This is a genomic window from Zoogloea sp. JDB1 (assembly GCF_056724025.1).
The window spans coordinates 1,125,897-1,183,443 of record NZ_CM161496.1; the positions used below are offsets into that span (position 1 = coordinate 1,125,897).

The 57,547-nt window shown below is 63.5% G+C and carries 45 protein-coding genes, 1 tRNA gene, 1 other RNA gene and 1 pseudogene (2 of these 48 only partly in view); 26 read left to right on the forward strand and 22 right to left on the reverse strand.

The features are described from left to right. The 6 genes from AC1PPK_RS04995 to AC1PPK_RS05020 form a co-directional block, all read left to right on the forward strand. On the forward strand, positions 1 to 181 hold the 3' end of the coding sequence (locus AC1PPK_RS04995) for an acetylornithine deacetylase (protein WP_481116739.1). Its footprint begins 1,145 nt before the window's first position; the window shows 181 of its 1,326 coding nt (coding positions 1,146–1,326); its start codon lies off the left edge, out of view; the stop codon is at positions 179 to 181. A gap of 75 nt (positions 182 to 256) precedes the next feature. Continuing rightward, complete coding sequence (locus AC1PPK_RS05000) at positions 257 to 1,138, forward strand: alpha/beta fold hydrolase (protein ID WP_481116740.1); 882 nt, start codon at positions 257 to 259, stop codon at positions 1,136 to 1,138. Continuing rightward, the gene (locus tag AC1PPK_RS05005) at positions 1,138 to 2,526 is read left to right on the forward strand and encodes an amidase (RefSeq protein WP_481116741.1); all 1,389 of its coding nucleotides are present in this window, start codon (positions 1,138 to 1,140) and stop codon (positions 2,524 to 2,526) included. The genes AC1PPK_RS05000 and AC1PPK_RS05005 overlap by 1 nt, the downstream gene beginning before the upstream one ends. Before the next feature lie 41 nt (positions 2,527 to 2,567). Next, complete coding sequence (gene iaaH / locus AC1PPK_RS05010) at positions 2,568 to 4,022, forward strand: indoleacetamide hydrolase (protein WP_481116742.1); 1,455 nt, start codon at positions 2,568 to 2,570, stop codon at positions 4,020 to 4,022. Between the two features lie 27 nt (positions 4,023 to 4,049). Then, positions 4,050 to 4,808: an SDR family NAD(P)-dependent oxidoreductase gene (locus AC1PPK_RS05015; protein WP_481116743.1), complete on the forward strand. Its 759-nt coding sequence runs from the start codon at positions 4,050 to 4,052 to the stop codon at positions 4,806 to 4,808. Between the two features lie 41 nt (positions 4,809 to 4,849). Further along, complete coding sequence (locus AC1PPK_RS05020) at positions 4,850 to 5,587, forward strand: aspartate/glutamate racemase family protein (protein WP_481116744.1); 738 nt, start codon at positions 4,850 to 4,852, stop codon at positions 5,585 to 5,587. Between the two features lie 55 nt (positions 5,588 to 5,642). Here AC1PPK_RS05020 and AC1PPK_RS05025 read toward each other — a convergent pair whose 3' ends face one another. From AC1PPK_RS05025 to AC1PPK_RS05060, 8 genes are all read right to left on the reverse strand, one after another. Beyond that, entirely contained in the window at positions 5,643 to 6,110 is a 468-nt protein-coding gene (locus AC1PPK_RS05025; RefSeq protein ID WP_481116745.1) for a GlcG/HbpS family heme-binding protein, read from the reverse strand. A 101-nt stretch (positions 6,111 to 6,211) separates the two neighbouring features. Then, on the reverse strand, positions 6,212 to 7,477 hold the full coding sequence (locus AC1PPK_RS05030) for a DUF1329 domain-containing protein (protein WP_481116746.1): 1,266 nt from the start codon (positions 7,475 to 7,477) through the stop codon (positions 6,212 to 6,214). A gap of 20 nt (positions 7,478 to 7,497) precedes the next feature. Beyond that, positions 7,498 to 9,123: a DUF1302 family protein gene (locus AC1PPK_RS05035; RefSeq protein WP_481116747.1), complete on the reverse strand. Its 1,626-nt coding sequence runs from the start codon at positions 9,121 to 9,123 to the stop codon at positions 7,498 to 7,500. A 99-nt stretch (positions 9,124 to 9,222) separates the two neighbouring features. Then, a complete protein-coding gene (locus AC1PPK_RS05040; RefSeq protein ID WP_481116748.1) occupies positions 9,223 to 11,589 on the reverse strand; it encodes an efflux RND transporter permease subunit in 2,367 nt (788 codons plus the stop codon). Between the two features lie 66 nt (positions 11,590 to 11,655). Further along, the gene (locus AC1PPK_RS05045; protein WP_481116749.1) at positions 11,656 to 12,633 is read right to left on the reverse strand and encodes a WD40/YVTN/BNR-like repeat-containing protein; all 978 of its coding nucleotides are present in this window, start codon (positions 12,631 to 12,633) and stop codon (positions 11,656 to 11,658) included. Between the two features lie 389 nt (positions 12,634 to 13,022). Further along, positions 13,023 to 13,976 carry a 3-carboxyethylcatechol 2,3-dioxygenase gene (locus tag AC1PPK_RS05050; protein WP_481116750.1) on the reverse strand — a complete coding sequence of 318 codons (954 nt, stop codon included), beginning with the start codon at positions 13,974 to 13,976 and terminating at the stop codon, positions 13,023 to 13,025. After that, the gene (locus AC1PPK_RS05055) at positions 13,973 to 14,527 is read right to left on the reverse strand and encodes a cupin domain-containing protein (RefSeq protein WP_481116751.1); all 555 of its coding nucleotides are present in this window, start codon (positions 14,525 to 14,527) and stop codon (positions 13,973 to 13,975) included. Before AC1PPK_RS05055 ends, AC1PPK_RS05050 begins: the two co-directional genes overlap by 4 nt. A 9-nt stretch (positions 14,528 to 14,536) precedes the next feature. Next, the gene (locus tag AC1PPK_RS05060; RefSeq protein WP_481116752.1) at positions 14,537 to 15,634 is read right to left on the reverse strand and encodes an alcohol dehydrogenase catalytic domain-containing protein; all 1,098 of its coding nucleotides are present in this window, start codon (positions 15,632 to 15,634) and stop codon (positions 14,537 to 14,539) included. Positions 15,635 to 15,957: 323 nt separating this feature from the next. On the opposite strand from AC1PPK_RS05060, the gene AC1PPK_RS05065 reads away from it, so the two are divergent. Next, positions 15,958 to 16,830 (forward strand): alpha/beta fold hydrolase, encoded by an 873-nt coding sequence (locus AC1PPK_RS05065; protein ID WP_481116753.1) that lies wholly within the window; start codon positions 15,958 to 15,960, stop codon positions 16,828 to 16,830. Positions 16,831 to 17,482: 652 nt separating this feature from the next. On the opposite strand, the pseudogene AC1PPK_RS05070 reads toward AC1PPK_RS05065, so the two are convergent. Further along, positions 17,483 to 17,626 (reverse strand): annotated as a pseudogene (locus AC1PPK_RS05070) (IS5/IS1182 family transposase); the annotation flags it as partial. A 116-nt stretch (positions 17,627 to 17,742) separates the two neighbouring features. After that, complete coding sequence (locus AC1PPK_RS05075; protein ID WP_481116754.1) at positions 17,743 to 18,078, reverse strand: DUF1840 domain-containing protein; 336 nt, start codon at positions 18,076 to 18,078, stop codon at positions 17,743 to 17,745. Between the two features lie 235 nt (positions 18,079 to 18,313). Between AC1PPK_RS05075 and AC1PPK_RS05080 the strand changes: the two genes are divergently transcribed. The 3 genes from AC1PPK_RS05080 to AC1PPK_RS05090 are packed head-to-tail and all read left to right on the forward strand — an operon-like array spanning position 18,314 to position 20,953. Then, complete coding sequence (locus tag AC1PPK_RS05080; protein ID WP_481116755.1) at positions 18,314 to 18,538, forward strand: ElaB/YgaM/YqjD family protein; 225 nt, start codon at positions 18,314 to 18,316, stop codon at positions 18,536 to 18,538. 56 nt (positions 18,539 to 18,594) lie between these two features. Then, a complete protein-coding gene (locus AC1PPK_RS05085) occupies positions 18,595 to 18,819 on the forward strand; it encodes a CsbD family protein (RefSeq protein ID WP_481116756.1) in 225 nt (74 codons plus the stop codon). A 19-nt stretch (positions 18,820 to 18,838) separates the two neighbouring features. After that, positions 18,839 to 20,953 carry a putative bifunctional diguanylate cyclase/phosphodiesterase gene (locus AC1PPK_RS05090; protein ID WP_481116757.1) on the forward strand — a complete coding sequence of 705 codons (2,115 nt, stop codon included), beginning with the start codon at positions 18,839 to 18,841 and terminating at the stop codon, positions 20,951 to 20,953. A 54-nt stretch (positions 20,954 to 21,007) separates the two neighbouring features. Here AC1PPK_RS05090 and AC1PPK_RS05095 read toward each other — a convergent pair whose 3' ends face one another. Beyond that, positions 21,008 to 21,856, reverse strand: a complete 849-nt coding sequence (locus AC1PPK_RS05095) for an OmpA family protein (protein WP_481116758.1) — start codon at positions 21,854 to 21,856, stop codon at positions 21,008 to 21,010. A 23-nt stretch (positions 21,857 to 21,879) separates the two neighbouring features. Then, positions 21,880 to 22,281 (reverse strand): DUF4398 domain-containing protein, encoded by a 402-nt coding sequence (locus tag AC1PPK_RS05100; protein ID WP_481116759.1) that lies wholly within the window; start codon positions 22,279 to 22,281, stop codon positions 21,880 to 21,882. Positions 22,282 to 22,540: 259 nt separating this feature from the next. Here AC1PPK_RS05100 and AC1PPK_RS05105 point away from each other — a divergent pair, with 259 nt between their 5' ends. Then, positions 22,541 to 23,029 carry a hypothetical protein gene (locus tag AC1PPK_RS05105; protein ID WP_481116760.1) on the forward strand — a complete coding sequence of 163 codons (489 nt, stop codon included), beginning with the start codon at positions 22,541 to 22,543 and terminating at the stop codon, positions 23,027 to 23,029. 9 nt (positions 23,030 to 23,038) lie between these two features. Then, positions 23,039 to 24,793, forward strand: a complete 1,755-nt coding sequence (locus AC1PPK_RS05110; protein ID WP_481116761.1) for an ABC transporter ATP-binding protein/permease — start codon at positions 23,039 to 23,041, stop codon at positions 24,791 to 24,793. A 28-nt stretch (positions 24,794 to 24,821) separates the two neighbouring features. Here AC1PPK_RS05110 and AC1PPK_RS05115 read toward each other — a convergent pair whose 3' ends face one another. After that, on the reverse strand, positions 24,822 to 24,971 hold the full coding sequence (locus tag AC1PPK_RS05115; RefSeq protein WP_481116762.1) for a lmo0937 family membrane protein: 150 nt from the start codon (positions 24,969 to 24,971) through the stop codon (positions 24,822 to 24,824). Between the two features lie 140 nt (positions 24,972 to 25,111). Then, positions 25,112 to 25,819 (reverse strand): hypothetical protein, encoded by a 708-nt coding sequence (locus tag AC1PPK_RS05120; RefSeq protein WP_481116763.1) that lies wholly within the window; start codon positions 25,817 to 25,819, stop codon positions 25,112 to 25,114. 366 nt (positions 25,820 to 26,185) lie between these two features. Between AC1PPK_RS05120 and AC1PPK_RS05125 the strand changes: the two genes are divergently transcribed. From AC1PPK_RS05125 to AC1PPK_RS05150, 6 genes are all read left to right on the forward strand, one after another. Next, positions 26,186 to 34,999: a glycoside hydrolase family 94 protein gene (locus AC1PPK_RS05125; protein WP_481116764.1), complete on the forward strand. Its 8,814-nt coding sequence runs from the start codon at positions 26,186 to 26,188 to the stop codon at positions 34,997 to 34,999. Positions 35,000 to 35,166: 167 nt separating this feature from the next. Beyond that, a complete protein-coding gene (locus AC1PPK_RS05130) occupies positions 35,167 to 36,237 on the forward strand; it encodes a flavodoxin family protein (protein WP_481116765.1) in 1,071 nt (356 codons plus the stop codon). A 2-nt stretch (positions 36,238 to 36,239) separates the two neighbouring features. After that, positions 36,240 to 37,187, forward strand: a complete 948-nt coding sequence (locus tag AC1PPK_RS05135) for a DnaJ C-terminal domain-containing protein (RefSeq protein ID WP_481118184.1) — start codon at positions 36,240 to 36,242, stop codon at positions 37,185 to 37,187. A gap of 2 nt (positions 37,188 to 37,189) precedes the next feature. Continuing rightward, entirely contained in the window at positions 37,190 to 37,510 is a 321-nt protein-coding gene (locus AC1PPK_RS05140; protein ID WP_481116766.1) for a chaperone modulator CbpM, read from the forward strand. Positions 37,511 to 37,684: 174 nt separating this feature from the next. Further along, entirely contained in the window at positions 37,685 to 38,248 is a 564-nt protein-coding gene (locus AC1PPK_RS05145; protein ID WP_481116767.1) for a lipid-binding SYLF domain-containing protein, read from the forward strand. A 93-nt stretch (positions 38,249 to 38,341) separates the two neighbouring features. Next, positions 38,342 to 39,754, forward strand: a complete 1,413-nt coding sequence (locus AC1PPK_RS05150; RefSeq protein WP_481116768.1) for a dihydrolipoyl dehydrogenase — start codon at positions 38,342 to 38,344, stop codon at positions 39,752 to 39,754. Between the two features lie 5 nt (positions 39,755 to 39,759). Here the strand turns inward: AC1PPK_RS05150 and AC1PPK_RS05155 are convergent, their stop codons facing one another. Then, the gene (locus tag AC1PPK_RS05155; protein WP_481116769.1) at positions 39,760 to 39,918 is read right to left on the reverse strand and encodes a DUF3309 family protein; all 159 of its coding nucleotides are present in this window, start codon (positions 39,916 to 39,918) and stop codon (positions 39,760 to 39,762) included. 254 nt (positions 39,919 to 40,172) lie between these two features. On the opposite strand from AC1PPK_RS05155, the gene AC1PPK_RS05160 reads away from it, so the two are divergent. The 4 genes from AC1PPK_RS05160 (at position 40,173) to AC1PPK_RS05175 (ending at position 45,490) form a co-directional block, all read left to right on the forward strand. Next, positions 40,173 to 40,388, forward strand: coding sequence for a glycine zipper 2TM domain-containing protein (locus AC1PPK_RS05160; protein WP_481116770.1), 216 nt, complete (start codon positions 40,173 to 40,175; stop codon positions 40,386 to 40,388). A gap of 20 nt (positions 40,389 to 40,408) precedes the next feature. Further along, positions 40,409 to 41,140, forward strand: a complete 732-nt coding sequence (locus tag AC1PPK_RS05165) for a trypsin-like peptidase domain-containing protein (RefSeq protein ID WP_481116771.1) — start codon at positions 40,409 to 40,411, stop codon at positions 41,138 to 41,140. A 148-nt stretch (positions 41,141 to 41,288) separates the two neighbouring features. Beyond that, positions 41,289 to 43,991: an aconitate hydratase AcnA gene (gene acnA / locus AC1PPK_RS05170; RefSeq protein WP_481116772.1), complete on the forward strand. Its 2,703-nt coding sequence runs from the start codon at positions 41,289 to 41,291 to the stop codon at positions 43,989 to 43,991. Positions 43,992 to 44,167: 176 nt separating this feature from the next. Beyond that, entirely contained in the window at positions 44,168 to 45,490 is a 1,323-nt protein-coding gene (locus AC1PPK_RS05175; protein WP_481116773.1) for a helix-turn-helix domain-containing protein, read from the forward strand. 53 nt (positions 45,491 to 45,543) lie between these two features. On the opposite strand, the gene AC1PPK_RS05180 is transcribed toward AC1PPK_RS05175, so the two are convergent. Further along, a complete protein-coding gene (locus tag AC1PPK_RS05180) occupies positions 45,544 to 48,117 on the reverse strand; it encodes a chemotaxis protein CheB (protein ID WP_481116774.1) in 2,574 nt (857 codons plus the stop codon). Between the two features lie 268 nt (positions 48,118 to 48,385). Between AC1PPK_RS05180 and AC1PPK_RS05185 the strand changes: the two genes are divergently transcribed. Together AC1PPK_RS05185 and mgtA are read left to right on the forward strand one after the other, a co-directional pair. Further along, complete coding sequence (locus AC1PPK_RS05185; RefSeq protein WP_481116775.1) at positions 48,386 to 49,858, forward strand: RNB domain-containing ribonuclease; 1,473 nt, start codon at positions 48,386 to 48,388, stop codon at positions 49,856 to 49,858. 26 nt (positions 49,859 to 49,884) lie between these two features. After that, entirely contained in the window at positions 49,885 to 52,641 is a 2,757-nt protein-coding gene (gene mgtA, locus AC1PPK_RS05190; RefSeq protein WP_481116776.1) for a magnesium-translocating P-type ATPase, read from the forward strand. 98 nt (positions 52,642 to 52,739) lie between these two features. On the opposite strand, the gene AC1PPK_RS05195 is transcribed toward mgtA, so the two are convergent. Both AC1PPK_RS05195 and AC1PPK_RS05200 read right to left on the reverse strand, forming a co-directional pair. Then, on the reverse strand, positions 52,740 to 54,059 hold the full coding sequence (locus tag AC1PPK_RS05195) for a cation:proton antiporter (protein ID WP_481116777.1): 1,320 nt from the start codon (positions 54,057 to 54,059) through the stop codon (positions 52,740 to 52,742). 378 nt (positions 54,060 to 54,437) lie between these two features. Then, positions 54,438 to 54,514: transfer RNA gene (locus AC1PPK_RS05200), tRNA-Arg, on the reverse strand. A gap of 147 nt (positions 54,515 to 54,661) precedes the next feature. Here AC1PPK_RS05200 and AC1PPK_RS05205 point away from each other — a divergent pair. Then, the gene (locus tag AC1PPK_RS05205; protein ID WP_481116778.1) at positions 54,662 to 55,117 is read left to right on the forward strand and encodes a c-type cytochrome; all 456 of its coding nucleotides are present in this window, start codon (positions 54,662 to 54,664) and stop codon (positions 55,115 to 55,117) included. 87 nt (positions 55,118 to 55,204) lie between these two features. Here the strand turns inward: AC1PPK_RS05205 and ssrS are convergent. From ssrS to AC1PPK_RS05225, 4 genes are all read right to left on the reverse strand, one after another. Continuing rightward, positions 55,205 to 55,386: non-coding RNA, 6S RNA (gene ssrS / locus AC1PPK_RS05210), on the reverse strand. 34 nt (positions 55,387 to 55,420) lie between these two features. Beyond that, complete coding sequence (locus AC1PPK_RS05215) at positions 55,421 to 55,717, reverse strand: cell division protein ZapA (RefSeq protein WP_481116779.1); 297 nt, start codon at positions 55,715 to 55,717, stop codon at positions 55,421 to 55,423. A 1-nt stretch (position 55,718) separates the two neighbouring features. Further along, complete coding sequence (gene zapB / locus AC1PPK_RS05220; RefSeq protein ID WP_481116780.1) at positions 55,719 to 55,913, reverse strand: cell division protein ZapB; 195 nt, start codon at positions 55,911 to 55,913, stop codon at positions 55,719 to 55,721. A gap of 32 nt (positions 55,914 to 55,945) precedes the next feature. Continuing rightward, positions 55,946 to 57,457, reverse strand: a complete 1,512-nt coding sequence (locus tag AC1PPK_RS05225) for a cobyric acid synthase (protein ID WP_481116781.1) — start codon at positions 57,455 to 57,457, stop codon at positions 55,946 to 55,948. A gap of 39 nt (positions 57,458 to 57,496) precedes the next feature. On the opposite strand from AC1PPK_RS05225, the gene cbiB reads away from it, so the two are divergent. After that, positions 57,497 to 57,547, forward strand: partial view of an adenosylcobinamide-phosphate synthase CbiB gene (gene cbiB / locus AC1PPK_RS05230; RefSeq protein WP_481116782.1) — the beginning only. 891 nt of this gene lie beyond the right edge of the window; only the first 51 of its 942 coding nucleotides appear in the window; the start codon lies at positions 57,497 to 57,499; its stop codon lies beyond the right edge, outside the window.

A 57,547-nucleotide genomic window follows, 5' to 3' on the forward strand; every position in this document is an offset into this window, starting at 1 on the left:
TGGTGTTCCCACCGTGCGCATCGGCTGGCCCTGGCCGGCGCCGAATCCCCCGCTGCCGGTTGCCGAAGGCCTGGGCGGCATGGGGGCGACCTACGTGCCGGACCTCATCCCCTGCGCGCACAAGATCATGTACGTGCTCATCGACACCCTGACACGCAAGCGCCAGGAACTGGGGCTGTAAGCCCTTGGGGCCGGCGTCGTGCCGGCCCGAGAGCGTCTTGTCATAGCCCCTTGAGCTGTTTTCAGGAGATTTTCCATGCCCCCGACGACCCAAGGCAGCCCTTCCGTGCCCGCCAGCAGCAGCCGTTTCATCACTGTGGACGGAATCCGCATCCATTACCGCGAAGTTGAAGGGGCGGATCAGGCGATTCCCGCCATCTTCACCCATGGCGGCGGGCCCGGCAGTACCGGCTGGAGCAATTTCCGCCTGAGCGCCGCGGCCGTGTCGGCTGGTCGGCGTTGTTACTTCATCGATTTGCCACAGTTCGGCGACTCGGACATGGTGCCGATCGCCGGCCCGGTCTTCTCGTGGCAGGCCGACAAGCTGCGGGGATTCATGGATGCGCTGGGGATCGCCAAGGCGCACCTGATCAACCAGTCCTTCGGCGGTTGCGTGGCCATCCGTCTGGCGGCCGATCATCCGCAGAGCGTCGCCAGCCTCACGCTGATCGGCTCCCAGCCGGTGGCGCATGGCGTGATGTCGCCGCTGCCGCTGTTCAGCAAGCATGCCCGCAACATCATGCATGACTACTTCGTGGCGGATGGCGGGCCGAGCCTGGACAAGATGCGCGCCTTGATCGCCCGCCTCGAATACCACGACGATGAGCGGGTGACCGAGGACAACGTCCGGCTGCGCTACGAGGCCAGCATCCACCCCGGTTTTCGTGCGTTGCTCCAGATGCCCGGTGCCTTTGGCGAGTGGGAGAGCCTGGCGCCCGTCTTTTCTGCGGTGAAGGCTCCGACCCTGATCTTCTGGGGTCTGCACGACTGGTTCGGCGGCATCGACGTGCCCATGTTGATGCTCAACCAGTTTGCCGATGCGCGCCTGCACGTTGTTGGCAATGCCGCCCATCACCTGCAAAGCGAGTGTGCCAAGGAGTTCAACGCCCACCTGCTGGCCTTTCTGGAGGGGCGGTGATGCGCCGGCTGCACTACCAGGAGATCTCCCGGCTGGCTCCGCTGATCCGTGCCCGCAAGCTGTCGCCGGTGGTACTGACCCAGGTGTTCCTCGACCGCATCGAAGCGCTCGATCCCCGGCTGCATGCCTACGCCCGGGTCATGGCCGATGAAGCCCGCGCTGCGGCCCAGGCTGCCGAGGCCCGCATCCTGCGCGGCGACTATCGCGGTCCGCTGGATGGCATTCCTCTGGCCGTCAAGGACCTGTTCTGGACCAAGGGTGTCGTCACGGCGGCAGGGACGACCGTCCATCGGGATTTTGTCCCCGCGGAGGATTCGACGGTGGTGCGTCGCCTGCGCGACGCCGGCGCGATCATCCTCGGCAAGCTGCAGATGACCGAGGGCGCCTTTGCGACCCACCACCCGTCGATTCCCGCCCCGGTCAATCCCTGGGGCGCGGACCACTGGACGGGGGCGTCGTCCAGCGGCTCTGGCGTGGCCACGGCGGCCGGCCTGTGCTGTGCCGCGCTGGGTACCGATACGGGCGGCTCGATCCGCTTTCCCAGCGCCGCCAACGGCCTCACCGGGCTCAAGCCGACCTGGGGGCGGGTCAGCCGGCATGGCACTTTCGAACTCGCCGCGCTGCTCGATCACGTGGGCCCCATGGCGCGCAGCGCCGCCGATGCGCGCATCCTGTTCAACGCCATCGAAGGCCACGATCCCCTTGATCCCACGTCGGACTCGACGGCCCTGCGGGGGCGTTCCCGCTCCGTTGCCCTCAAGGGACTGACCATCGGGCTCGACCCCTACTGGAACTCCGATGGCACCGACGATGCGACCCAGCGTGCGCTGGAGAACGTCCTCGCGACTCTGCGTAGCCTGGGGGCCAAGGTGCAGGAGGTGCGCTTTCCCGATGCCTGGCACATCGCCGGTCAATGGGAAGCCCAATGTGGCGTCCAGACGGCCGTTGCCCACGCCGACACCTATCCCGCCCGAGCGGCGGAGTACGGCCCGGCGCTGAGCCGGTTGATCGACGTGGGGCGCAGCCTCGGTGGCTCCGCGTATCAGCGCCTGTTGCTGTCTGCGGCAGCCTTCACCGGCCGCGTCAATGCGCTGCTGGAGAGTATCGATCTGCTGCTGGTGCCAGTGCAGCCCATTGCGGCACCGACCCACGAGCAACTGGGCGCGTTGGCTGCCGACCCCGAGGCCAATCAGCGGCTCATCCAGTTCACCGCGCCTTTCAATATTTCCGGACATCCCTCCCTGAGTCTGCCCTGCGGGTTGACCGCCGACGGGCTGCCGATCGGCTTCCAGTTCGTTGCCCGCAAGGGCGGGGAGCAGACCCTGCTGGGGGCCGGTGTGGCCCTGCAGCGGGCTACTGACTGGCACCGGGCCCATCCGGCTTGCTGATCCAACCCAACTTCACAGAGAACCCAAGAAGGATGCATCCCATGTCCCAGATTTCCCCGACTCCCGCCGATATCGACGTGCTGACCCTTGCCGAGACGCTGCGGCTCCTCGACAGCGGTCGCCTGAGCAGCGAGGCCCTGGTAAAGGCTTATCTCGAGCGCGCCCGCGCCCATGGCGACCTCAACATCTTCATCACGCTGGACGAAGAGGGGGCGCTAAAGGCGGCGCGCGCCGTGGATGCCGCCCGCCGCGCCGGACAGCCGCTTGGCCCCCTGGCTGGCATTCCTGTGGTGGTCAAGGACAACATCCACGTCGCCGGCATGCCCTCAACCGCCGGCACGCCGGCGCTTGCCAGCTTCGTTCCTGCCGAAGATGCGCCGGTGGTGCGCCGCTTGCGGGAGGCGGGCGCCATCATGCTGGGCAAGACCAACATGCATGAACTGGCCTTTGGCGCCACGGGCTACAACGCCGCGTATCACGTGCCGGGCGTGGTCGGTGTGCGCAACCCCTACGATTCGTCCCGGATTGCCGGCGGCTCCTCGTCGGGCAGCGCGGCGGCCCTCGGTGCCCGCATGGCGCCCGCCGCCCTCGGTACGGATACCGGTGGCTCGATGCGCATTCCGCCGGCACTCAACGGTTGCAGCTCCCTGCGTCCCAGCGCCAGCCGTTACCCGTCCCAGGGGATTGCGCCGATTGCCAGCAGCCGTGACACCGCCGGGCCCATGGCCTTGTGCATGGCCGACGTGGCCCTGCTGGATGGATTGATCACCGGCGAGCAGGCTTTGCCGCCGGTGCAGCTCAAGACCTTGCGTCTAGGGGTAGTGCCCGATTTCTGGGCCAACATGGACGATGAAGTGGCGCCCATCATGGCCAGCGTGCGACTCAAGCTTGAGAACGTGGGGGTCACCTTTGTCGAAGTGGACGACAGGGAGATCATGGCCCTCAACAATGCCGTGGGTTTCCCGGTGGTGTTCCATGAGGCGTATCAGGACATGGTGGCCTACCTGGCTACCCAGGGGCCCGGCATCTCCATCGAAGCGCTGCGCGCCGGCATTGCCAGCCCGGACGTGGCCGGCATCTACGACACCTTCGTGCTGCCCCGCAAGGCGCTGGACGCCGAGGGCAATATTGTCGATTCGGCGCCTCTCTACGAGCAGGCCCAGCGTATCGGTCGCCCCGCGCTGCGCGCTCACTACCAGGCGCTCTTCGAACGCCATTGTCTGGACGCCTTCGCTTTTCCCACTACGCCGATCGTGGCGCCGCTGGCCCGCCCGGACGTCAGCGAGCCGCAGAACTTCTCCCTGCTGATCCAGAACACCGAACCCTCGGCCAGCGCCGGTCTGCCGGGTATTCAGCTGCCGGTGGGGCTGGGCGCCACGACGGGCCTGCCCGTCGGCCTGGAACTGGATGGCCACGGCGGCGAAGACCGTCGCCTGCTGGCCATCGGCGTCGCCCTCGAAAACGTGCTGGGGCGAATTGCCCCGGCACTCTTGTGATCCCCCGGAGAAAAAAGGAGACCAGCAGTGAGTATTTATCCCGACCTGCAGGACAAGGTTTACATCGTCACCGGCGGCGGCAGCGGCATGGGCCGTGACGCCTGCCTGGCGCTGGCTGCGGAGGGCGCACGCGTCATCCTCGGCAACCGCAACCGGAGTGAAGGCCAGCGCATCGTCGAAGAGATCCGTGCGGCTGGCGGCCAGGCCGTCTTCCAGCCTACCGATGTCTCCCGTGCGGAGGACTGTGCGGCGCTGGTGGAGCGCGCTGTCGGGCATTTTGGCCGGCTGGACGGTGCATTCAACAACGCGGGCCTGCAGCGCGACTTCTGCGATATCCACGAGACTCCCGACGCCGATATTTCGGACGTCATCGACATCAACCTGAAGGGCATGCTGTACATGATGAAGTACGAGGCTGCCGCGATGCTCCGCAGCGGGGGCGGCAGCATCGTAAACAACAGCTCCATCTTCGGCCTCAAGGCCATGCCGCGCCTGGCGTATTACGTTGCCGCCAAGCACGGCATCATCGGCGCCACCCGCGCGGCCGCGCTCGATTACGCCCGGCAGGGCATCCGCGTGAATGCGGTCTGCCCTGGTCCGATCAAGACGGCCAGCTATGACCGCGTCACCGGCGGCGACGACCACATGTACGACGATGGCGTGCCAATGCACCGCATCGGTCAGCCGCGGGAAGTCAGTCATGCCGTGCTGTGGCTGCTGTCGAACCAGTCGTCCTACGTGACCGGTGGTTTCATCCCGGTGGATGGCGGCATGTCGGCCAGTTGATGTCGATTCCCGGTTACACAGACAGAAAAGGAGCGCAATCCATGGGCAAGCGAGTCAAGATGATTTTCCCCGTTCCGATGAGCGAGGCTACCCGGCCGATGGTCGAATCCCAGCTGCCGCCGGAGTTCCGGCGCAGCGACATCGACGTGAGCTTCGTCGGCGCCGGCAGCACGATTACCCTCGCCGACAGTTACTACGACATGGCCATCATGGAGCTGGCCGTGATCCAGGCCGGCATCCAGGCGGAAGAGGAGGGGTTCGACGCGGTGTGCATCAATACCGTCAGCGATTCCGGTCTCGCCGCGCTGCGGGCCCGGCTCACCATTCCCGTCCTTTCTCCGGGGCAGAGTGCTTTCCACGTGGCCGCCATGCTCGGCCACAAGTTCAGCATCGTGACCATGTGGGAGCGCTGGTTCCCGCTTTACCGCAAGACCTTGAAGGAATACGGCCTGGAGTCCCGACTCGCTTCTATGCGCGCCATCGAGGTCCGCCCGGATACGGTGGAATTGCTCACCGGCAAGGAGGACATCGTGTTCGCCCGGCTCGAGGAGGCCGCGCTCAAGGCCATCCACGAGGACGGCGCCGATGCCATCGTCCTCGGCTCCACCACGATGCACCAGTCCCATGCTTACCTGGCTTCCCGCCTGCCGGTGCCAGTGCTGAACCCCGGCGTCGTGGCCTACAAGATGTGCGAGCTGTTCCTCGATCTGGGCCTTGCCCACAGCAAGAAGGCGTTTCCGTCGCCGGAAGCCTTGAAGGATGCGGCTTTCGGCATTTAAGTCTGCCTCCTCGGCGGTTGGCCTGGTTGCGGGGTAACCCGCAACCAGGCTTTTTTCATTGCGGTATAGCCGGGAAGACTGCCGTCAAACCGGCCTCCGCGCAGCGCTCGTCATCCTCGACGCTGCCTCCTGACACGCCGATTGCACCGATCACTTCGCCGTCCACCTCCACTGGAATACCACCGCCGAACACCACCAGCCGGGGGCGCTGGAGGATGTTCTGCTGGATGAGGGGCGAGTAACCGGACAGGGCATCGCTCCACTGGGCGGTGGGCATCCGCGCGCTAGCGGCTGAGTAGGCCTTGTCCATGGCGGTCTGGAGTGAAAACAGGGATGAGTCGGGCATGCGCAGGAAGGCCATCAGTGTGCCGTGGCGGTCCACCACTGCGGCATTCACGTGGATGCCGAGGCGCTCCGCCTCGTCGAGGGCGGCGCTGGCCATGCGCTCTGCGGCATGGCGGCTGATGTTGCGCTGGGTCACGGCCAGCGGCGGGGACGTGTCATTGGCGTGTGTGTGTTCCATTCGATACTCCTGGCGCGGCCTTCTGCCGGGCCGCACTAAAAAGAAAAAGGGGCGTGCCCGCTGACGAGCGACGCCCCTGTGTCACACCGCAGTGCGCTTGCTCAGCGGCCGGCAGCCTGCAGGGTCTGCAGGGAGATGTCGGACTCCTTCACGCCCGGCGGGTTGGTCTTCCAGGACGCGGTATCGATGAGCGACACGGTGGCATGGTTGCGCTGGAAGTCGATGATCGCGCCCGCGCTGGTACGGATGTCCAGGAAACCATCCTCGGCCTTGCCCGGGTAGGAATGCCATTCCATGAACTTCCAGAACTCGCCCTTGCGGTTGTAGGCCTCGCCGTAGTGGATGCGCGGGAACTGGGTGTCGATGTAGAGCACCTTCTTGCTGTAGGGGTGCTCAGCCGGCGTGGTGGCTTCGACTACATATACTTCCCGCGGCTCGAAGCTGTTGTTGTTCATGTTCCAGTACGGCGGCTTGTTTTCGAGCACCGGGTACTTCTTCTCGAAGCTGTCGCCCTTGGCATTCCACAGCGGGTACTTGCTATGCATGACCGCCAGGACATAGCGCTTGCCGAGGAGCTTGTAACCCTTGTACCAGCAGGGGCGGGCGTTGAAGATCTCCAGGTCGTCCTGGAGCTGGTCGGAGGAACCCACCGGGTCCATCCATGCTCCGCCGGAGAGGCGGCGGACGCGGCGGACGGCCGGCACGTAGGCCCAGACGTCATTGACCTTCACGGAGTCGTACTGGATCGTGAAGGTCCCGATACCCTTCATGTCCGACGGCGATTTGAAGTACAGCAGTTGCCGGCCACGTTGGGTGCCGTCGCCCTGGGTAGCCTCGCCGGACAGGCGCCCCTTCATGGCGTAGCGGGTGAATTCGGCGACTGGTTCGGCATGTACGCCTTTCTGCCCGTCGATGAGGACCTGGGTGTAGAGGGGCACGATGGCCACATCGCCCATCAACTGGCCCAGGTGCCAGTTCCAGATCAGCTTTTCGGCCGCCTGGGGATCTTTCATGTCGATATTCGGGAAGGGCTGCCCGGCGCTCCAGCCGTCCACCTGACAGCTTTCGGTATTGATCTTGGTCTTGCCCGCGTTGGCCTCGGAGGCCTTCAGCCACTTCGGATCGAGCTTGACCTTCTGGGATTTGGCAAGGGGCAGCTTCCAGCCGTTGTTGCGGATGCGCCATTCCATCTTTTCGGTCAGCAGACTGGCGATGGTGTGGCCTTCGAAGGTGTCATTCTTGATCTTGTCGAGGTTTTCGGCGGAGATCACGGTGCCCGGCGGTAGCTCGGCGGCATGGCTGCTGCTGAAGGCGAGGACGAGCAGCGCGGTGCAGGCGCTGACGGCGATGGGTTTGCGTAGGGTCATGGTGTTGGCTCCGATAGGGGTCAGAAGAGGTAGGTCAGGCCGGTGTAAAGCTGGTCGCGCCGGTGGAAGTAGCCGAAGAGGCTGGCGCTGTCGCAGACGGCCACGTTGCCGGCCGGGCATTTGCTGAGGTCGCGGTGTTCGTCGTCCCAGAACTTGTCGTACTCCACCTTCCAGCGCCATTGCTTGTTGAGTTCCATCGTCACGGAGGGAACGATGAAGCCGCCGCCGTAGGTCAGGTCGGTCCCCACCACCAGGTTGGGCTTGACCCGGCCGCTGTCGTAGGAGAGGTCGAAGATCGCGGTGAGCAGGAAAGAGTGCTCCTTGGTGAGCTGGCCGGCTCCCACGGCATTGAGCAGGCGCTCGCCCTTGTCATAGTTCATCAGCCATTTGTCGAAGAGCTGGACCGAGAAGAACATAGGCTTTTCCGTGCCCAGCAACGGCTGGGTGGCAGCAATGTTCTTGTCCATGCGCAGCATCCACGCCATCAGGTCCTTGCGCTTGATGCCGTCGAAGCCCGGCGCTACCGCCTGCGACAGCGGGCCTGCCAGCGGGCCGTTCTGGAACTGGTAGGGCGCGTCCTTGATGAACGCCACTTCGGTGCTGAATACCGCGTCGGCCCAGGCGGCATACCCGCTGGCGGTGGCGCCATACACGTCCACGGTGGGATAGATCAGGTCGCCGGCAACGCCCAGGCTGTTGGCGCGACCCAGTGTCGTAGCCCCTGATGGCGTGTCCGGCAGGCCAAACAGCTTGAGCGTGCTGGCGGCGTTGAGCATGGGGCTGGGCCAGAAGGTCTTGAGGTAGGACACCGAGTAGTTGACGTCATGGGTCAGGCCCGTCCAGCGGATACCGCCGGTGACTTCCCGGGCATTGCCCTTGGGATTGCGGAAGTCGTAGGGGTCGATGTTGCGGAAATCCACGCCGACTACCGATTGGCTGGACCAGCGGCCGCCGTACACATCCAGTTCGGTGCCGATGTCCGATTTGCGGTCCCAGCCCGGGCGCACGAACATTTCGATGCCGCCGTCCAGCTCGGGCACGTCCACGTTCAGCTTGGCGATGAGGTTGGCCTTGCGCAGTTCTTCGTTGGAGGGCTCGAGGAAGGAGCGCCACGTGTAGTCGAAGCCATGCACGAGGTCGTTGGCAGCGAAGAAGTCCGTCTCGCCCCATACGACCTGTTGTTTGCCGAGGCGCAGACGCCCCCGTTCGCCAACCGGAAAATCCACGTACATCTCGCGGATCACGTCGCCGATGTCGTTCTTGTTGTAGAGGGCCATGATGTCGCCGCGGCCGCTGGCGTCGCCGTAGTTGTAGGCGCCCATCTTTTCCAGATGGTCCAGGAAGGAGGTCTTGGCCTCTCCGACGGCGCGCAGCTTGGTCACCACCGATACGTCCCGGACCGGCGTCCAGTCGATGTTCAGGCGGGCCGTGGTGCGGGCCATCGACAGCTTGCCGCGGTCGTTGTAGTTCGGCGTGTCCTTCCAGTCCGCCGTGTTCCAGGAAAACTCCTGTCTCAAGAAGCCGTCGAGCTTCACGTCACCCGGTTCTCCGGCGCTTGCAGCCTGGGCGGCGGTAAGCGCCACCGCAAGGGCCACGCTCTTGGGCCTGCACGCAAACCGCTGGCTGCGCATGTTTCCATTTGCCATTTACTTCTCCTGGATTGCTGGGGGGTTGTGCCGGTTCTCCGGCGGATTGAAGACAATGGGAGTCGGCTGGCGGGCAGAGCGCCCGCCAGCGCATAAGGCTCAGTGCGCCTGGGGCTGGATCCCGGCCAGAACCGACCGGTCCTTGCGCCCGAAGATGAAGTCGGGGCGGAACACGTAGATGACGGAAGGCATCACGAACAGCGCGGACATGGCCGAGATTCCCAGCCAGATCGCCATCAGAAGGCCCATTTCGGCCTGGAATCGCAGGGAAGAAGCCCACCACAGCAGGGTGCTGAGGATCAGCACGCTGGCGGTCACCAGCACGCCCATGCCGGCTGAGTGGAGGGCGGTGCGGATGGCGTTTTCCGGGGAGCTGCCGATCGCGATTTCTTCCTTGATGCGATCTGCAATGTAGAACGCGTAATCCACGCCAAGACCGATGCCGAGGGCGGCTACCGGCACCGTGTTGATGCTCATCCCGATACCCTTCCAGGCCATGAAGGCGAAGGTCAGGGTGTTGGAGATGATCACCGGCAGCATGAAAAGCATCCCGGCCACGGTCGAGCGATAGACGACGGTGCAGATGATCATCAAGACAAGCAGGGCCAGCGCGACGCCTTCTATCTGGCTGGCGAGGATCACTTCGTTCATTGCTGCCGTAATGCCGATCAGGCCGCCGGCAAGTTGCCATTCGCCGGTTTGAAGCGGGTTCTTGGCCACGAACTCCTTGATGCGGGCCATCGCCGTGCGGATCGTTTCGCCCTGGCGGTCGCGGAACATCAGGGTGACGGAGCCGTTGGCTGCGGGGCCGTCCACGAAGCGGTCCATGTCGCCCGGTTCGGAAACCGACTCCAGAATCGCCATCAGGCTGCCATTGATGGTTGCGGTGGCGCCCAGTTCCTCGTAGCGGGGGTTGCCCTCCCGCAGGGTACGGTTGAGCACGGGGACCACGTCGGCGATGGAAATCGAGCCACCGATTTCGGGTTGCACCTCCATGAAGCGCTGGAAGCGGTTCATGGCCTGCAGGACTTCATTGCTCTTGACGAGCCCATCCTTGCCATCCTGGCCCACGACCACGAACATGCGGTCCACCCCGTCGAAGCGGTTGTTGATGGCGGTGGAGTCCTGGTTGTAAACGGCGTCCGGCCACAGGATGGGCGAGCCCGGGTTGGCGTCGCCGACCTTGAGTTTGAAGGCGTAGAAGCCGGACCCGAGCAGTACCAGCAGGCTGCAGGCGATGACCACGTAGCGGAAGCGGGAAAGCGCCATCCACAGACCGAAATCCAGCACCTTGCGCAGCAGTGGCGCCAGATCCAGGCCGTGGGCTGTGCCTTGGGGCTTGCGGATCCAGGACAGCAGCACAGGAGTCAGGATCACCGCGCTGATGGTCAGGGTCATCACCCACACCACGGACAACAGGGTGAGTTTCTGCAGCATCGGAATCGGGCTCAGCGCGACCACGGCCATGCAGGCCGCGTCGGCAATTACGCCGACCATGCCCGGTCGGAAGAGGTTGACCAGCGCGACATAGGCCGCCTGACGGGAGGTTTCGCTGCCGTCGGCGATGTGCTCCAGTTCGTCATCGAAGCGATTGACGATCTGAACCGAGTGGGACACCGCCCGCGAGGTGATCAGCATCGCCACCACGATGACCAGGGGTTCGAAGTGGATGCCCAGCAGGTTGCAGATGCCCAGTGCCCAGATGGCGCTGACCGCGCCGGCCAGCAAGGGCAGGAAAACGCCACGCCAGGTGCGCAGCAGCAGGAACAGCATGGTCAGGGTCAGTGCGAGCGCAATGGCGACCAGCTCGAGGGTCTCCGGTAGGTAATGCTCGACCCAGCCGTACAGGATGGGCGCCCCCACCACGCGCACATGAACCCGATCGTTTTCGACCTTCTTCACCAAGGCGCCAATTTCCTCGAAGACCTTGGAGTAGTTCACCTCCCGATCGATGAAGTCCACCGTGATCAGCGTGGCCTGCAGGTCTTTGGACACATAGGGGCCATACACCAGCGGGTTACGCAGGACCGCCTGCCGCAGGCTGGTCATTTCTTCCGTGTTGGCCGGCAGGTTGGGCCACATCAGCGGGCGGGTTTCGATGCCGTCCGTCGACGCCCGCACTTCCTTGAGCTTCTTCGATGCAAGGGAGGTGATCTGGAAGGGATTGACCGCCGAGACTTCGCGCAGGCCGAGGGTCAGCGCGCGGACCTTCTCCAGTACTTCCATGTCGAAGATGTCGCCCTTGTCCACCTCGAGCATGATCGTGACCATGTTCGAGCCGCCAAAGGTGTCCTTGAACTTCTGGTGAGTCTTTACGTATTCGTGACGGGACGGAAGCATGTCCTCGAACACGGTGCGCACTTCGATACGCAGGGCAAACCAGCTGAGCACAAGGGTCAGGCAGGCAATGACGCCTGCAATCAAGGCTCGCCGGCGCATGCAGAATGCGGCGATTTTTTCGATCATGATTTTGGATCCCGAACAGTGATGAATCGTGGGAAGGAGAGTGCGAATGAGCGGGAATGGCCCGTTTTAGCGGCCTAGCGCGTGCCAGCGGGTGCCGTCCCAGCGGCCGACGTTGGCGCCCGTCAGCCAGACTTCCTTGCCCATGGGCAGGATGCGGGTGTGCCAGGCCAGGTCCCGCTCATCCAGTTGGCCGCTTTGCCAGTCGCCGGCGCCGGGGTCGGCCTTTATCCAGGTGCCCAGGGCGCCGACGCCCAGCCAGCGTTGGTTGGCGTCATCCCAGGCCACGTCGAACAGGTGGGCGTGGCTGTCCAGCTTTTCCTGGCGCCACGTCCGGCCACCGTCGTGGGTGGTGAGCACCACGCCTTCGAGGCCGACAGCGACGCCGTCTGTGGGGCTGCGGAAGGCGACGGCCATCAGGGAGCTCTGCACCGGGACTTCCGGGGTCTGCCAGGTACTACCGCCATCCGGACTGACGAGAATCCGGCCGAACTCGCCAGCCACCACGAGGCTGCCGTTCGGTAGCAAGGTGGCGTCGTTCCAGGCCACGTCTTCCTCGTTGCGCAGGCGGGTCCAGGTCGCTCCGAAATCCGCGGTATAGAGAAGAGCACCCATTTCGCCGGTGGCCACGGCCTTGCCGCCGGCGGCTACACGTACTCGGGTGAGTTTGTTGGCCACTGCTGAATGGGGGACGTCATTGACTTTTCTCCAGTGCGCGCCGCCATCGGAAGTAATGAGCACAACCCCTTCATTGCCTACGGCGACGCCATGGGTTTCATCCCAGACTGCGATGTCCTGCAGCGTCTGGTCGGTGGCCGGGATCAGAGACTTGGCATGCCCCTGATCATCGATCGCCACGATCTTGCCGCCGGAGCCGGCGACCCAGATGCCTTTACCAGGGGCGGGGGATATTCCGTAGAAATGGTCACGGCGCTCCAGAACGGGCGGTTGTACGGTGCCGCCTACGGGTTGGGGCTTGATGAACAGTCCTGCCCACAGCAGGCCGCTGATGATCAGCCACGGCACGCCTGAAACCGTGACTTTCACAATCTTGCGTCGTAGGCGATTGCGTGGAATTTCAGCGCTTGCGAGCTCTGGCTCGACGGCAGAGGAAATGCGATCCATAGGTCGTGATATCCAGTTAGGTGAAGGAAACCCGTGAATTCGGGCCACCAGAACATGGCGTCAATCTAAGGATCGGGAGAGGGGGGCGACTATCCGGCTAGTGCAGGAACTGTCCACTGGACGCAGGGGATTTTTTCAGGCTTGGGAAGAGATGTTTAATTCAAGCAGTGATTTTGCTTTTGGAATAATGTTAATTGGATCTTCTGAGTAGCTTTGGCGTCCTTCGAGGATTCAAAAGAGATGCCAGCCATCTTTGCAGAAGGATGGCCGGCGTCCTTTTTTTGGGGGGCGTCAAATTTTCCGGTATCCGCTTATTGGGCAAGCTCTTGGCCAGAAAGGGAACCAAAACCTGCAACCCATTCTGGAATGGCGCGGTAATAGTTCTGCTGTCCAGACCAATTGCCATTTGAAGCAGAATCAATTGCCGCCGCTGCGGCAACCCAGGCACGTACTTCATGTGCCGAGGCCCCTGCTTCCGCTGTGATCTGGGCATTGCCATATGCATCGATGGCTGGCCAGTCCTGTTGGCAAAGTCGTCCCATGAATGTCTGATCCCACTCTGGATTCAGCGGGTGCAAGTCGCTGCCACCGGCAGAGAAGCTGCGTGCCGCATCGATCGTGCGTTGCTGTCGGGCGGCCCGTGCGGCAGGGGTTGGGTTCCGTCCTGCAATGAGGCGTTCAATGACTTCAGGGGCCGTTGCCGTCGCGATCCTGGGGATCGGTGGATTGTGGGACAAGCCTCCCGATGCCAGAAAAAGCGTGCGGTGGTTCTGGCTGCGAGCGAAATTCCCGATCGCGATGCCCAATTGGCGCACCCGGCGGAATGTTGCCAGTGGCGGAGCAACTGCATTCAGCATGATGGGAATCACCGGGTAGCGATTGAGCCCTCCGGTCAATTCGATCAGGCTTTGCGTGAATCCGTGGTCGACCTGCATCCGATATGAGAAGGCCAGATCGATCCCGGATTCGATCACGCTTTCGGCGCAGGCTTCCGCCAGTGCTTGGGGAACGTGCAGCGCGCCAACCGGCGTTGCATAGTCGCCAACCGAGCTTGCCTCCATGCCGATACAAAACTGTGGCATCAGATCAAGAAAGAAGCCATTGAAGTGGTCTGGCGCAAACAGATAGATGATCTCCGGATTGAATGCCTCAATCTCCTTACGTACGGTGCTGATGCAGTTGGCTACCTCCGTCACGATGTCAGTCGCAGGATCCAGATAGCCTTTCAGGGGCGTGTGCGACATGCACTGAAGCATTGTTTTCATGGCTGTTCCTTGCCGGGGCGTTTTGCCCCGATCAGCACGAAGAACATGCGCGCGGGGCGAGTGCTGCGATTTCTCCATGCGTGGCGGGTGCCGACCTGAACCACTACATCTCCTTGCCGGAGCGACCTCTCTCGCCCATTACCGAGGTCGAGCACGATTTCGCCCTCGATGACCACGCCGTAATCGATCGTAGTGGTCGCGTGGTATCCCGAACCGTCGGGTTCAAAACTCTCGGCAAGACCTGGCAATCGTTCGCCAAACTCCTTCGCGGCTTTTTGGGGATTGAAGTCCGGGCCCATGACCTGATCGTCGGGTGGGAAAGTGACCATCAAGGCACTTGTGCCACCGCATTCCGGCAGGACTGAGCGCAATACTGAGGTTTCATCCCGTGGTGTCGGCTCGATTACCGGGGCTGGTGACGTGTGCCATATGCACGCAGCCGAGAAGCCTGGTGTGTGCTCGAAAGGGCCTGAGTTGTGTGGCGTGCCGATGATCTGGAGATCGGCCTGCCCGGACGGATCGTGTCCGGTGACGATACGAGTAAGGGTCATGGCATTGGACTAATAGGCAATGTGGAAATTCGTGAAGCCGTTGCCGTGCCGCTCGATGTCTTCCAGGGCCTCGTTGATCTTTTCGAGGCTGTAAGGCCTGGGCTCGAGGATGCCCAGATCCACGGTCCCCGCGGCAATCATGGCGGCCATCTCGTCGCCTTCGGCGGGCGTGAACCAGAGGGAACCGATGTACTGCAACTGCGCGCACATGAAAGGATGGGGGTCAATGGGAATCGGCCCGGCCACGCCGCCAATCTGCACGATGCGTCCCCCACGGGTGACGGCCTGCATTGCATCGATCGAGAGATCCACCGAGGCTTTCGCGCCGAGTGCGTCGAGCATGACGTCGACCCCGTCCTTGATCCGTGTGCGCACCTGCTCATGAATAGGTCCATCGCTCCAGCAGATCGGGATCACCCGCAGTGGATCCAATTGCACCAGGCGTTTGAGTGCGGCGGGATCCCGGCCCGCGACAATGACGCGGCCGGCACCGAAGGCCAATGACAACAGCGCTGCTCCGACGCCGAGCGTTCCCGTTGCACCGAGAATGAGAATGTCCTGTCCCGGACGCAGGTCCGCCTTGCGAATGGCTGAGTAGGCTGTCCCCAGGTAGCCAAGGCGTGCCCCGTGCTCGATCCGCATGGTTTCCGGAAGGCGGACCAGATTGGCCGCGGGCGCCACGGTGTATTCGCCATATCCCGCATAGGGGTACTTCCTGAAAACGGATTGGGAGTCTTTCCCAAATCCGAAGTAACCCATGAACGTGTAGCTCTCACAGCGCGTGGGCTCGCCCTGCTTGCAGTGGCGGCATTCCCCACAGCCAACCCCGGGATTGACGTACACCCGGTCACCAGGCTTGAAGGAACCAACTCCTTCGCCAACGGCAGCCACAGTTCCAGCCGCATCCAGGCCGAATATCGCCGGCAGTGCTGGCAGTGGCAGGAAGGGGTACCAGGTCGGAAAATGGGTGACCACGTTCCGAAGGTTGGGGATGATTCCGCATGATGCAACTTTAATCAGAACATCGTGCTGTCCTGGCATCGGCACAGGGACTTCGTCGATTTGGAATTTTCCGCCAATTTCATGCAGACGAGCGGCTTTCATCATTCGCACTGATTGTCTCCTTTTATTTCCTGGTGGCCGGGATCGAGCGGGATCTCGGTGAGGGCGGACATGAAGTTATTGGGGTATTCCTTGTTGCGCACTCCACGTAATGCCCGGCTTATCCTCCCAACGCATGAATGAGAATGAGTTGTCTGCTGTGGATTTGCTTGTGGCTTGAAGTCCGCATCGAATGCCAGAAATGATGCGTCCGGTTCTATCTCGTAGAACCCTGCGCTACCGGGATAGGCGCTTCGCTCCCCGGATATGATCCATGAAGTATCAAGGGCTTAGACTCCATTGTGTGATCACATCGAGGAGGCATTCACATGATTCAATCCATCCCGGCCCTGACTGATGAGCAAACGAGCCGCTTCATGCAGATCAGTCTCAATGGGGATCCGTACCGGGTGCATTTCAATGACACAGGCGGCGACGGGCCGGTGGTGGTGATGCTTCACGGCTCGGGCCCGGGAGCAACTGGTTGGGCCAATTTCCACCGGAATATAGAAGCTGTCTCCCGTGCGGGTTATCGGGTCGTTCTGATGGATTGTCTAGGCTGGGGAAAAAGCGATCCGATTGTTTCGACTGGCTCTCGCTCTCAACTCAATGCGGATACCCTGTGTGCGCTGTTGGACGGTCTGCAGATTGCGTCCGCGCATTTGATCGGAAACTCGATGGGGGCACACAGTGCGGTGGCCTTCGCCCTCGCATTTCCGCAACGGGTCAATAAACTGATTTTGATGGGGGGCGGAACCGGAGGTGCCAGTCTGCTCGTCCCCATGCCTACGGAAGGTATCCGTTGCCTGAATGCGCTTTATCGGGAACCGACGATCGACAACCTGAAGCGGATGATGGACATCTTCGTCTATGACCCAGGCAGTTTGACTGAAGAACTCCTCCGCTCACGCCTGGCCAACATGCTCGGGAACCGGGTGCATCTCAGCAACTTCGTGGCCAGTCTCCAGGCCAATCCGAGACAGTTTCCGGATCAGGGGGGCCGGCTTAATGAAATCATCGCGCCAACATTGATCGTCTGGGGCAGGGAGGATCGGTTCGTCCCCTTGGACCTTGGTCTGCGCTTGATGGCGGGGATCCAGAAAGCCGAAATGCACATCTTCAACGGCTGTGGTCATTGGGCGCAGTGGGAACACGCAAGCAAGTTCAATGGCTTGGCATTATCGTTTCTAGCGCCGAGTTGAGCTTGAGCAAGGTCTGCACGACCGCAGCATTGCTCATCCGGGCTTGAGCCAGATCGGCCGCAGGGCAACAAAAAGGGACTGCCCAGCACTCTGAGCAGTCCCATCTCTCACTCCAGCCGCAGGAAGGCACCTTGTCTGTTGTTGTCCTGATGCTCGTCCTGCGCTCCTCCGTATCGCGCGGGACTCTAACATAAATCTTGTTTTTCGTACGGGATAACCCGTACTCAATGAGTCAAAAGCAAAAAAACCCAGGCGCCTTGGGGCCTGGGCTTAATTCCACACCAAAGGAGGAGGGTGGAGGAGACAGGGGAAAGAGTAACGTCAGTTTGTTGGTGACTGATTTGATTGTGTTTATTCATTGATAAATTTAATTATCAAAGATGTGTGACTTTCAGTGGGAAGGCATTGTTGGGATGGCGCGGCTGGCCCTGTCGGCGGGGCGTCGGCAGTTTGTAGGCGAGGGCTTGACCAGTTTGCTCTTTGCCTTCGTAATCGATGTATTGGCCTGCAATATCACAGGCTGAGGCCGTTCCTGCAGAACCCTTGGCCACGGAATTGGAGGGCGAAAAGCCTTTTCGCAGGGAGGGGGAGGTTGTATGCCAAGCGTAGGCCGAATTTGGTCCAAGGATGAGCCAAATAACGAGAAAGAGGCGAAGCGTTCGGCGAGTTTGTCGTAACGCGTGGCGACGCGGCGAAATTGTTTGATACGGCAGAAAAAGCGCTCGATCAAGTTGCGATTCTTATATTGATGACGATCGAAATGGCGCTGGATACGGTGACGGCTGCGCGGCGGGATGACGGTCCCGCTCACTCGGCAAGCCGCGCAGCACTGCAGTCTGAAGAGGTGTGAGCGCCTGTAGGTTGTGCAGAATCTCGGCCGAAGCCACGGTCTATGAAGGCTACTTCGCCCTGCTACACGCCCCACGTGACTGGAACTTGGTCCTTCAACGAGCGTTCCAGTAATTCAAGCAGAGGTGCGGCATGCTGGTGGAAGCTGACGGCATCGCCGCCCTCGTCACTACCTTCGTCGGCTGTCGATAGCGGCATCTTGCTGCCTTTTGCTGCGCAGACAGTTACGTCTTCGTCAATGGCCTGACGCAGTTGCCTGATTGCGGCGGGCAGCTGTTCCACGGTCACGATGCCCTGCCCGTCGTTACTGTCCTTGCCGAGTACGTCGAGCATCTGCCGCGCGTCCTTCTCGAAGGTGATGAGATCGCTGCAGGCGGCGGATTTGAAGATGATCAGCATGGCGTGGCTCCTCCATTCGGCAACGGCTCATTGTGACCGCAGCCCATGGATACCATCCGTTCGTTAGCGCACATGGAGCCCCCGGCGCGCTTGCTCGAAATCACATTCATTCCAACTTTGTACGTTTGCGTACCGACACGCTGATGCTGCGGTAGGACGATTTGCCGAGGTGTCGTCATGGGTGTCGCTCCGCCGTTCGCCCATGCGTTCCATCGTTCCATCCCTATGAGGAGACATGATGACTACTGAAACCACCGCAACTCCGGGTACCGACTCCAGCATCCGTGATGTGCTCGACAAGGCTCAAGCCTGCTATGACGGCACCCGGGACCGACTTTCAAACCACGCTCACCGTGCTGTCGATGCTACCCAGAGTTACGTCAAGGAGAATCCCTGGCAGGTATTGGGCGGCGCGGCCGTCGCCGGCTTCCTGATCGGTTTTCTGCTCAGTCGCCGCTGATCTGCGGCTTCGGTCGGCAATCCTGCCGTCCGTTTTATGAACATGAGGAGTCGAAAATGAACTGGGATATCGTTGAGGGCAATTGGAAGCAGTTCAAGGGTAAGGTCAAGGCGCAGTGGGGCAAGCTCACCGACGACCATTTGGATGTGATCTCCGGCAAGCGCGACGAGCTGGTGGGCAAGGTCCAGGAGACCTACGGCGTCACGAAGGATGAGGCCGAGGCGCAGATCAAGCGCTTTGAGGAGCTCAACAAGGATGCCACGCCGAAAAGCCCGTCCTGATCCTGCTGTTGCCGTCGCCATGACCACGCAGCCAGCCGTCGCTTCGGGGGGCGATTTAGGGGGCATCGTCGAGGCCATCCCGTTGGGTGTTCTGGTCACCGATGCCGAAGGGTTGTGTGTCCATGCCAATCCCGCCTGTCGACGGATCTTCGGGGAGGCGCAGTTGCTGGGCCGCGATTGGCGCAGCTTCATCTGTCCGGAGGATCAGACGCGCGTTCTGGCTGAATGGCGGGCGGCTGCCGAAGAGCACCAGCCTTTCCGGGTGGAGGCTCGCCTGCTGTGTGCCGACGGCAGCCTGGCGTGGATACGTCTGAACGCGGCCAGGCATGGCGTGGGGCCGCCGTTTGGACATGTGCTGACGGTGGAGGACATCGCGGATCGCAAGTCTGCCGACAGCGTGCTGAGGGTGGCGGAGGAAGCGTTGTTTGCCGAGAAGGAGCGGGCCCAGGTGACTCTCAATTCCATCGGTGACGCGGTGCTCACGACCGACATCCCGGGCAACGTCACCTACATGAACCTGGTGGCGGAGAGGATGACCGGGTGGTCGCGGGAGGAGGCCATCGGGAGACCGCTGGCCGAAGTGTTCCACATCGTCGACGGCAGCAGCGGAGAAATAGCGGCCAACCCGGCCCACCTGGCCATGCACGAGGATCGCACGGTCGGGCTGGCGGCGGACTGCATGCTGGTGCGGCGGGATGGTGCGGAGGCGTCCATCGAGGATTCGGCGGCACCCATCCACAACCGGGACGGCCAGGTGGTGGGCGCCGTACTCGTCTTTCACGACGTCAGCGAATCTCGCGCCATGGCGATCAAGATGTTCCATCTGGCTCACCACGATTTTCTGACCGGCCTGCCCAACCGGGCCCTGCTGACGGAGCGCCTGGCCCAGGCCATCGGGCTGGCCCGGCGCCGGCACAAGCAGGTGGGGCTGCTGTTTCTGGACCTGGATTACTTCAAGCACATCAACGATTCCCTTGGGCACGCGGTCGGTGATCAGCTGCTGAAATCGGTGGCGGAGCGCCTGATGACCTGCGTGCGCATCACCGATACGGTTTGTCGGCAAGGGGGCGACGAGTTCGTCATCCTGCTGTCGGAGATTGAGCACCTCCAGGACGCCACCCGGGTTGCCGACAAGCTGCTCCAGGTTTTTTCCCAGCCGCAGCTGATCGACGGGCATGAACTCCACGTGACCTTGAGCATCGGCATCAGTGTCTTTCCCGATGATGGCGACAATCCGGAAAGCGTGATGCAGAACGCCGACACGGCCATGTACCACGCCAAGGCCAGCGGCCGGAACAACTGGCAGCTGTTCCGCGGAGACATGAACACCCGCGCCGTGCAGCGTCAGTTCATCGAAAGCAGCCTACGCCGTGCATTGCGGCAGGATGAGTTCGTGCTCCATTACCAGCCGCAGATCGACCTGATGTCGGGGGGGCTGACCGGTGCCGAAGCCTTGATCCGCTGGCAGGACCCGAAGCAGGGCCTCGTCCAGCCGGCACAGTTCGTGCCCATCGCGGAGGAGTCGGGCTTGATCGTGCCGATCGGGCGCTGGGTCATGCGGGAGGCGTGCCGGCAACTGAGGGTCTGGCAGGACGCCGGTTTGAGGACCGTTCCGATTTCGGTGAACATCTCGGCGATGGAGTTCCGTCACAAGGGTTTTCTGGAGGGCGTGGCCCTGATCCTTGCAGACACCGGCCTGGCGCCGCAGCTGCTCGAACTGGAGCTGACGGAGAGCATTCTGATGCATGACGCCGAAGCGTCGGCAGTGGTCCTCATTGCTCTCAAGGCCATGGGCATGCACCTGGCCATCGACGATTTCGGGACCGGCTATTCAAGCCTCAGTTACCTGAAGCGTTTCCCCATCGACACCCTCAAGATCGACCAGTCCTTCATCCGAGATGTCGCCACCAACGCGGACGACGCCACCATTGTCAGCGCGATGATCGGCATGGGGCGTAACCTCAAGCAGCGGGTCGTCGCCGAAGGGGTGGAAACCCTTGAACAGCTGGCCTTTCTGCGCGCCCAGCATTGCCACGAAGGGCAGGGTTTCCAGTTCAGCCATCCCCTGGGTGCCGTGGATTTCGGGGCTTTGTTGGCGAATGGAAAGCACCCGTTGAGTCCGCCGGTTGCTTAAGATCTGGGCCCCGCTGCCCGGCGTCGGCGGGCAAAGCGGGAGGCCACGGCTCGATCAACGGGAAGAAATATTGCCGCTTTCATCCGACAGGATGATCTCGACGCGCCGGTTCATCTGGCGACCGCTGGCGCTGTCATTGCCTGCCACCGGGTAGCCCTTGCCATAGCCCCGGGTGCTGAGGCGCTCACTGCCGATCCCCATGCTCACCAGCGCGTTCATGACGGAATCCGCGCGCCGCTCCGACAGCGCCTGATTATGGCTGTCGTTGCCGGAGCTGTCGGTGAACCCTTCTATCATCGCCTTGCGTTGTGGATTGTCTTTGAGAAAGGCGACGAGTTTTTCCATATTGCGCATGCCGCCGGCCTTGAGCTCGGCACGGTCGGTGTCAAACAGCACATCACCGATGGTGATCACGATGCCGCGGGGCGTTTGCTTGGCGTTGAGGGCCTGGAGCTGGCTTTCGAGCTGAAGGTTCCGGGCCTGGGCGTCGCGGGTATCCATGCGGGCATCGTCGGCGCTGCGGTGCGCCATGTCGGCCTCGGTGGTGCGGGCGCTCAGGCGTACCTTGTCGCGGGCGCCCTCGGCGTTGTTCACCGTCCGCTCGGCAGCCTTCTGGCTGCCGGCCTCTCGGGCGATGGCAATCCGCTGCTTGGCCAGGTAGGCTAGGTGATCCACCTCGGCAGAATTTTCGCCCCGTGCGGCGGCCTCGTTGGCCAGATTCAAGGCGTCGCTGGCTTGCTTCAGCTCGCCGCTGGCGAGCTCGCTCACCTCGGGGGTGCCCTGGGCCATCTGGTAGTCGCCACGGACTTGTTCCAACAGGGCGTTTCTCGGTGGCGGCGATGAGCAGCTGGCCAGGGTGCCCAGCGCGATGAGGGTCATTACGAAGATCCGGTGTTCGGTCATGGTCGTTCCTTTTGTCCGGGTAATCACTGGTTCTTGCGGTCGAGTTCTTCGCGCAGCACGCGAACCCCTTCCTGCAATTCCTCGGCGGCTTTACGGGCCTTACCGGAGCGGGACTTGGCTTCGGCCAGCTGGGCGTCCACCTGGGCCTCCTGGGCCAGGTTGCGTGCCCTATCGAAGTCTTCCCGCGTCATTGCCGCGTGGGCCTGGTTGAGTTTTTCCCGCGCCATCTGCATCTCGGCGGGGGCCAGCGCAGCAGCGCCAGCGTTGTCGGCCCGGCTGACCGCCGCCGTCGAAACGGCCAGTTGCTCGGTTGGTGCCGGGGTGCTCGCGCAGCCGGCCAGCAGCATCGATGCGCCGAGGATCAGGACCGGCAGAGCTGTTCGCCCCGTGCCGGGGTAGCACTTTGGCCTGCAAAGCGTCTTCATGGTCTGTTCCCTTCATGGAGTTAATCGGGTGATCGGCCTGATCGCAGAGGGTGAGGCTCGTTTCCGCGGGGGATCACACTGACGCAGCATGGGTGGGAAGCAATCGCGGGTCGGTACGCTGGCGTACACGGTGCAGCGACGACGCGCCTATGTTCGGCGCCAGACAGAGCCTCTCCGAGGCCAGGCTTAGGCTTGCGCCATCGGGTGAATGCATCCAGCAAGTCAAACCATCCATACCCGACACCTTCAGGAGCGAACGATGAAAATCAAGCTATCGGGGTTCTGGTTTCGCTTGTGCCGGGTAGGGCTCCGGCGGCCCGTACCGGCCGGGCTGGTCGGTTTGCTGTCCTTGATCTGCGGCGCCCGGGTGCAGGCTGGCGAAGGGAGTCCGCCGCTTATCCGCAGCGCCGTGGTCAGCGCCCCGTCGGAGAGCGTCGGATGGATGAGTGGCGGGGTGGGAGAGGCGGATCGCGACGAGATGCGCAAGTCGGCTGCGGCCTACAATGTGTGGGTGGTGTTCAGCGACCGCAGTGGTCACTATCTGGCGAATATTCCCTTCACCGTGGAGGGGACGGGTGGGCGGCGCAGCTATACCGCCGTCAGCGAAGGGCCGCTGCTTTATCTCAAGCTACCACCAGGAGACTACCGGGTGTCCGCCCGTATCGACGGTGTATGGCAGCGCCAGCGTCTCCAGGTCGATGCGACCGGGCAGCCCGTGCGGATGTCGTTTGTGGCGACAGGCCGGTGATCGAAGTACATGGCGCAGGGGCTTGGTCGGGCGTGGGGAGGTGCCTTGCTAAAGCGGACGATTCTCCTTGACCGGGCGCTCCTGGCAAGCTTCCGGGCGATTGCGGCCCCCTACTGGTTCAGTGAAGAGAAAATGCGCGCCTGGGCGCTGCTGGCCCTGCTGGTGCTGCTCCTGCTGGGTCAGGCTCTGTTCGCGGTAATGCTCAACGGGCAGACCGGCGAGTTCACCTCCGCACTGGCGGCGAAGGATGGGGCGCGGTTCTGGGCATCCATCGAGCGGTGTTTCGGGGTGCTGTTGTTGGGCGTCCCGGTTTATGCCTTCTACTATTACGTGCGGGACACCCTGGGTCTTCGTTGGCGGCGCTGGCTGACCCGGGCCTACCTCGCTTCCTACCTGGGAAACGGTGTCTATTTCCGGCTCGATGCCAGCTCGGGGATCGACAATCCCGATCAGCGGATTGCCGAAGACATCAACACCTTCACCCAGAAGTCACTCCAGTTCCTGCTGGTGCTGGCTGGCGCCGTATTGCAGCTCGCGGCCTTCGCCGGCGTGCTGTGGTCCATCTCCCGGGGCCTGGTTCTCTTCCTGGTGATCTACGCTTTCATCGGGACGTTCATCACCGTCGTGCTGTTCGGCCAGGTGCTGATCGGGCTCAACTTCTACCAGCTCAAACGGGAGGCGGATTTCCGCTTCAGCCTCGTGCGCATCCGTGAGAACGCGGAAGCCATTGCCTTCTACGCCGGCGAGAAACTGGAGGCCCAGCAGGTCGAGCGGAATTTCGGCGAGGTGTTCAGCAATTTCAGCAGGCTCATCCGGGTGCAGCTCAACCTGAACATCTTCCAGTACGCCTACAGCTTCATGACCATCATCCTGCCCAGCGCGATCATTGCCGACCGGGTCATTTCCGGCGAGCTGGAGGTCGGGCGCGCGATCCAGGCTGCGGGCGCCTTCGCGGCGATCCTGGCTGCTCTCACCGTGATCGTCGACAACTTCGAGAGCTTCAGCAAATTTGCGGCGGGAATCGAGCGCCTGGACAGCTTTGCCGGCGTGATGGATGGACGGGCCGAGGTGCCCATGGAGAAGGGGATTGCCATCGTCGAGGATTCCCGGGTGGTGATCGACCGCCTGACCCTATGGACACCGAACAGGGAAAGGCAGCTGATCGTCGATCTTTCCCTGTCAGTCGAGCCAGGCGGGAGCCTGATGATCGTCGGCAGCAGCGGTTGCGGAAAGAGCAGCTTGCTCCGCGCCATTGCGGGGTTGTGGCGTGCCGGCGCGGGGCGCATAGCCCGTCCGGCTGCCGGGGACATGCTGTTCCTGCCCCAGCGTCCCTATATGTTGCTGGGCAGCCTGCGCAACCAGTTGCTATACCCGCGGCAGGATCGGCCCGTGTCGGACGAGGAATTGCTGGATGTACTGGCACAGGCCAACCTGCCGGATCTCGCTGCGCGTGTCGGCGGCCTGGACGGGGAGCTGGATTGGACGAAGGTGCTGTCGATGGGTGAGCAGCAGCGGGTCGCCTTCGCCCGTGTACTGCTTCTCGCTCCCCGTTACGTCATCCTCGACGAGGCAACCAGTGCGCTGGATGCAACCAACGAGGAGCATCTCTACAGGTTGCTCGCCGCCAGTGGAATTGCCTTTGTCAGCGTCGCCCACCGCGCCTCGATCCGGCCATACCATCGCCAGATATTGGAGTTCGGCGAAGCAGGACGCTGGGTGTTGCAGGGGGCGCGCTACAGTAAGTCAGTTCATCCCCTGGCCTGAACCAGGCCGTGAGTCCAGCGGACGTGCATTAGCCGCTGCGGCGTCCGCTGATCACCTGGAGCAGGACGACAACGATGGCGATCACCAGCAGGATGTGGATGAAGCCCCCCATGGTGGTCGAGGTGACCAGGCCGAGCAGCCACAGGACGAGCAGTATGATGGCGATGGTATAGAGCATGGCGTCCTCCATTGTTGAGCTTGTGGTGTATCTGTCGGGCGGCCCGTCCGTCCGCCAATGGGGGAACGGCACCAGACTGGCTATCCACCCTGGATTGCTCCTCCCGTGTCAGGTGGATGCCCGGACGGGGATCTCGGTGCTTACTGTCCGTAACGCGTCTTGGCCGCGCTGATACAGCTTGCCTTGGCATCACCCGCGAGGGCGTCGCACTTTTCCTTCGCCACGGCGTAGGCGGCATCGCGTTTTTCTGTCGCCGCATCCTGGCGGGCGCCGCTGGTTTTTTCATAAGCGGTCGAGTTGGCATCGGAGGTTTTCTCGGCCACCTTGGCGTCGGCCTTTGCGGTCACATAGGCAGCCTTCGCCTCCTTGCGGCACACGTCCTTGGCATTACCGGCTGCGTCGTCGCACTTTTCCTTCGCCACGGCGTAGGCGGCCTCGGCCTTGGCCAGGCGGACCTCATAGCTGTGCTTGGCGGACGGTTCGTACTTTGCTTCGAGTTCGGCCTTGGCGATGTTCTCCCGGCCTTTGGCTTCTTCGATACAGATGTCTTGGGCGTTGCCACTCATGGACTTGCAGGCGGCCTTGTCGGACTTGTACTTGTTTGATGCTTCCTCTTTGGCGGCCTGGTATTCGGCCTTGGTCAGAGGTGCGGCGATGGCGGCGGCGCTGAAGGCGAGGCAGAGGCTGGTTGCGACGGTAGCGAGTTTGAGGTTTTTCATTGTCGATCCTTTATGGCTACGCATTGATGTGATGCATCCGGAGACCGTTCGGTGCTTGTGCCCGATACGGTTCTGCGGCGCAGTTGAAGAATGGGGCCTGGTCTTGGTGGGGTCGGTGCGTTGGAACACACAGGCAATGACTCCCGCATCCGCACGCCATCCTTATGTGCGAGAGCGCACCGACCCACGCGGGGTGTAGCGATAGGCTTCGCGGGAGGTTTTGCCATGCTCGCATGCGCTTTTACGACGGCTGCGGGTTGGCCCAGCCGTAGCGCGGGGAACATGCCTGTTTGCCGCAAGCGCGGTCGAAGGCCAGGCACTCCGGTCCATCGCCAGCCGTTGTATGGCGAACGGTGGAAGGTTCCCGATGCCGACAATCCTGCTCCGATACCCGTCGTCCCCCGCCCGTCTGTACGACAACATGCTCTTACTGTCCTGGTGGATGACTGGGGCGGCACTCCTCGCGCTCGAGGTCTTGTCGCACGCAGTCTTGCCGTGAGCGCACCAAACATGCGCTACAGGTCGCTGAAGACGCTGTTCGTCCGTCAGCTCGAGGACCACGAGTCTGTGGTTGACGAGCCCCCGCTGCGGGCCGAATTATTCAGCGCCGACCAGATGGCCCTGCACGGCAACGCGCTTGCCGGTGCCCACACCCTGGCCCGCGGGCCGTTCGTGCCTGACAGGTTGCTGGCCCGCCTGGCAGACAATGAGCGCACGCTCTTCGATGTGTGTCGTCTGCTCACCGAGGCGGTCGCCGACAATCGGCGCATTGCGCCGGCCGGAGAGTGGCTGCTCGACAATTTCTATCTCATCGAAGAGCAGATCCGCATGGCCCGGCGCCTGCTGCCGGAGGGGTACAGCCGCGAACTTCCGCACCTGAATGGCGCCGCGGTCCTGGCCGGGCGGCCACGGGTGTACGACATCGCCCTCGAGGCCGTTGCCCATGGCGATGGCCGGGTGGATGCGGAGAGCCTGGGCCGCTTCGTCGCCAGCTACCAGCGTGTCGCGCCGCTCAAGCTGGGGGAGCTGTGGGCGATTCCGATCATGCTGCGCCTGGCGGTCATCGAGAACCTACGGCGGGTCAGTGCGGGGATCGCAGCCGGCTGGGGCGAGAGGACACTGGCCGGTAGCTGGGCGGACCGGATGAGCGAGGCCATTGAGACCGATGGGAAGGACCTGATCCTGGTTGTCGCCGACATGGTCCGCTCGGAGCCACCGATGGCCGGCGCCTTTGTCGCCGAGTTGGCGCGCCGCCTGCAGGGACGGGGTCCTGCACTGGCCCTACCGCTGAGCTGGGTCGAGCAGCGCCTGGCGCAGTCCGGCCTGACCATCGCCGGTGTGGTGCAAGCGGAGAACCAGCGCCAGGCCGCCGATCAGGTCTCCATCAGCAACAGCATCGGCAGCCTGCGCGTACTGGGGGCGATGGACTGGCGGGATTTCGTCGAGAGCCTGAGCCTGGTCGAGAAGACCTTGCGCGACGATCCTGGCGGCGTTTATGCCCGGATGGACTTCGCAACCCGCGACCGTTATCGCCACGCTACCGAGGAGATCGCCAAGGCGAGCTCCCTGAGCGAGCATGGGGTGGCGCGGCAGGCGGTGGACCTGGCCCGGGCTGCGGCATCGAGCACAGGGGGAAGGACGGCCCATGTCGGCTATTACCTCATCGATGCCGGGCGGCCTGAACTGGAGCGGGCCGCAGGGACCCACGCCGGTGCCGCGGAGCGCCTGCGCCGGGCGGCATCCCGCGCGGCGCTGCCGCTGTACCTGGGCGCCATCGCGCTGATTACTATGATCGTCAGCGCCGCGCTGCTGTACGCAGCCCTGGCGGTCGAATGGCCGGTCTGGGCGCTGTTGCCGTTTGCGCTGCTGACGCTACCGGTCACCAGCCAGCTCGGCGTAGCGTTGAGCAACTGGCTGGCCACCTTGCTGGTCAAGCCACGTTCCTTGCCACGGATGGATTTCTCGACCGGTATCCCGCCGCAATGCCGCAGTCTGGTGGTGGTGCCGACCATGTTGAGCAACCCGGCGGGCGTTGCAAACCTGCTCGAAGCGCTGGAGGTCCGCTTCCTGGCCAACCGGGACGGTAGCGTGCATTTCGGTTTGCTCACCGATTTCCTCGATGCACCGCAGGCCTCGCTCCCTGCGGACGATGCGCTGGTGGCGCAGGCGCGGGCCGGCATTGAGGCCCTCAATGCGAGCTATGCCACGGAGGGGCAGGACATCTTCTTCCTGTTCCACCGGCCACGGCGCTGGAACCCGCAGGAGCGCAGCTGGATGGGCAGTGAGCGCAAGCGCGGCAAGCTGGCCGATCTCAACGCACTGTTGCGCGGCAGCGGCGGCGAGGGCTTTGCGACCATCGTCGGCGATACGGCGATCCTGGCCGGTGTGAAGTACGTCATCACCCTCGACACCGACACCCAGTTGGCCCAGGACGCGGTACGCCAGTTCGTCGGCGCCATGGCCCATCCGCTCAACCGGCCGGTCTACGACGACCGGAAAGGGCGGGTCGTGGCCGGTTACGGCATCCTGCAACCCCGCGTGGGTATCAGCCTCCCCGGTGCGAACCGGTCGCGCTACGCCCAACTGTACGGTGCCGAGGCGGGCGTCGACCCCTATACGCGGGTCGTCTCCGACGTGTACCAGGATCTGTTCGGCGAAGGCTCCTTCATCGGCAAGGGCATCTACGACGTGGACGCCTTCGAGCGCGCGCTGGGCGGCCGTTTTCCCGACAACCGGATTCTCAGTCACGACCTGCTGGAAGGCTGCTATGCCCGGGCCGGGCTGTTGAGCGACAGCTTGCTCTACGAAGACTACCCGGCCAGTTACAACGTCGACGTGAGCCGCCGTTACCGCTGGATCCGCGGCGACTGGCAGCTTCTGGCCTGGCTGCTGCCCGAGGTGCCCTGCGCCTGCAAGGACGGCTCCGAGGGCGCCAGGGGGGGCGCGGCCCACCGCCAGGCCAATCCGCTGTCGCTGCTGTCCCAGTGGAAACTGGCGGACAATCTGCGGCGCAGCCTCGTTCCGGGCGCGCTGCTGTTCCTGCTGGTGCTGGGCTGGCTGTTCCTGAAACCATCCCTGCAGTGGACGGCGTCGCTGCTCGGTATCCTGCTGTTGCCCAGCCTGTGCGCGACCATCGTCGACCTGCTGCGCCGGCCGGAGGAAATGCTGCTCATGCAGCACCTGGCGGCCGTGCTGAATGCCGTGTCCCGTCGGCTCGCCCAACTCGGCTTCGAGTTTGCCTGCCTGCCCTACGAGGCTTCCTTCAGCCTGGATGCCATCGCCCGCACCCTGTGGCGCATGGGGGCGAGCCACCGCAGATTGCTCGAATGGTGTCCGTCGAGCGAGATCGAGCGCGTGCTGGACACCCGGTCCCGCAACAGCCTGAGCGCGTCCTACCGGCGGATGTCGAGCGCTCCGCTGCTGAGCGTGGCCATTGCGCTCGGCCTGGTCGCGGCGGCACCCGCCGCCCTGTGGGTGGCCGGACCGGTGTTGTTGCTGTGGTTTGTGTCGCCAGCGCTGGCCTGGTGGATCAGTCGTCCGCTGGCGGTCCGAAAGCCTGTGCTCACCGCCGAGCAGACCCGCTTTTTGCGCGGGCTGGCGCGGCGCACCTGGTCGTTCTTCGATACCTTCGTCGGCCCGGCCGATCACTGGTTGCCCCCCGACAACTACCAGGAGTATCGCGTTGCCACGCTGGCCCACCGCACTTCACCGACCAACATCGGGCTGGCGCTGCTGGCCAATCTGGCCGCTTACGACTTTGGCTACATCCCCGGTGGCCCGCTCGTCGAACGGACCGCCAATACCCTGCGCACGCTGGAGGGGCTGGAGCGCTACCGGGGCCATTTCTACAACTGGTACGACACCCAGACCCTGCAGGCCCTGCAACCGCTGTACGTGTCGACGGTGGACAGCGGCAACCTCGCCGGGCATCTGCTGACCCTGAGGGCGGGGCTGCTGGCCCTTGCCGATGAACGGATCGCGTCGCCCAAGATGTTCGACGGCCTTGGCGACACCGCCGCGCTGCTTGCCGAGACCATCGCCCCGGCCGCGGAGGGTTTGGTGACGGCGTTGCGGGACGCGCTGGACGCGGCGGCGGCTACGCCGCCCGGCACCTTGCCGCTACTACGGGCGATTCTCGATGAACTGAGCGACAGAACCGACGGCATCGTGGCACACACCGCAAGCTGGCTCGCCGGTGGCGACTCGGGCCCTTCCGCGCAGGACGCAAGCCGCTGGGCCCAGGCGTTGGCCGGGGAGCTCCAGAGCGCACGGGGCGAAATCGAGTTTCTGGCCCCGTGGCTCGTACTCGGAAAGCCGCCTCCTGGGCTGGACGATGTGCCGGACTGGTTGCTCGGCGATACCGGGCTGCCGACCCTGCGCACCTTGGCGACGCTCGATTGTGTGCTCGGTTCGCCGCTGCAGGCGCGGCTCGACGGCGCGGGGAGCGCCGCCCAGCGCACCTGGCTTACGGATTTCCAGCACGCGCTCGCCGAAGGGAGCGCCCGCGCCGCTGCGCGCATGGCCGTCATCGAAGCCCTGGCGCAGCAGTGCGTGGCGCTGGCACAAATGGACTACGACTTCCTGTTCGACGCCTCGCGGCACCTGCTGAGCATCGGCTACAGCGTGCAGAACCGGCGCGCGGATGCGAGTTGCTACGACTTGCTGGCCTCGGAAGCACGCCTGGCGAGTTTCGTCGGCATCGCCCAGGGGGCCTTGCCGAAGGAAAGCTGGTTTGCCCTGGGGCGCCTGCTCACCCGGGCCGGCGGCGAGCCGGTGCTCCTGTCGTGGAGCGGGTCGATGTTCGAATATCTGATGCCCCAGCTGGTGATGCCGACCTACGAACGCACGTTGCTTGACCAGACCAGCCGGGCGGCGGTCACCCGCCAGATCGAATACGGCCGGCAACGCGGGGTGCCCTGGGGCATGTCCGAATCGGCCTACAACACCGTCGATGCCCAGCTGATCTACCAGTACCGCGCTTTCGGCGTGCCCGGGCTGGGCCTCAAGCCCGGCCTGGTCGAAGATCTGGTGGTCGCTCCCTACGCCTCGGTGATGGCGCTGATGGTCGCCCCCGTGGCCGCCTGCGCCAATCTCCAGCGCCTGGCCGCCGAGGGTTTCATGGGCCAGTTCGGCTTCTTCGAGGCCATCGATTACACGCCTGCCCGCCAGCGCCGCGGGCAGGCCAGGGCGGTGGTGCGGGCCTTCATGGCCCACCACCAGGGCATGAGCCTGCTGGCCCTGGCCTGGCTCATTCTGGATCGCCCGATGCAGCGTCGCTTCGAGTCGGAGCGCTTGTTCCAGGCGGTCATGCCGCTGCTCCAGGAGCGCGTTCCGCGGGCGGCGGGCCTGTTCTCCCACGCGGCCGAGCTCTCGGGCTTGCGCGCGCGGATCGTGCCGCAGGCCGCGCCGGTGCGGATGTTCACTACGCCGGACACCCCCACACCCGAAGTTCAGCTGCTGTCCAACGGCCGTTATCAGGTGATGATCAACAACGCCGGCAGCGGCTACAGCCGCTGGCGCGATCTGGCGGTCACCCGCTGGCGGGAAGACGGCGCGTGCGACGACCAGGGCTCGTTCTGCTACATCCGCGACGTGGCCAGTGGCCTGTTCTGGTCCACCGCCCATCAGCCGACCTGCCACCGGCCGACCGATTACGAAGCGATCCTCTCGGAAGGGCGGGTGGAGTTCCGGCGCTGCGATCCTGTCGAGCCCGACGGCGACATCGAAACCTATACGGAGATCGTCGTCTCGCCGGAGGACGATATCGAGCTGCGCCGCGTGCGTCTGACCAATCGCTCGTCGCGCCGCCGGGAGGTCGAGATCACCAGCTACGCCGAAGTGGTGATCGCTCCGCCGGCCGCCGATGCCCTTCACCCGGCCTTCAGCAAGCTGTTCGTACAGACGGAGATCCTGCCGCAGCATCAAGCCATCCTGTGCATGCGCCGGCCGCGCTCCCCGGAGGAGGCGACGCCGTGGATGCTGCATGGGATGGCCGTGCATGGCGTGGAAGTCGATGCCGATGCCGTATCGTGGGAGACCGACCGCGCCCGCTTCATCGGACGCACGCGGACCACCGCGGCTCCCATGGCCCTGAGCGAAACCGGCGCATTGTCCGGTAGCGCGGGGCCGGTGCTCGATCCCATCGTCGCCATCCGCCAGCGCTTCTTCCTCGATCCGGAGCAGTCTGCCAGCGTCGACATCGTCACCGGCATGGCCGACAGCCGCGATGCGGCCGTGTGCCTGGCCGGCAAGTATCGGGATCGCCATCTCGCCGACCGCGTCTTCGACCTGGCGTGGACCCATAGCGAGGTCGAATTGCAGCAGCTCAACGCGGTGGAGGCCGATGCCCGGCTCTATGCCCGCCTGGCCGGTGCGGTGCTGTACGCCAGCCCGGCACTGCGCGCCGACACCGCGCTCCTCGTCAAGAACCGCCGCGGTCAGTCGGGTTTGTGGGGCTACACCATCTCCGGCGACCTGCCGATCGTGCTGCTGCAGATCGGCGATGCCGCCAACATCGAGCTGGTACGCCAGCTCGTGCAGGCGCACGCCTATTGGCGTCTGAAGGGCCTGGCGGTGGACCTGGTGATCTGGAACGAGGACCACGCCGGTTACCGGCAACGCCTGCAGGAGCAGATCATCGACCTCGTCGCCTCGGGCAGCGGCGGCCTGGGCGACCGGCCGGGGAACATATTCGTCCGCCCGGTGGAGCAGATTTCCGTCGAGGACCGGCTGCTGTTCCAGGCCGTCGCCCGCGTCATCCTCTCCGATTGCCGGGGCACGTTGGCCGAGCAGCTCGATCACCGGATGCTGGCGCTCACCAACATGCCGCCGCTGGTGCCGATCCGCCCCTACCGTCCCGAAGCGCCGGGCCGGGTGCCGCCGGCAGACGATGAGCTGATCCTCTCCAACGGGTTCGGCGGTTTCACCCCGGATGGCCGCGAATACGTCATCACTGTGCACGCTGCCGCTCCAACGCCGGCCCCGTGGTCGAACGTACTGGCCAATCCGCACTTCGGGACGCTGATCTCGGAAAGCGGCGGTGCCTATACCTGGAGCGAGAACGCTCACGAATTCCGCCTGACGCCGTGGCACAACGACCCGCTGTGCGACCCCAGCGGCGAGGCGATTTACCTGCGCGATGAGGAAAGTGGCCGGGTGTGGTCTCCCACGCCCTTGCCGGTGCCGGCGGACGCGACCTACACGATCCGTCACGGCTTCGGCTACAGCGTCTTTGAAACCCACGTGGATGGTATCCACTCGGAACTCACGGTGTTTGTTGCGGTGGACACGGCGGTCAAGTTTTCGCTGCTGAAGTTGAGCAACGAGTCTGGGCGGCGGCGCTACCTTTCGGCCACCGGCTACGTGGAATGGGTGCTGGGTGATCTGCGCGAAAAATCGGCCATGCACGTGATCACCGAGGTCGCGCCGCGCAGCGGTGCGCTGTCTGCCCGCAACGCTTACAGCATCGACTTCCCTGGCCGTATTGCCTTCTTTCACGCGGACGATGTGGTCGGCCTGAGTGCCGATCGCAGCGAATTCATCGGTCGCAACGGTTCCCTGCGCAAACCCGCGGCCATGCAGCGTACCGGGCTGTCGGGGCGGGTCGGCGGTGGGCTGGACCCCTGCGCGGCGATCCAGTCGGGCTTCGAACTGGCCGCCGGCCAGGCGCGGGAAATCGCCTTCCGTCTCGGTGTCGCCGGCGACACAGAGGAGGCCGACCGTCTGGCGGCGCGGGTCCAGGGCGTCGGTGAAGCGCACCGGGCTCTCGATGCGGTGCATGACTATTGGCACCGCACGCTCGGCGCGGTGCACATCGAAACGCCCGACCCCGCGGTCGATGTGCTGGTCAATGGCTGGCTGATCTACCAGGCATTGGCCTGCCGGCTGTGGGCGCGCGGCGGCTATTACCAGTCGGGCGGCGCCTTCGGTTTTCGCGATCAGCTGCAGGACGTGATGGCCCTGGTCCATGCGGAACCAGCCCGCGTACGGGCCCATCTGCTGCTTTGCGCCAGCCGCCAGTTCGTCGAGGGCGACGTCCAGCACTGGTGGCATCCGCCGCTGGGGCGGGGGGTGCGCACCCATTGTTCCGACGATGCCCTGTGGCTGCCGCTGGCGGTGTGCCGCTACGTCGCGGTGACGGGCGACGCGGGCGTGCTCGACGAGACGGTGCCGTTTCTCGAAGGCCGCCCGGTCAATCCGGGAGAGGACTCCTATTATGACCAGCCGGCCCCCTCGGCCGAGGTCGCCAGCCTGTACGAGCACGCCGTGCGCGCTATTCGGCGCACCCTCCTGCGCTTCGGCGTCCACGGCCTGCCCTTGATGGGCTCCGGCGACTGGAACGACGGCATGAACAAGGTGGGGATCGACGGCAAGGGCGAGAGCGTCTGGCTGGGCTTCTTCCTGTATGCAGTGCTCGGCCACTTCGCCGGACTTGCCGAGACTCATGGCGATGCAGCTTTCGCCGCGCAGTGCCGAGGCGAAAGCGCGCGTTTGCGCGCCAAGCTCGATGAGCACGGTTGGGATGGGGAGGAGGGCGAGTGGTATCGCCGCGCCTACTTTGACGACGGCACGCCGTTGGGCTCCAGCCGCAATGCCGAATGCCGCATCGACTCGGTGGCACAGAGCTGGGCTGTGCTGTCCGGCGCCGCCGATCCTGGGCGGGCGCGCATGGCGATGGAGGCCGTCGATACCTACTTGGTGAGTCGCGTGAATGGCCTGGTCCAGCTTCTCGCCCCGCCCTTCGATACCTCGTCCCTGGCGCCGGGCTACATCCGCGGCTACGTGCCGGGTGTGCGCGAGAACGGCGGGCAATACACCCATGCGGCGGTCTGGGCCGCAATGGCCTTTGCCGAGCTGGGCGACGCGGAGCGCGCCTGGTCGCTGCTGGGGCTGATCAATCCGGTCAACCACAGTCGCTCGGCGGAAGGTGTGGCGGTTTACAAGCTGGAGCCCTACGTCATCGCGGCCGACGTTTATGCGGCGGTGCCTCATGTCGGGCGCGGTGGGTGGAGCTGGCACACCGGCGCCGCCGGTTGGTTGTACCGGCTGATCGTCGAATCGCTGCTCGGGCTGCAGCGGGAAGGCGCCGTGCTGCGTCTGTCCCCGCGTCTGCCTGCCGACTGGCCCGGCTACACGATCCGTTACCGCTACGGGGAAACGGAGTTCCACATCAACGTCTCGCAGACGGCCGCCGGCGCCGAGTACGCAGAAAAAGGCCTGTTCGTGGACGGCATCGCGCAACACGACGGCCGGGTTCATCTGGTCGATGATGGCCGGGTGCATCGGGTCTATTTGAGTCTGAAGGGCTGAAAGAGGCTCCGCACGCCGCGTGTTGTGTTCGCGAGCGCACGGACGGTCGGGCTCGCGCCTTGTTACGGTCGGCTCCCGGTGTTCTTCATCCTGTGAGGAGACGGCTCGTGCCACCCACAAACCATCCCATGTCACGTCCGTCGATGAGCGGGCGGAGTGAGCCCGGCATGATCCGTGTTCGCGAGGGGCAGGCCCCGGGGCCCTTGCCACGGGCAGTATTTTCGGAGCGCTTCCGTGCCTCCTTCGCCGATCCGGCCTTCAGGGAGGAGGACGAAGCCCTGGCGCGGCTGGAGGAGATCGCCTGGCAGGCTTATGTGGAGGGGCGTAAGTCGCCCTTTCAGCAGATGGCCGGGCCCGATTACGCAGACCCGGCCCAGTCCCTGTCCGCTGAATGGGTGGCGACCCGGCAGCGCATCGAGGCGGCCCAGGCGCGCCAAGCCGACCCGGCGAGCCCTTCGCGGGTCTTGTTGGTGTGCGGATCGGCGCGCAACGACGGGTCCTGCGCGAGCGAGATGTCGAAAAGTTTCCGCTTGGTGCAGATCGCGCGGGACTTGCTGGACAAGACAGGCATCGTCACCGATGTGCTCGATCTGAGCCTGCTTACCTCCGAATACGGCCGCAAGATCCACCCCTGCAAGGCCTGCGTGTCCACCGCGATGCCCCTGTGCCACTGGCCGTGCAGCTGTTACCCGAACCATGCCCTCGGGCAGACCAACGACTGGATGGCCGAGATCTACGAGCGCTGGGCCGCGGCCCACGGGGTGATCATCGTCACGCCGGTGTATTGGTACCAGAGCCCGAGCCCCCTGAAGTTGATGATCGACCGTCTGGTGTGCGCCGATGGCGGCAACCCGGACCCGACGACGACTTCGGGCAAGGATGCGGACAAGGCGAAGGCACTGGAGATGGCGGGCTGGGACTATCCACAGCATCTGGCCGGGCGTGTCTATGGGGTGGTGGTCCATGGAGACGTGGCTGGCATCGAGGATTCCCGCCGCGGCCTGTCGGACTGGCTCGACTGGATGGGCTTCATCGATGCCGGCCCGTTGGCGCGCCTGGACCGTTTCATCGGCTATTACGCGCCCTACGCCGATAGCCACAACACCCTGGACTGGGATGAGCCCATGCAGGAGGACGTGCGCAATGTGGCACGCGCGGTGGCCAAGGCTGTCGAGGAGCTGCGGGCCGGAAGACTCCAGGCGGTGCAGCCCAGGCTGTCGCGTCCGCGCGCCAAGTGAGCATGGAATTCAAGGACTACTACAAGATCATGGGGGTGGCGCGGGATGCGACCCAGGACGAGATCAAGCGCGCCTATCGCCAACTGGCGCGCAAGTATCATCCCGACGTCAGCAAGGCATCCGATGCCGAAAGCCGTTTCAAGGAACTCGGAGAAGCCTATGCGGTGCTGGAGGACCTGGAGAAGCGGGCCGCCTACGATCAATTGGGGAGCAACTGGAAAGCCGGCCAGGACTTTCGGCCACCGCCGGGCGGAAGCGCGGGCTTCGAGTTTTCGGATGGCCTGGCCGGAGATGGCGAAGACAGTGATTTCAGCGATTTCTTTGCGTCGCTCTACGGTCGCCGTGCCCACGGCGGGTATCGCACTGGAGGTGGTTTTCACGCCCGTGGCCAGGACCACCACGCCCGCGTGCAGATCGACCTGGAAGATGCCTATACGGGAGCGACTCGCAGTCTTGTCTTGCAGATGCCGGAAGCGGACGAGCAAGGGCGTGTGCATCTTCGCAAGCACTCCCTCAATGTGTCGATTCCCCGTGGCATCCGCGCTGGGCAGCACATTCGTCTGGCCGGGCAGGGCATGCCTGGCGTGGGGCAAGGGCCGGCCGGGGATCTTTACCTGGAGGTGGAATTCTTGCCACATCCGCACTATCGCGTCGAGCAGCGGGACGTCTATTTCGACTTGCGTGTCGCACCCTGGGAGGCCGCATTGGGGGCGCAGGTGGAAGTGCCGACCCCGAGCGGAGCGGTGGAGGTCAAGGTTCCGCCGAATGCGGTCGCTGGCCGCAAGCTGCGCCTCAAGGGGCGCGGTATCCCCGGTTCCACTCCGGGGGATTTCTATGCTGTGCTGCAGATCGCTCTGCCGCCCGCCGACAGTGATGCAGCCCGGGCGTTCTATAGCGAAATGGCCCGGCAGTTCCGATCCTTTGACCCGCGATCAATAGCTGGAGGCTGACAATGGACGACGAAAAGATGCTGCCCCAAGCCAGTGTGGCGATTCTCGAAGAGCAGACCGGGCTGACCTTGATCGAGCTCTGTCGCGCCTGTGCAGTACGCGCCGATAGCATCGTCGAACTCGTGGATGAGGGGGTCCTGGCCCCTTTGGGGCGGGAGCCGCATCGTTGGCGGTTTACAGGCGTCCATTTGCGCCGGGCCACAGTCGCCCTGCGGCTGAGGCGGGATCTCGGACTCAATCTGGCCGGTGCGGCGTTGGCCTTGCAGTTGCTGGATGAGGTGGACGCCCTGCGGGAACGCCTTAGGGTGCTGGGCGCCCTTTGACGGCAAATGACAAACGGAATCTTGCTCTGTTCGTTAGCGTACGGAACCTCTGTGGCACTCGGTGCAACATGGGTATTCGCTGTGCCCAGTCATCGCTGCATCGGACCAGGCACCGCTTTCCATAAGATCTCCGGCGTCCTTTGGCGATGACGGAATAACGTGAGGGACAGGAACATGACCAATGTACGTCGTAACTTCCATAAGCTCATTCTCGTGACGGCCGCCTCGTTCGCCCTGGGGGGCCTCGGAGCACCTGCTTTCGCAGCGACCGCGGAAGATCTGAACAAGGACGCCGCCCAGGCACTGCAGTTGCTGTACAAGACCCATCCGATTGCCGAGAGCATCTCAAAGAAGGCGCGGGCGATCCTGGTGTTTCCGAAGGTCATCAAGGCGGGCCTGGTGTTCGGCGGCAGCTACGGCGAAGGCGTCTTGATGAAGGGCTCCACCACCGCTGGCTACTACAACACCGTATCGGCGTCGTGGGGCTGGCAGGCGGGAGCCGAATCCTACGGCTACGTGGTTTTCCTGATGAGCGACAAGGCCGTGAATTACCTGGACAAGTCGCAGGGCTGGGAAATCGGCGTCGGTCCCAGCGTGGTGGTGGTGAATGAAGGTGCAGCCAAGAATCTGTCCACGTCGACCCTCAAGGACGATGCCTATGCCTTCATCTTCGATCAGCAGGGCCTGATGGCCAGCCTCAGCATCGAAGGCACGAAGATTTCCCGTATCAAGCGCTGATCAGGCGCAGCGGAAGCCGATCACGGCAGCGGAGTGCCCCGTCTTTCCGGGGCGCTCCGCTGCCGTTGCACTATTTGAATTGGGGTACATGGGATGAGAACTGTCCAGGTGGATGTGGCCGTCATCGGTGCAGGCACTGCAGGCCTGGCCGCGTATCGCGCGGCGAAGGCCGCGGGAGCCAGCGTGCTGACCATCGAGGGTGGCGAGTATGGCACCACCTGCGCACGGGTCGGCTGCATGCCAAGCAAGCTTCTCATCGCCGCGGCAGATGCAGCCCATGCGATCGCCAGGGCCCCGGGCTTCGGCGTCCGCGTCGAAGGGCGCGTGTCGATCGATGGGCGCCAGGTCATGGAGCGGGTGCGGCGTGAAAGGGATCGCTTTGTCGGTTTCGTGTTGAGCGGGGTGAGTTCCATGCCCGAGTGGTCGCGCTTGCGCGGCCACGCCCGTTTCGTGGATGACAGGACGCTGGAAATCGACGACCACACGCGGGTCTGCGCCAAGAGCATCGTCATCGCCACCGGCTCCCGTGCCGCTCATCTGGAAGGCTTGGCGGCGCTCGGTGATCGGCTGGTCATCAACGACGATGTGTTCGGTTGGGAGGACCTGCCTGCCTCTCTGGCCGTGGTTGGACCGGGAATCATCGGGCTCGAGCTGGGGCAGGCCCTGCATCGCCTGGGCCTGCGGGTTGCCGTGCTGGGGCGGGGTGGGCGTATCGGGCCGATCACCGATCCGGTCGTTCGGGACTACGCCATTGCCGCCTTCAATGAAGAATTCATGCTCGTGCCGGCAGCCCGGATGGAGCCGCCGGTGCGGGATGGCGAGCGCGTGGCGATCCGGCATCTGGGGCCGGACGGGGCCATGCGGCAGGATTATTTCGATTATCTGCTGGCGGCGACCGGGCGGGCGCCCGACCTGCTCGATACCGGCCTGGCGCGGACCACGTTGAGGCTCGATGCCAAAGGCGTTCCGCTGTTCGACCCGGCCACGACCCGGACCATCAGCGAAGACGGAGCGAGCCCGATCTTCATTGCGGGGGACGCCGGCAACTACATGCCGCTGCTGCACGAAGCGGTCGATGAGGGGCGTATTGCCGGCCAGAACGCAGCCAGCCATGCCCTCGGCAAACCGGTCAGCCCCGGCCTGCGCCGGGTGCCGCTCAACATCGTGTTCACTGATCCGCAAATTGCCGTTGTCGGCGGGGGATTCCGGGCATTGCAGCCTGGCAGCTTCGCGACCGGTACCGTCTGCTTTGAGGATCAAGGACGTGCGCGGATATTGCTGCGCAATAAAGGACTGCTCAATGTGTATGGTGATCCGGCCAGCGGCCGCTTCCTTGGGGCGGAGATGCTGGCGCCTGAGGCAGAGCATCTGGGGCACCTGCTCGCCTGGGCGCTGCAAAAGCGGATGACCGTGACCGAGATGCTCGAAATGCCGTTTTATCACCCGGTGATCGAGGAGGGCGCGCGTACGGCCCTGCGGGACCTGCGGCGACAGATGGGGGCGTAACCGGCCTAGATGCGGCCCAGCAGCAGCAGGATGATCAGGATCACCACCACCAGGCCAAGCCCGCCGCTGGGGTAGTAGCCCCAGTTCCGGCTATGCGACCAACTCGGCAAGGCGCCGACCAGCAGCAGGATCAATACGATCAGCAGAATGGTTCCGATGGACATTTGATGTCTCCTTGTCCGAATGGTGGGTGTCGTTTGATCCTACTCAGTCGCTGTGCCGCGTCTGTACGCCATCGAACATGCGTTGAAGTCCCAGCTGTGTACGTCAGCAGACAGACTGCCGCTACGACGTTCTGTAGCTTGAATCCATCCGAGCCAAGGGGATCTCAGGTTTCCTCGCGGCGACGGAACGGTATGCCGGGCTCTCCTTGAAAGTGCGACATATCCCGCCTTGCAAGTTGTTGAGGAGTCCTATCATGAAAAGCACCCAGAAACTGAACCTTTGCGCGGTCGCTGCAACACTGCTGCTGGGCCTGAGCGCCTGTTCCGGAATGTCGGCGCGGGACAGGAGCACCGCGGTGGGCGCCGGTATCGGTGCCGTCGGTGGCGCGGTGCTGACTGGTGGCAGCACGGCCGGAACGATTGGCGGCGCGGCGGTCGGCGGCATCATCGGCCACGAGATCAAAAAGTAGGGGTAATGCCAGGCGCTGACATGATCGAATCCCTTCTCCTCACGGCTGCGCGCATTTCCACGTTCTCCGCGCAGCGGCGCCTGACCAGCGCCAGCGGCTTTTTCTTCGAGCGGGACGGCCAGTTGTTTCTCGTGACCAGCCGTCACGTGCTGTACGACGAGCCGACCGGTCATGCGCCGACCCGGATCGAGATCGAGCTGCACATCGACCCGGCCAACATCGCAGCATCTACCGGCTTCTCCATTCCCCTGTACCAGGCAGGCCGTAGCGTCTGGCGGCAGGGGACGGATACGGCGGGCAAGATCGACGTGGTGGTGATTCCCATCGAACGCAGCGTGCTGCCTGCCAATGTGCTCTACCGAGCCTTTACACCACGGCATTTGCTGGGGCAGTTCGAGCTGGTGGAGGTCGGGACGGCCTTACTGATCCTCGGATTTCCCCTCGGCTTCCACGACACCCTGCACCATGTTCCGGTGGTCCGTCACGGGATTGTTGCCTCGTCCTTTGGATTACGTTTCCAGGGGCAAGGCTATTTCCTGACAGATGCCCGCACCCACCGGGGCAGCAGTGGTGCGCCGGTAGTCATGCGGATCGCCAGACCGGACGCCGGGCGGGCGGATCTGCCATGGATGTTGCTGGGCATTCATTCGGGAAGGCTTGACGTTGGCCCGCGGGACTTGAAGGACGATGAAATGCTCGGCCTCAATTACACGTGGTACGCGGACATCCTGCTTACCCTGACGATAACCTGAGTCCAGCCAGGCTACCCTTTCCAGTGAAGCCGAACGATGCTGTGGTGGGGAAGTCTGAAAGGGAGTCGGTTCGTTCTTTCTTCGCGCCCTGTCGGGCCTTGCAGGCGCTTTTCGCCCACGGTCCAGGTGGCGCCACCAGGAGTTCGCCATGTCCGCCCGCGCTTTCGACACCCTTCGTGACTTCGAATTAGGCTCCGGCCGCAGGGGCCGCCTCCATTCGCTGCCAGCCCTGGAGGCCACGGGATTTCCTCACCTGGGCCGCCTGCCGGTTTCCCTGCGCATCATGCTCGAATCGCTGTTGCGCAATCTCGACGGCAAGCGCATCACCAAGGCCCACGTGTGCCGCCTGGCCGGCTGGCAAGCGCTGGCGGAACGCAGCGACGAGATTCCCTTCGTGGTGGCCCGCATCGTGCTGCAGGACTTCACCGGCGTGCCGCTGCTGTGCGATCTGGCCGCCATGCGCGGTGTGGCGCAGCGCTTCGGCAAGGACCCGGGAATCATCGAGCCGAGGGTGCCGGTCGATCTGGTCGTCGATCACTCGGTGCAGGTGGACCATTTCCGCGAGGCCGATGCCCTCGACCTCAACATGCGTCTCGAATTCCGCCGCAATGCGGAGCGCTACCGCTTCATCAAATGGGGCATGCAGGCCTTCGACAGTTTCCGCGTAGTGCCGCCGGGCATCGGCATCGTGCATCAGGTGAACCTGGAGTATCTGGCCCGCGGCGTGATCCGCCAGGGCGACCTGTATTACCCCGACACCCTGGTCGGCACCGATTCCCATACCACCATGATCAACGCCCTCGGCGTGGTCGGGTGGGGCGTGGGAGGCATCGAGGCGGAGGCCGGCATGCTCGGCCAACCGGTGTATATCCTCACTCCGGACGTGGTTGGCGTGCACCTTGCCGGCCGCCTGCCGGAGGGCGTCACCGCCACCGATCTTGTGCTGGCGGTCACCGAAATGCTGCGCAAGGCCCGGGTGGTCGGCAAGTTCGTCGAGTTCTTCGGCGATGGCACCGCCTCCCTGAGCCTGCCGGACCGGGCCACCCTCGCCAACATGGCGCCTGAGTATGGCGCGACGATGGGCTTCTTTCCGCCGGACGAAGTCACCGCCGCCTATCTCACCGCCACAGGGCGCAGCGATGAGGAGGTGGAGGCTTTCGTCAGCTACTACCAGGCCCAGGAGTTGTTCGGTATTCCGCGCACCGGGGAGATCGACTACAGCGCGGAGCTGGAGCTGGACCTCGCCACCGTGGTGCCCAGCGTGGCCGGCCCCGGGCGGCCGCAGGACCGCATCGTCCTGCCCGAGCTGAAAGCGCGTTTCGATACCCTGCTGGCCCGGCCGGCTGGCGAGGGCGGCTACGGGAAGGCTGCGGGGGAACAAACCGCACGCCCGCTGCTGGCCGACGGCTCCAGCCTCGGTCACGGCGACGTATTGATCGCCGCCATCACGTCGTGCACCAATACCTCCAACCCGGGTGTGATGCTGGCCGCTGGTTTGTTGGCGCAGAAAGCGGTGGCCCGGGGCCTGAAGGTCGCGTCCCAGATCAAGACTTCCCTCGCTCCCGGCTCGCGGGTGGTGACGGACTACCTGGGCAAGGCCGGCCTGCTGGAGCCGCTGCAGGCGCTGGGTTTTCGCGTGGTGGCCTATGGCTGCACCACCTGCATTGGCAATGCCGGGCCGCTGTCGCCGGAGCTGGAAGGCCTGATCGCCGGGCACGATCTGATATGCGCAGCGGTGCTGTCGGGCAATCGCAACTTCGAGGCCCGCATCCATCCGGCCATCAAGGCCAACTTCCTGATGAGCCCGCCGCTGGTGGTGGCCTTCGCGCTGGCCGGCCGCGTCGGCATCGACATGGCGACGGAGCCGCTCGGTACCGGCAGCGACGGCATGCCGGTCTTCCTGCGCGACATCTGGCCGAGCCAGCAGGAGGTGGGCGCGGCTTTGGCCCACGCCACCGACCCGGCGATCTACCGCCGGCTCTACGCCGACTTTGCCGCCGGCAACCCGCTGTGGAACCGGATCGCCACCAGCACCGGCCAGACCTACGGTTGGGACGCTTCCACCTACATCGCCGAGCCGCCGTTCTTCGCTGGTTTCGACATGCAGCCGGCGCCGCTGCCAGTCATCCGCAACGCCCGTGCGCTGGCGATCTTCGGCGACTCGGTGACCACCGACCACATCAGCCCGGCCGGTTCGATCAAGCCGGCCTCGCCGGCCGGCCTGTGGCTGCAGGCCCACGGGGTGACGCCCGACGAATTCAACAGCTATGGCTCGCGCCGCGGGCACCATGAAGTGATGATGCGCGGCACCTTCGCCAACGTGCGCATCCGCAACCGGATGCTGCCCGCCGATGCGACCGGCAAACCGATGGAGGGCGGTTTGACGCTGGTTCAGCCGGGGGGCGAGCGCAAGTCCATCTTCGATGCGGCGATGGACTACCTGGCCGCCGGCACGCCGACGCTGATCTTTGCCGGCGAGGAGTATGGAACCGGATCGAGCCGCGACTGGGCCGCCAAGGGCACTCGTCTGCTCGGCGTGAAGGCCGTGGTGGCGAAGAGCTTCGAGCGTATCCACCGTTCCAATCTGGTCGGCATGGGCGTGCTGCCCCTGCAGTTCGCGGACGGAAACGACGCGGCGACGCTGGCGATCCGCGGCGATGAGCTTTTCGATCTGTCGGGCCTCGAAGGTGGCATTGCTCCGCGCCAGCCGGTGACGTTGACGATTCGCCGGCTGGATGGAACGTCCCGGAGCGTGGCGCTGCTGCTGCGTATCGATACGCCGGTGGAGGTGGACTACTACCTGCACGGCGGCATCCTGCCCTATGTATTGCGGGAACTGTTGCATGCATGAGGCGCTTTTCCATTCGCCATGACCAGGCAGCAGCGAGAAATCGCCAAAGCCCTATGTGGGCTGACGCACATAGCAAACGATATTTTTGATCTATGCTGCTTTAGTGCGATTGGAGTTGAAAAATATAAAAAACGAAAAAATTGTTTGAGAAGAAGGGGGATGGAGTGGCCAGCAAGATGAGCGAAGGCTCTCGACAGAACAGGATTCTCGCGGCCCTTCTACCGGAAGAGCGCGCCCGGCTGGAGAGCGATCTGGAGTTCGTGAGCCTATCGGCTGGACAGACCGTTTACAGGTCCGGCGATCACTTGGGCTTCGTCTATTTCCCCACCACCTGCACCTTTTCACGGATCGCCACCACGGCGGATGGTGCGTCGGTCGAACTGGCGATGACCGGCAGCGACGGCTTCGTCGGCATTCCCCTGATTCTGGGCGGTGACACGAGTCACTACAAGGTCGTGGTCCAGCGGGCGGGCGGGGCTTTCCGTCTGCGCGCCGAGGTGATGTCCTGGGAGCTCGAGCAGGGCGGCAGTCTGCGCCGTATGGCGCTGTGTTACATCCAGGCGTTGATGAGCGAGATTGCCCAGAGTGTGCTGTGCAACCGGCACCATTCCGTCGATCAGCAACTGTGCCGCTGGCTGCTCCGTAGTCTCGACCAGAGTTCCTGTACGGAGCTCGATGTCACGCAGGAGACAATCTCCAGTCTGCTGGGCGTGCGCCGCGAAGGCATCACCGAGGCGGCCGGCAAGCTCCAGGCCGCCGGGTTGATCCATTACCGCAGAGGGCACATCACGGTGACGAATCGCGCCGGATTGGAGGCCCGGGTCTGTGAGTGCTACCACGTGGTGAAGGGTGAGTATGAACGGCTGTCCAGCCTGACGACCAAGAGTCTGGCCCTGCCGCGTGCCCGCCCGAACCCTGCCACGTTGCGGCAGCGCGCAGAGGTGCGTCTCAAGCAGAACCAGCCCTACGCCGACAGCACCCAGTGGGACACCGCCCGGCTGCTGCATGAACTGCAGGTGCACCAGATCGAGCTGGAAATGCATAACGAAGAGCTCCAGCTCGCCTATGATGAGGCCGATGCCCTGCGCGAGAAATACGCGGATCTCTACGATTTCGCGCCGGTCGGCTATTTTACCCTCGACGCCCAGGGCATCATCCTGCAGATCAATCTGGCGGGGGCGATTCTGCTTGGCATCAAGCGCTCACAGATGGGGCGCTTCCGCTTCGGTGCATTTGTGAAGCCGGCTTTCCTGCCCGAATTCAACAGTTTTGTAGCAGAGGTGCTGGGCGGCAAGACCAGGAGCAAATGCGCGGTCGCCTTGACGGCGACAGACCATCGCCCCGAGGTGCTGGTCCGGATCGAGGCGGCGTCGGATGCCGAAGGCCGGGAATGCCGCATGGTGGTGATGGAGATCAGCCAGGAAAATGGGCTGCCCTTTCATGAGGCGGTGCGGGCGCTCGTTTCGAGTGGCCGGCGTGGTCTCGATGCCGTTCAGTAAGCATCGAACCTGAAGAGCGCGTTGCCCTTGCGCCGGCCCTGTGCCGGCGCTGATCAGTGCCGTGCCTGGCGTTTTCTCAGTTGGGCTTCGAGCTGCTTGATGTCAGTGATGTCGATGAAGGTCACCACCACGCCGTCGATCACGTTGTCCTGGGTCCGGTAAGGCATGATGCGTACCCGATACCAGCGACCGTCCGCGGTGCTGACCTGGTGCTCGCGGAAGTTCAGGGTGCTCAGCACGGACACGGCATCATCGTGGAGAGAGGGGTAGTCCAGGTCGGTGACAATATCGGACAACGGGCGCCCGACGTCGCCGGGGATGAGCTTGAAGAGATGGGTTGCGTGGGTAGTAAAGCGTCGCAGCTTCATCTCGTTGTCGAGGAATATGGTGGCGATTTCCGTGCTGTTGAGCAGGTTTGTCATGTCGTTGCGTGCCCAGGTGAGGTCGTCCACCTTGGACTGCAGCTCGGCATTGATGGTCTGCAGCTCCTCGTTCATCGACTGCAGCTCTTCCTTGGAGGTGGTGAGCTCCTCGTTGGTGACCTGAAGCTCCTCGTTGGCCGACCGCGCCTCCTCGAGGGACGCCTGCATCTCTTCCTGGTTGATGCGCAGCGCCTCGCGCAGCTGATTCAGTTCGAGCATCAGGGCGCTCTCCCGCTCGGAGGCCAGTCGTTTGCGCGGCTGATTGCCCAATGGCGATTTCACGTCGGTGAATACGACCAGCACGCGATCGCGCAGGGCTTCCGGTTTTTCGATTCCCTGCACGGTGACATTGACCGTCTGCATGCGTCCATTCACGTCCACCTGCAGTCCATCGAGTTGGATCGGCTGTGTCTGGTGCAGGGCGTTGCGGATGACGCCGATCAGGGCGTCGCGCAGGCCTTCCCGGGCCATCGCGTGGATGTTGATATTGACCTTGCCGGCGGCGGGTTCCAGGTATTTTCCGACGCGGCCGCTGATGTACAGGATGTCGCCATCGCCATTGACGAGTACCGCCGCCGGCGAGAAGTTCTGCTGGATGAGCTGGTCGGTCTGGTATTCGAGGCTGTCCCGGTAGTCGGGGCGCCCACCGTTTTCCATGATGGGGGCGCTGGACGGGGGGCGGGTCGGGAAGTCCAGCCAGGGTGAGCGCGCGCTCTGGTCGATGCGCTGGAAAACGTGCATCTTCTTGTCAAGCGGCGCAAAAAGGCTGGCGAAACCGCCAATGGTTTCGGCGCTGCCCAGCACCAGAATGCCGTGACGGTTGAGGGCGTAGTGGAAGAGGGGCAGCACCTTTCGCTGCAGGGCCTGGCCGAAGTAGATCAGCAGGTTGCGACAGGACAGGATGTCGAGCCGCGTGAACGGTGGGTCGGAGACGACATTCTGCGGCGCGAAGATCACCATCTCGCGGATGTTCCGGTTGAGCCGGTAGCCGCCATCTTCAGTGACGAAATGGCGAGCCAGCCGTTCGGGCGTCACGTCGGCCGCGATGTTGGACGGATAGCAGGCCTTGCGTGCCCTGTCGACGGCATCCATATCCAGGTCGGTGGCGTAGATCTGCAGGGTGAAATGCCCTTGGGGTTTCACGTTTTCCAGGGCTTCCTTGAAAACGATCGCCAAGGAATAGGCCTCCTCGCCCGTCGAGCATGCCGGCACCCACGCGCGCAGGATCTGGCCGTCCGGATAGCGGCTAAATAGCGTCGGGATGGCGATGTCACGCAGGAAATCCCAGACGGGGGGATCGCGGAAGAAGTTGGTGACACCGATCAGCATCTCCCGGAAGAGCAGGTCGAGCTCCTGCGGGTTGTCACGCAGGTAGCCCACGTAGCTGGCGATGCCATCGATCTGGAGCAGCGCGATGCGTCGTTCGATACGCCGGAGCAGGGTGCTGGGTTTGTACAGGGAAAGGTCGTTGCCGCTGCGGTTGCGGAGCAGGACGATGACGCGCTCCAGAGCGTTCTGCTCACGTCTTTCGGGCGTTTCATCGATCGGCGCATGGCGCACGGCATGCCGGAGATAGCCCGTAATGCGTGCGCTGAGTTGATCGCAGGGCGCGACGATATCGACCATACCGGCCTTGATGGCATGGTCGGGCATGCTACCGGCCTTGGCCGTGGCCGGATCTTGCGCAAGGGTAAGGCCGCCTTTCTCCTTGATCGCGCCGAGCCCGAGCATGCCATCCGACCCCATGCCGGATAAGATCACGCCGATGGCCTTGTGCTGGCGATCCTCGGCCAGGGTGCGCAGGAAGAAATCGATGGGCAGGCGCAAGCCGCGCTTTTCGCTCGGATCGAACAGGTGCAGGTTTCCGTGCAACAGCGACAGATCCTTGTTGGGCGGAATGACGTAGACACAGTTGGGCCTGATGGTCATGTGCTCGGCCGCCTCGACGACCGCCATGTGGGTGTTCCGCTGCAACAGCTCGGGAAGATTGCTGTGGTGCTCCGGGTCCAGGTGCTGGACGACGATGAAGGCCATGCCGCTGTCGGCGGGCGTATGGCCCAGCATCGCCTCAAGGGCTTCGAGGCCGCCTGCGGAGCAGCCGATGCCAACAACCGGGAAGTCGGTTTCACGGGTGCCCTTTTTTTGCTCACGACGGTTGCCGTCGCGAGTGGCACCTGCCTTGGCCGGTTGGTCTGGTGTGGTCATGGGTGGCGGGGAAGGAGGCTGTCCGTTTGTCATTTCTGATTCGGCATGGAAGGGGGCGGTAGTTCAGCCACTTGCTGCGGCCTTCATTGCCGGAGCGTGTATGTACCCGGAGTGGGCCGGCAGACGGACTATACTGCCTTGTAGAAAGCGCGTTCACCAATATCCGCCGCTTCGACGGGAGTGGCGTGGCGCGTCATTCATTCAAGCCGCCACGGCAACGAATGGTGCCAGACGCAAATAGGCGCACTGCAAGCAGCGGGGAGGTTGAATGCGAAGCGCACTGAGCAACCACCGGACCACTCTGGCCACGATTGCAAGCCTGGCAATGTTCAGTCGTGGATTGGAGCCTGAATACGCTCATGGCGTTCAGGAGCAAGTGGCCCGACTGAAAGGCCCGGCTCGCGAGACAGGCAAGAATATCCGCGATCTGACCGAGCTCCCGTGGTGCTCGATTGACAACGATGACTCCCGCGACCTGGATCAGCTGACAGCAATCCAGCCGCTTTCGCGAGGCGCTGCACGGGTGTTCGTGGCGGTGGCCGATGTCGATGCAATTGTCGCCAAGGGGTCGCCGATCGACGAGCATGCCCGCATCAATACGACCTCGGTTTATACCTCGGCGCGCGTATTCCATATGCTCCCCGAGCGCCTGTGCACCGATCTGACCTCGCTCAACCCCGACGAGGATCGCTTGGCCCTGGTGACCGAGATGGAGTTTACCGACGATGGGATATTGGTTGGCTCGACGATTTACCGCGCCATGGTGCGGAACAAGGCCAAGCTGGCCTACGACGCGGTTTCCGCCTGGATTTGCGGCACCGGCGATCTGCCGGGCCCTGCGCAAGCCGTCGTCGGCATGAACATCCAGTTGCGCATGCAGGACGAGCTGGCCCAGAAACTCCGGGTGCTGCGCCGCGCGCAGGGCTCACTGGAGTTCCAGACATTCCAGCCCCGGGCACTTTTCGAGGGTGAAAGAATTACCGCCATTCGGCAGCAGGAGCAGAATCGGGCACGGCAGTTGATCGAGGAATTGATGATCGCCACCAATGGCTGTACAGCGCGTTTCCTGGCGCAGCAGGGGAGCGCATCGCTGCGGCGGGTCGTGCGATCCCCCGACCGTTGGTTGAGGATTGTGGAGGTGGCCAAGACTTACGGTGTGACGCTTCCCGATCAGCCGGATGGCAGGGCGCTTGAAGCCTTTCTCGCACGGCAGCACAAATCCGATCCGCTGCGTTTCCCTGATCTGTCGCTCGTCATCGTGAAGTTGATGGGCTCGGGAGAATATGTGGTGGAGCGCCCGAATGGGCAGTCCATTGGTCACTTTGGTCTGGCGGTGGAAGCCTATATGCATTCCACCGCGCCTAATCGACGTTTTCCGGATTTGATCACCTTACGCCTGCTGAAGGCCGTATTGCAGAATGCCCGGCCACCCTATTCAAACAATGAATTGGATGAATTGGCCGTGCATTGCACTACCCAGGAGGATGCCGCTCGAAAAGTAGAGCGACAGCTCCGCAAATCGGAAGCGGCACTGCTGCTACATACGCGGGTTGGGCAACGATTTGACGGGCTCGTTACCGGGATTGGGCCGGAAGGCACGTGGGTGCGTATTTTTGAGCCCCCGGCGGAGGGGCGCCTCAAAGGCCCGCTGCCTGTATTGAAAATCGGGCAGTTGCTGCGCATTCGACTGGTATCCACCTCAATTGAGCGAGGGTTTATTGACTTCGTTCTAGAGAATTAAATCCTGGGGCCAGCGGGTTGACTGCGATGAAGCATTCGCTCCTCCGTGCTCATTTCGTCGCGCGCCTGCAGCGGCGGCGTGTCGCTCGCCATTTCCTGCGCCACTTCAGCTTCGAACTGTTTCGCCATGCGCCGGTCAGCAAGGCGGTGCCGCCGGATCTGGCGCAGAGTCTCGTGATGGCAGCGGGGGAGGAGCCTGCTGCACTTCTTGCCCGCCTGCAGGCCCACCCGGATGGACTGGATGTAATTCAGGCCGCAGGTATCCGCCGTAAGAGCGGTGAAAACCGTGTGGTCCACGAAAAGCCCATGCCCGGCTGGCTGCATCTTTGGCACTGCTACATCGATCCGTTCAACCTTTTGCTGTCCCTGCTGGCCGCCGTGTCTTGGTATACGGGCGACCTGAAGGCGACCACGGTTATCGGCAGTATGGTGGTGTTGTCCACTCTGATCCGCTTTGCGCAGGAGTGGCGCTCCAGCCAGGCGGCGGACGCCTTGAAGGCCATGGTCGGCAGCAAGGCGACGGTATTGCGCCGGGAGACCGATAACCCGGTTGACTCGGCGACGGCGCGCCACGTGGAGATCGAAGGACGTGACGTGCGCTGCGTGGAGGTGCCGCTTGCCGACCTGGTGCCTGGCGACATGGTGATTCTGTCGGCTGGCGACATGATCCCCGCCGACTTGCGCCTGCTCTCGGCCAGGGACTTGTTCATCGGTCAGGCGGCCATGACCGGAGAAGCCCTGCCTGTCGAGAAATTTGCAACTCCGCGTACCCCCGCTGTCACCAATCCTCTGGAACTGGATACGATCGCCTTCATGGGTACTACCGTGATCAGCGGGGCGGCCACTGGAGTGGTGATCGGCACGGGATCACGTACTTACTTTGGGACCCTTGCCGAGCGGGTCACGGCGGTCGAACATGCGCCGACGGCCTTTCAGGCAGGCGTCAACAAGGTGAGCTGGTTATTGATCCGCTTCATGGCGGTCATGACCCCGATCGTCTTTCTGATCAATGGTTTGACCAAGGGAGACTGGCTGGAGGCTTTCCTGTTCGCCATGTCGGTCGCTATCGGTCTGACCCCCGAAATGTTGCCGATGGTGGTGACCTCGACCCTCGCCAAGGGGGCAGTGCTGTTGTCACGGCAAAAGGTCATCGTCAAGCGGCTTGATGCAATCCAGAACTTCGGTGCAATGGATATCTTGTGCACCGATAAAACGGGAACCCTGACCCAGGACCATATCGTTCTGCAGCGTCACTGCGACATCGACGGACGGGATTCTGTGAAGGTGCTGGAGTACGCGTGGCTGAACAGCCAGTACCAGACCGGCCTGAAAAATCTCCTCGACGTGGCGGTGCTGGCGCGTGGAAATGAGCTTGTGGGGCTCGATCCGGCCCGGAATTTTCATAAGCTGGACGAGATCCCCTTTGACTTCCTGCGTCGCCGCATGTCGGTGGTGGTGGCTGAGCGGGACGAGCGTCCTCTGCTGATATGCAAGGGCGCCATTGAGGAGATTCTTACGGCCTGTAGTCAGGCGAGTCGTGGTGAATCCGTCGAGCCGATGACGCCGGAGTTGCTGGCCAATATCAAGATAATCACCGACGGCCTGAATGCTGACGGCCTGCGCGTCGTCGGCGTGGCCACCAAGACTATGCCGCCAGGCCAGGATACCTACAGTGCGGCCGACGAAACGGATTTAAGCTTCGCGGGCTATGTCGCCTTCCTTGACCCTCCCAAGGAAAGCGCTGCTCCAGCCCTCGCGGCACTGCGCGCCAACGGCGTGACTGTGAAGGTTTTGACCGGCGACAACGGGCTTGTGAGTGCGCGGGTGTGCCGCGAGGTAGGGCTGGAAGTTGCCGGAATGCTGCAAGGGCAGGAGGTGTCACAGATGGACGACCAGACCCTGCGCCAAGCAGTGGACAGCGCCACGGTCTTCGCCAAGCTATCGCCGATCGACAAGGAACGGGTAGTGCGGGCGCTACGCGCCAACGGCCATGTGGTCGGTTTCATGGGTGACGGCATCAACGATGCGCCCGCGTTGCATGCGGCCGACATCGGTATATCGGTGGATACCGCGGTGGATATCGCCAAGGAGGCCGCTGACATCATTCTGCTTGAAAAGAGCCTGATGGTACTTGCCGAAGGGGTGCGTGAAGGGCGCAAAACCTTCGCCAACATGCTGAAATACATTCGCATGGCTGCCAGTTCCAACTTCGGCAACGTCTTTTCCGTGCTGGTGGCCAGCGTATTTCTGCCTTTTCTGCCGATGCTGCCGGTGCACCTGCTGCTGCAGAATCTGCTCTATGACATCTCCCAGACGGGAATTCCTTTCGATAACGTGGATGAAGAGTTCCTCAGAACGCCCCAGCACTGGAATGTGGATGGGCTTGGACATTTCATGGCGTGCTTCGGGCCGATCAGTTCGATCTTCGATATCGCGACTTTCGCGCTGATGTGGATCGTTTTCCAGGCCACCACGCCAATGACGGAGACGCTCTTCCAATCGGGCTGGTTCGTCGAGGGACTCATGTCTCAGACCTTAATCGTTCACATGATTCGCACTCGCAAGCTGCCTATCGTGGAGAGCGCTGCATCTTGGCAGCTGACTGGCATGACAGGCTTTACGATGGCGGCAGGTATCTTCATCGTGATGGGGCCGCTGGCCCATTACTTCAAGCTAGTGGCACTTCCGCTCGCCTATTTCGGTTGGTTGACAGTAATTCTTGTCGCCTACATAAGTTTGACTCAATTGATGAAGGGCTGGTATGACCGCCACTTCGGCTGGTAATGAAGCTTTAGTAGAGTCACCCTTCGCGCCGACATACCTGGGCCGGACCCAGGAAATAGACCGGGACACCTCGAGATCCGCCGTTTCGAGTCACTTGCTTACCCATGGTCTTGTTTGTTCTGCGCCTTCCGGGATGCATACCAAGTCATCAAAGGAAGTACGGAAATACCGTGCACCAGGATGGACGCGACCACCGTAACCAGGGTCAAGTTGAGCAGCGCCTGAGCCAGGGGGCCGGTGACGCCGTGACTCAGGGCGAACATCAGGTAGAAGATCGATCCGACCCCCCGGATGCCGAACCAGCTGATCAAAGCACTCTGGTGGAGTGGTAAGGATTGGCCGGCCAGGCCGATCAGGATGGCGAGGGGGCGCACCAGCAGGAACAACACGGGGACGAACCACCATAGGGCCTGCAACGGGGTGACTGCAGCGAAGAGCACTCCGACGATGAGCACCATGGCGAGTTCCGCCAGCTTTTCCAGTTGTTCGTTGAAACCGCGGACCGCCCGAGTCATCGCGGAGCTGGCATGGTGGGAGTGGGTGGCCCAGTCGGACCGGCCAACGTCTGCACTACCAGTGGGCGGGTCAGCGGAGGCAGTGCCCACCATGGGCCAGTCCCGCACCCGGTTCAGGGCCAGGCCGGCAGCGAAGACAGCCAGAAAACCAGATGCCAGGCACAGTTGGGCCAAGCCGTAAGAAATGGCGATCAGGCCCAGAGACAGAAATTCATCCAGGCCCACGGCATTATGGTGGCGGGTACGCAGGTGAACCACCAATTTCCCAATCAGCGCACCAAGTATGGCGCCGATGAACAGCCCGCCGCCGGTTGCCCAGACTAGATCGACAGCCAGCCAATGCGAGCCTGCAGAACCAAGGGGGTGTAGTCCGAGCAAGCCGAGACCGAGCAAAACGAAGGGAAAGGCAGATCCGTCGTTGAGGGCTCCTTCGCCCGCCAAGCTGAACCGCACCCGGTCCGGAGTTGCGCCAGATTCAGACTGGACGCCCGAGGCCAGCACCGGATCCGTGGGGGCGAGAATCGCGCCGAGGAGAACCGCCGCACCGGGAGACAAGCCGAGTCCGATGATGCCGATACCCGCGATAAGTCCGACGGTGATGGCCATGACGGGAAAGGCAAGCCGTACGGGCAATAGCCAACGCCGGTCGAGCATGGGGATGCCGAGCGTCAAGCCGACGGCGAACAGGGAGATGAGCACGGCCACCTCACTGATCAGGGCGAGAAAGCCGGCCTGTCGAAACGGATCCAGTGTAATGACACCCAGGCCACCAGGCCCCAAGGCGTAGCCCAAACCGAGATAAATCATGGCCGTGCTGAGGGGAAGGCGGGCCAGAAAGGTCCCGGCGAGAACCATGGTAACCAGCAGGATTCCGAGGAGGAGAGACCAGTCAGCAACGGTCATGATCTGGAGGGAGGGATGGGCATGGCTTCACCTCAAGCAGGGGCGGTAAGCCTTGACTACACCTATCGGATGGATGCAGGCATCGGAACGACAATCCGCCGCATCGACACTCCGTGGGAGCCTCGTGATCTGATGTGCCCAGGAGCGGAAGCACATCGGCAGGTGTGTTTTCCCGCTTCAATCTAGCACGTGCAGGGATGCGGTAGTCGAATATCTCCCGAGTTGGCCAGCAAGTACTGCAACACCATTACCGTGCTTTACGACAAGACGGCTAACCGGGGGAGACGATTGATCGCCTCAGTGAATCGTTCGCACTGGGCATGGCGTGGGCACAAAACAAAAATGGGCCAGATCTGTCGATCTAACCCATTGATGTATTGGCGCGCCCGAGACGATTCGAACGTCCGACCCCTGCCTTCGGAGGGCAGTACTCTATCCAGCTGAGCTACGGGCGCCCGTCGGAAACAATGCTGCACATTTTCATGTGCGGCGCGCAGGATAGCGCGAAACGGCAGCGAAGTCCATGCTTTGCCTGACAGAAGGTGAATAGCCCCGCTATAATCAATGCTTTATTAAATTTGCCAGTACTCGAGGAATTCAGCATGTCGGATCTTGGTCGTTCTGCCCCTGTTCGTTCCTTCGCGCGGATTGCGCTTTCCATCGGTGTTGCGGCGCTTGCCACCCAGCTCGTGGGCTGTGGCAAGAAGGCTGCCGTCGATGAAGAACTGGCTGCCAAGCTGGTCCAGCCGGTTGCTAAAGTCGAGTTGGCTGCCGCGCCGGCTGCTGCACCGGGCAGCCGCAAGGGTGAGGACATCTTCAAGGCTGTCTGCGCTGCGTGTCACGAGAGCGGCGCTGCCGGTGCTCCGAAGGCTGGCGACAAGGCTGCCTGGGGCCCGCGTATCGCCCAGGGCTACGACACCCTGGTGAAGTCCGCTGCAGCTGGCAAGAACGCGATGCCCCCGCGTGGTGGCGCGGCCGATCTGACCGATGACGAGCTGAAGCGTGCCGTGGCTTTCCTGGCCAACAAGGCGGGTGCCGGCTTCAAAGCTCCGGATTAAGTTTTCCCTGCCAGCTTTTGCTCCACGGGCAAAAGTTGGCGCGGAAATGGAAAAGGCGCAGACCGATGGTCTGCGCCTTTTCTTTATGGGTCCCCCGCGCGTGCCGTCAGGCCTTCATCCTGAACCGGAGTTCAGGGGGGCCGCATTCCTTCCGTATCAGGCACGTTCGACGAGGAACGCGCACACCAACGGTTTCTATGGGCAGCGACCCATGTCACGAAGACATTGGTTCAAGGAGTTTTAAGCCTTGACCAACACCGCAGGGGATTTATCAAACCTTTCGATTGCCCGGATTCACCGCTCTCAGAACAGGTTTACCTGCTCAGCGAGGGCGGTATCTAGGCGACCGTTTATGTGCTCGATTCTACGCTTGAGCGTCGGGATGTCAAACCCGCCGGCACGCTGTAATTGCAGAAATTCGTGGCTGATATTCAAGGCCGTCATGACGGCCAGGCGTTCGCCGGACGAATTGGTCTTGGTGGCCAGATCACGCATCTTGCCATCCAGGTAGGCCACGGCGGCCAGCAGGCCGTCCTTTTCTTCCGGCTTGCAGGCGACGCGGTATTCGCGCCCCAGCAGCTTGATGTCCAACTGTTCCATGTCAGGCCTCAGGGATGCGGGCGAGAAGGTCCTCGAGACGGCTGCCGACCTGGCTCAGCTTGGCGTTGAGCTCCTGGTTGGCATTTTCGAGGCTGGCAACCCGTTCCCGCAGGCGTTGGTTTTCGGTCCGAGCAGCCGTGCAATGGCTGATCAGTTGTTCGAGTTTCTGTTCGAGAGAGGCGAGTTCGGCATCCATGCGGCGAATGTTAGAGAGGGGCGGGGACGGGGTCAAGCAAGCGCCGTGGGTGATGACGGACGCAAGGCGCGGGCGGCGGCGCCGTCGCCGAAGCAGGCGGCGAGGCGGTCGAGATGGAGGTGTTTTTCCAGGCTGTCAGCGAGGCGGTCGAGGTCGGCCTGGCGGCGGGCGGCGAGGTCGATCCGCTCCGCATCGCTGACGCCGGCCCAGGCCAGCAGCGCGGCGAGGGCGTCCGGGTGGTCGAACAGGCCGTGCAGATAGGAGCCGAGGATTTGCCCATCGTCCGACAGCACGCCGTCGGGGCGGCCATCGGCCAGACGGGCGGCGGGGCGCTCGAGGGCCGGACCGTGGGTGACGCCCATGTGGATCTCGTAGCCGTGGACACGGGGGGCGCCGGGGAGCGAGAGCGTGCCGGTAACATTGACCAGCTGTTTCTCAGCTTCCAGCGTGGTTTCCACGTCAAGCAGGCCGAGGCCGGGCAGGCTGGCCGGGGCGCCTTCGAGGCCTTGCGGATCGTGCAGCTGGCGGCCAAGCATCTGGTATCCGCCACAGATCGCCACCAGCTTGCCGCCGTAACGCAGGTGGCGACGGATCGCCGCCTCCCAGCCCTGGGCGCGCAGCCAGGCCAGGTCGGCCTGCACGGACTTGGAACCGGGCAGCACGATCAGGTCGGCAGGCGGGATGGGCTGGCCGGGGCCGACCCAGCTGAAATCCACCTGCGGATGCAGGCGCAGGGCGTCCAGGTCCGTGTGGTTGGAGATGCGCGGATAGACCGGTGCGACGACGCGCAGGCGGGCTTCGCCTTTCTCGGCGCGGGCGTCGGCCAGCGCGTCCTCGGCATCGAGGAAAAGGCCGTGCAGATAGGGCAGGACGCCCAGCACCGGACGGCCGGTGCGTTCCTCCAGCCAGTCGAGGCCGGACTGCAGCAACCCGATGTCGCCGCGGAAACGGTTGATCACGAAGCCTTTCACGCGGGCCTGCTCGCTCGGCGACAGCAGGTCGAGGGTGCCGACCAGGTGGGCGAAGACGCCGCCGCGGTCGATATCGGCGACGAGGATCACCGGGCAGTCCACCTCTTCGGCGAAGCCCATGTTGGCGATGTCTCGGTCGCGCAGATTGATTTCCGCCGGGCTGCCCGCGCCTTCGACGAGCACCGCCTCGTACTGCTCCGTCAGGCGGCCGTAGCTTTCCAGCACGGCGGCCATCGCCCGTGGTTTGTACTCGTGGTAGTCGCGGGCCGACAGGTTGGCCACCGCGCGGCCGTGGATGATGACCTGGGCGCCGATGTCGGTGGAGGGCTTGAGCAGCACCGGGTTCATGTCGGTGTGGGGTTCGAGGCCGGCGGCCACCGCCTGCAGGGCCTGGGCGCGGCCGATCTCGCCGCCATCCACCGTCACCGCCGAGTTGAGGGCCATGTTCTGGGGCTTGAAGGGCACGACCCGCACGCCGAGCCGCCATAACAGGCGGGCGAGGCCGGCGACCAGGGTGCTTTTGCCCGCGTCGGACGTGGTGCCCTGAACCATCAGGGTGCTGGCGTGGCGCATGACTTACAATCTCGGGTGCAGAAAGCTTTCGATTATCCCATGTCCGCCGTATACCTCCTCGCCCTGCTGCCGATCGTCATCCCGATGGCC

What these genes read in the sequence shown, in the direction of transcription:
- AC1PPK_RS05130 (WP_481116765.1), top strand. Translation starts at nt 35,167, where the DNA reads ATGATCCGTGTTCGCGAGGGGCAGGCCCCGGGGCCCTTGCCACGGGCA.
- AC1PPK_RS05195 (WP_481116777.1), bottom strand. Translation starts at nt 54,059, where the DNA reads ATGACCGTTGCTGACTGGTCTCTCCTCCTCGGAATCCTGCTGGTTACC.
- AC1PPK_RS05175 (WP_481116773.1), top strand. Translation starts at nt 44,168, where the DNA reads ATGAGCGAAGGCTCTCGACAGAACAGGATTCTCGCGGCCCTTCTACCG.
- AC1PPK_RS05065 (WP_481116753.1), top strand. Translation starts at nt 15,958, where the DNA reads ATGATTCAATCCATCCCGGCCCTGACTGATGAGCAAACGAGCCGCTTC.
- AC1PPK_RS05150 (WP_481116768.1), top strand. Translation starts at nt 38,342, where the DNA reads ATGAGAACTGTCCAGGTGGATGTGGCCGTCATCGGTGCAGGCACTGCA.
- AC1PPK_RS05040 (WP_481116748.1), bottom strand. Translation starts at nt 11,589, where the DNA reads ATGATCGAAAAAATCGCCGCATTCTGCATGCGCCGGCGAGCCTTGATT.
- AC1PPK_RS05155 (WP_481116769.1), bottom strand. Translation starts at nt 39,918, where the DNA reads ATGTCCATCGGAACCATTCTGCTGATCGTATTGATCCTGCTGCTGGTC.
- AC1PPK_RS05225 (WP_481116781.1), bottom strand. Translation starts at nt 57,457, where the DNA reads ATGCGCCACGCCAGCACCCTGATGGTTCAGGGCACCACGTCCGACGCG.
- AC1PPK_RS05050 (WP_481116750.1), bottom strand. Translation starts at nt 13,976, where the DNA reads ATGAAAACAATGCTTCAGTGCATGTCGCACACGCCCCTGAAAGGCTAT.
- AC1PPK_RS05020 (WP_481116744.1), top strand. Translation starts at nt 4,850, where the DNA reads ATGGGCAAGCGAGTCAAGATGATTTTCCCCGTTCCGATGAGCGAGGCT.
- AC1PPK_RS05000 (WP_481116740.1), top strand. Translation starts at nt 257, where the DNA reads ATGCCCCCGACGACCCAAGGCAGCCCTTCCGTGCCCGCCAGCAGCAGC.
- iaaH (WP_481116742.1), top strand. Translation starts at nt 2,568, where the DNA reads ATGTCCCAGATTTCCCCGACTCCCGCCGATATCGACGTGCTGACCCTT.
- acnA (WP_481116772.1), top strand. Translation starts at nt 41,289, where the DNA reads ATGTCCGCCCGCGCTTTCGACACCCTTCGTGACTTCGAATTAGGCTCC.
- AC1PPK_RS05080 (WP_481116755.1), top strand. Translation starts at nt 18,314, where the DNA reads ATGATGACTACTGAAACCACCGCAACTCCGGGTACCGACTCCAGCATC.
- AC1PPK_RS05055 (WP_481116751.1), bottom strand. Translation starts at nt 14,527, where the DNA reads ATGACCCTTACTCGTATCGTCACCGGACACGATCCGTCCGGGCAGGCC.
- AC1PPK_RS05100 (WP_481116759.1), bottom strand. Translation starts at nt 22,281, where the DNA reads ATGAAGACGCTTTGCAGGCCAAAGTGCTACCCCGGCACGGGGCGAACA.
- AC1PPK_RS05160 (WP_481116770.1), top strand. Translation starts at nt 40,173, where the DNA reads ATGAAAAGCACCCAGAAACTGAACCTTTGCGCGGTCGCTGCAACACTG.
- AC1PPK_RS05030 (WP_481116746.1), bottom strand. Translation starts at nt 7,477, where the DNA reads ATGACCCTACGCAAACCCATCGCCGTCAGCGCCTGCACCGCGCTGCTC.
- AC1PPK_RS05105 (WP_481116760.1), top strand. Translation starts at nt 22,541, where the DNA reads ATGAAAATCAAGCTATCGGGGTTCTGGTTTCGCTTGTGCCGGGTAGGG.
- AC1PPK_RS05110 (WP_481116761.1), top strand. Translation starts at nt 23,039, where the DNA reads ATGGCGCAGGGGCTTGGTCGGGCGTGGGGAGGTGCCTTGCTAAAGCGG.
- zapB (WP_481116780.1), bottom strand. Translation starts at nt 55,913, where the DNA reads ATGGATGCCGAACTCGCCTCTCTCGAACAGAAACTCGAACAACTGATC.
- AC1PPK_RS05205 (WP_481116778.1), top strand. Translation starts at nt 54,662, where the DNA reads ATGTCGGATCTTGGTCGTTCTGCCCCTGTTCGTTCCTTCGCGCGGATT.
- AC1PPK_RS05165 (WP_481116771.1), top strand. Translation starts at nt 40,409, where the DNA reads ATGATCGAATCCCTTCTCCTCACGGCTGCGCGCATTTCCACGTTCTCC.
- AC1PPK_RS05085 (WP_481116756.1), top strand. Translation starts at nt 18,595, where the DNA reads ATGAACTGGGATATCGTTGAGGGCAATTGGAAGCAGTTCAAGGGTAAG.
- AC1PPK_RS05025 (WP_481116745.1), bottom strand. Translation starts at nt 6,110, where the DNA reads ATGGAACACACACACGCCAATGACACGTCCCCGCCGCTGGCCGTGACC.
- AC1PPK_RS05145 (WP_481116767.1), top strand. Translation starts at nt 37,685, where the DNA reads ATGACCAATGTACGTCGTAACTTCCATAAGCTCATTCTCGTGACGGCC.
- AC1PPK_RS05115 (WP_481116762.1), bottom strand. Translation starts at nt 24,971, where the DNA reads ATGCTCTATACCATCGCCATCATACTGCTCGTCCTGTGGCTGCTCGGC.
- mgtA (WP_481116776.1), top strand. Translation starts at nt 49,885, where the DNA reads ATGAAGCATTCGCTCCTCCGTGCTCATTTCGTCGCGCGCCTGCAGCGG.
- AC1PPK_RS05005 (WP_481116741.1), top strand. Translation starts at nt 1,138, where the DNA reads ATGCGCCGGCTGCACTACCAGGAGATCTCCCGGCTGGCTCCGCTGATC.
- AC1PPK_RS05135 (WP_481118184.1), top strand. Translation starts at nt 36,240, where the DNA reads ATGGAATTCAAGGACTACTACAAGATCATGGGGGTGGCGCGGGATGCG.
- AC1PPK_RS05215 (WP_481116779.1), bottom strand. Translation starts at nt 55,717, where the DNA reads ATGGAACAGTTGGACATCAAGCTGCTGGGGCGCGAATACCGCGTCGCC.
- AC1PPK_RS05095 (WP_481116758.1), bottom strand. Translation starts at nt 21,856, where the DNA reads ATGACCGAACACCGGATCTTCGTAATGACCCTCATCGCGCTGGGCACC.
- AC1PPK_RS05075 (WP_481116754.1), bottom strand. Translation starts at nt 18,078, where the DNA reads ATGCTGATCATCTTCAAATCCGCCGCCTGCAGCGATCTCATCACCTTC.
- AC1PPK_RS05090 (WP_481116757.1), top strand. Translation starts at nt 18,839, where the DNA reads ATGACCACGCAGCCAGCCGTCGCTTCGGGGGGCGATTTAGGGGGCATC.
- AC1PPK_RS05035 (WP_481116747.1), bottom strand. Translation starts at nt 9,123, where the DNA reads ATGGCAAATGGAAACATGCGCAGCCAGCGGTTTGCGTGCAGGCCCAAG.
- AC1PPK_RS05185 (WP_481116775.1), top strand. Translation starts at nt 48,386, where the DNA reads ATGCGAAGCGCACTGAGCAACCACCGGACCACTCTGGCCACGATTGCA.
- AC1PPK_RS05180 (WP_481116774.1), bottom strand. Translation starts at nt 48,117, where the DNA reads ATGACCACACCAGACCAACCGGCCAAGGCAGGTGCCACTCGCGACGGC.
- AC1PPK_RS05140 (WP_481116766.1), top strand. Translation starts at nt 37,190, where the DNA reads ATGGACGACGAAAAGATGCTGCCCCAAGCCAGTGTGGCGATTCTCGAA.
- AC1PPK_RS05060 (WP_481116752.1), bottom strand. Translation starts at nt 15,634, where the DNA reads ATGATGAAAGCCGCTCGTCTGCATGAAATTGGCGGAAAATTCCAAATC.